The sequence below is a fragment of the Oricola nitratireducens genome, from assembly GCF_014904745.1.
GTDB classification, from domain to species: domain Bacteria; phylum Pseudomonadota; class Alphaproteobacteria; order Rhizobiales; family Rhizobiaceae; genus Oricola; species Oricola nitratireducens.
Genome location: NZ_JACZCS010000014.1, coordinates 57672 through 115342, shown reverse-complemented (window position 1 = coordinate 115342; position 57671 = coordinate 57672). Strand labels below are relative to the sequence as shown.

The window sequence follows — 57671 nt, the reverse complement described above, 5'->3', positions numbered from 1 at the left end:
CATGCACCGCGTATCTGCAGGATGTTGTCCGAGGTGCCGAGGAGGATGCGTGCGGCGGCGTTGCCGAGCAGGACCAGGAAGCGGGGCCGCGCCAGTTCGATCTGGCGGTCGATGAACGGTTTGCAGATGGAGGCCTGAAGCGGAGAGGGGACGCTGTTTCCGGGGACGCGCCACGGGACGGCAAAGCCCAGATAGCAGTCGTCGCGCGAATGGCCGATTGCCGCTAGCATGCGGTCGAACAATTGGCCTTCCGGCCCGGTCAGCGCTTCGCCGGAAGCGTCGTCGTCGCGTCCCGGCGCGTCGGCGACCGCCATCAGCGCCGCGCCGCGCGCGCCGCCTTCGAACACCGTGTTCCGCGCGGTCAGCTTCAAATTGCAGCCGTCGAAAGCTTCGACCGCCTTGCGCAGATCATCGAGTGTTTCCGTCTGCGCCGCGACCTTCTGCGCAAGAGCGATCGCATCGGCGTCCGGCATGGCAGGCGCGCGCGCGGGCGGTGCAGCTGCCGCAGGCACCGATTGCGGATTTGCGGCTTTCGGCGCTGGCGCGGTCACGGCCTCGAAACGGTCTTCAGCCTCATCGGCCAACGGAAAATCGAGCCCGCTTTCCGCATAGAAGCGCAGCAGGCTTTCGAGTTCGCCCCGTGTCATATCCGTTGCCTTGGCCATCCATCACCTTTCGCAGACGCGGCATCCGCCATCAAGCGCTCATGATGCGGGAATGCGCGGATCGAGCTTTATGTAGAATGTCGGCAGCGGCGTGATATCCGTGATGACGAAACGGAATTCGGCATGGGCATGCGGATTGAGCGCGCCCGCCTCGAACAGCAGCCGGTCGTAGGGCTCGAAATCGTAATGGGCGTTCGCGAAGGCGTCCGAGGTCGCGGTTACCCGTTCGATCTGGCGCTGGTCGAAGGACAAACCGTCGCCATAGATGCTCGGTTCGTGGATGTGTTCCTGCAGTTCAAGTTCCAATCCGACCCAGGGAATGCCTGTTTCGTTGGTCACGTCGAGGACGATGTGGATCGTGCCCGTCGCAAAGTCGCCGGACGGTCCGAACGGATTGATCGGCCGCGTCGCACGGACCACCAGCGTCACGGGAGAGGCGGTGCGGAAGGATTGCGCGACATGCACCGGATCGTCGCGCGTGCCCGCGCCGCTGATCGCAAGGATCGAAAAACCGCCCAACTCGTCGGAAAAGGCATAGGGAACAAGGCTCGCGGCAGCCCCGCCGGATCCGGCTGTCGCATCGGCAGCCTTTGCCCCGGCCGTCAGCACGGCGAGGATCATCAGCGCGGCTGCGCTCCTGCGGACATTTCCCGTGGCCATGGCACAGAATAGTGCGATTCACCGGCATCCGGTAGCTGGTGCTTGATTTACGTTTACGTTCAGGTCAAGAAAATGACGGGAAAAGAGGCGCAATCGGTTCTTGCGAACCGGGATTTGCGGGATACATTCGGCGCCGACTGGAAAGAGGCGCCGGCAACAGGGCAGATCCTTTGCCGCGCCGGTACGGAGAAAAAGCATGAGCGATGAAAACGGGGCCGACAACCCGATGAACGAACCGCGCGAAAGCATGGAATTCGACGTGGTGATCGTCGGTGCCGGGCCGGCCGGCCTTGCCGCCGCGATCCGGCTGAAACAGGCCGATCCCAAGTTGACCGTCGTCGTTCTGGAAAAGGGTGCCGAAGTTGGCGCGCATATCCTGTCGGGCGCCGTCGTCGATCCGGTCGGCATCGACAAGCTCATCCCCGACTGGCGCGACGATCCGGACCATCCGTTCAAGACCGAGGTCAAGGAAGACCAGTTCCTGTTCCTCGGGCCGGCCGGATCGATCCGCCTGCCGAATTTCGCGATGCCGCCGCTGATGAACAATCACGGCAATTACATCGTGTCTCTCGGCAATGTCTGCCGCTGGCTGGCGGGCAGGGCGGAGGCGCTCGGTGTCGAGATCTATCCGGGCTTCGCCGCCGCCGAAGTGCTCTACAACGAGGACGGTTCGGTCAAGGGCGTCGCCACCGGCGACATGGGCATCCAGAAGGATGGCACGCCCGGCCCGATGTTTGCGCGCGGCATGGAATTGCACGGCAAATACACGCTGATCGGCGAGGGCGTGCGCGGATCGCTCGCCAAGCAGCTGATCGCGAATTTCAAGCTCGATGCGAATAGCGACTTTCCGAAATTCGGCATCGGCATCAAGGAGCTCTGGGAGGTCAAGCCGGAGAAGCACCGCCAGGGGCTGGTGCAGCATTCCTTCGGCTGGCCGCTCGATCTGAAGACCGGCGGCGGTTCCTTCCTCTATCACCTGGAGGACAATCTCGTCGCGGTCGGCTTCGTTCTGCACCTGAACTACCAGAATCCCTATCTCTATCCCTTCGAGGAATTCCAGCGCTTCAAGACGCATCCCGCCATCAGCGGCACCTTCGAGGGCGGCAAGCGCATCGCCTATGGCGCGCGCGCGATCACCGAGGGCGGCTGGCAGTCGGTGCCGAAGGTCTCGTTCCCGGGCGGCGCGTTGATCGGCTGCTCGGCCGGCTTCGTCAACGTTCCGCGCATCAAGGGCTCTCACAACGCGGTACTCTCGGGCATCCTCGCCGCCGACACGATCGCCGGGGCGCTGGCCGCCGGCAAGGCCAATGACGACGCGCTCGACGCCTACGAGGCGGCATGGCGCGGCAGCGAGATCGGCAAGGACCTGAAGCGCGTGCGCAACGTCAAGCCGCTCTGGTCGCGTTTCGGCACGGCGCTCGGCGTCGGCATCGGCGGCATCGACATGTGGATCAACCAGATCACCGGAGGCTGGTCGCCGTTTGGCACGCTGAAACACGGCAAGCCCGACTACGCGGCCACGCAAAAGGCCTCGCATTTCAAGCCGATCGCCTATCCAAAGCCCGACGGCGTACTCACCTTCGACCGCCTGTCCTCAGTGTTCCTGTCGAACACCAATCACGAGGAAGACCAGCCGGTTCACCTGAAGGTCAAGGATATGGACCTTCAGAAATCCTCGGAATACGCTGAATTTGCAGGGCTTTCGGCCCGTTACTGTCCGGCCGGCGTGTATGAATGGATCGACGCCGACGGCAACTCCGTACCGGCCGACGCGATCCGCAAGCCGGGCGACAGCGTACGCTTCCAGATCAACGCCCAGAACTGCGTCCATTGCAAGACCTGCGACATCAAGGACCCGAACCAGAACATCAACTGGACGGTGCCGCAGGGCGGGGAAGGGCCGGTCTATCCGAACATGTGAGGCGGGGCGGGAAAGCCCGCTCAGCCTTTCACATATTCCCGCCAGTCGTGCTGTTCCTTGAAACCGAGCACGTCGCGGATCTTCCTGTTCGAAAACAGCGCTTCGTTCTCGCCCATCTCGCGCGTGAACGGGACGCCCGGAAAGAAGCGTTCTGCCAGTTCCGCGGTCGGGATGTTCATCCCGTTTGTGTTGTTGCCGGCATTGAAGACCTCGAAGCCGAGCCCGTCCTTGGCGAGGCACAGATCGACGATCTGGCCGAGATCGCGCGCGTCGATGTAGCAGAACGCGTTGCGCCGCCGCATCTCCGGATTGGCGAAATAGGTCGGGAAGTTCTGCGCATATTCATGCGGCTCCACGACATTGCCGATCCTGAGCGCATAGATGTCGAAGCCCGAGCGCAGCGCGAAGGCGCGGGCGGTCTTCTCGTTGACGACCTTGGAAAGCCCGTAGGAATCCATCGGATCGATGTCGTAATCCTCGTCGAGCGGCAGCGTCGCCGGATCGCGCCGGCCGTCGGCGAAGCAGATGCCGTAGGTCGTCTCCGACGAGGCGATGACGATCTTCCTGATCCCGAGTTTCACCGCCGCCTCGATCACGTTGTAGGTGCCGATCGTGTTGACGCGGAACGTCTCGTTGTCCGGATGGATCAGGATGCGCGGGATCGCCGCGAAATGGACGACGGCGTCGAAGGGGGGGACTCCGGTGCCCGGCTCCAGTTCGTCGAAATTCGCATAGGAACTCATGACGTTGAACATCTGGCCGCTATCCGTGATGTCGGCGGTCAGATTGTCGACACCCGGATGGTCGAGCGGCGCCAGGTCGACATTGACGACGCGGTGGCCCTGGTCGAGCAAATAGGGCACGACATGCTTTCCCGCCTTGCCCGATCCGCCCGTGAAGAGAATGCGCTTTTTCGTTGTCATGACATGCTCCTTTTGCTGTCGGTTACCTAACACCGAATGCGGTCGCAGCAACCCGGCGGGCGATCATGCGCGCGGGAAATTCGCTGTAATGATGATTCAGCCTTGAACCTCTAGCCGCTGGAGACATTATCTCGGGTACGGGCACAGTCCCGAAGGAGGCATTTTGGCTCACGGTCATTCTCATCACCATCATCACGTCGATCCGGGGGCGGGCGACCGGCGCGTCGCCCTGGCGGTCGGCGTCAACCTTCTGCTGACCGTCGTCCAGGTGATCGGCGGCGTTCTCGCCGGCAGTCTGGCGCTGATCGCCGACGCGCTGCATAATTTCTCCGACGCGATCTCGCTGATCATCGCTTTCGCGGCCCGCAAGATCGCGAGGCGCCCGTCGGATGCGTCGATGACCTTCGGATACGCCCGCGTGGAGGTTGTCGCTGCGCTGATCAACTACACGACGCTGATCGTCGTCGGTCTTTATCTCGCCTATGAGGCGGTGCTGCGCTTCATTGAGCCGCAGGGTGTCGAAGGCTGGCCGGTCGTCATCATCGCTGGCGTCGCGCTCGCCGTCGATGTCGCGACCGCGCTCCTGACCTTCACGCTGTCGAAGGAAAGTGTGAACATCCGCGCCGCCTTCCTGCACAACGTCGCCGATGCGCTGGGGTCGGTCGCCGTGATCGTCGCCGGGTCGCTGATCCTGCTCTTCGACTGGCGGCTGGTCGATCCGCTGGTGACGCTGCTGATCTCCGGCTACATCCTGTGGCAGGCCTTTGGCGAGATCGGTGGTGTGATCCGCATCCTGATGCTGGGCAGTCCGCCAGATATCGAGACCAGCGCGGTGATCAAGCGCATGGAGGCGGTCGAGGGCGTCGCCAATGTCCATCACGCGCATTTCTGGCAGATGAGCGAGCACGACAGCGCGCTCGACGCTCACCTCGCCATCGACAAGGGCGCCTGGGGCCACGCCGACGACATCAAGGCGCGCGTCAAGGCGATACTGAGCGAGGAGTTCGGCATCCGCCATTCCACGCTGGAAATGGAATGCAGCATCCATGCCTGCAAAAGCCCACAACGGATCGGCGACGACGGCCACGATTGACGTCGGGCCGCTTGCCCGGTCCGATCCTCAGTCGGTCCGGCCGGCAAGGCTCTCGATCAGCGACGGGGTCATGTCGATATGCTCTTTCGCGGCATTGAGAACGGTATCGTCAAGCACCGGCGGAGCGAGGTCGACATCGCGGCTCAGGCAATCGGTGACGGCTTTGATCGCCGTTATGCGCGCGTGTTTCTTGTCGTTGGCGGGAATCAGGTGCCACGGCGCATAATCCGTCGACGTCTTCTCGAACATCTCGTCGATCGCGGTGGCGTAGTCGTCCCAGTGGCTGCGATTGCGGAAATCCTCGTAGGAGAGTTTCCATCGCTTCAGCGGATTGCGCAGCCGCTCCTCGAAGCGGGCGAGTTGTTCGTCCGGCGACACGTGGAAGAACAGCTTGACGAGACGCGTGCCGTCGTCGGTGATCATGCGTTCGAAATCGTTGATCTCCTGATAGGCGGCTCGCCACCTTTTCTCAGGCGTCAGTTCCTCGACCCGTTCGACCAGCACGCGTCCGTACCAGGATCTGTCGAATATGGTGATCGCGCCGTTTGGCGGCATCCGCTCCATGAAGCGCAGCAGAAAGTGCCGCTCGAGATAGTAGCGCCGCGGCGCGCCGATCGGCCACACCTTGAAACTGCGCGGATCGAGCGCCGCCGAAATCCGGCGGATCGTGCCGCCCTTGCCGGCCGCGTCCCATCCTTCGAATATGATCACAGCTGACTGGCCGGTGAAGAGATAAGCCTGCTGGATCTGCGTGAGCAAACGCTGCAACTTCGCAAGCTTGCGCTCATAGTCGGAACGGCCGAGATGCAGGCTCAGATCGGCGTCACTCAACCTGGGCGCCTTGTCGCGGATCTTCTTGCCCATGCGTATGTCTCCTTTTTCGCGCGCCAAGTTTTGAGACTAGGCCGGCGAAGGGCATTGCAACAAGGCTGCTGGAGCCAAACAAGCGATTGCACTTGCGGTAACGGGTTGGCGAACCGACATAACGGATTGCTCGATAATCCCCGGAGACCGAAAATGCTGAAGACCTTGCGATACACTGTCGCCGTCCTGGCTGTTGCCATTGCCGCGGCGCCCTCTGCCGCTTTCGCCAAGGAGGTCGGCAAGGTCGGCGTCGACTGGCTCGGTAACGACATCATCATCGAGGCGATCGCCGATCCGGACGTCGAGGGCGTGACCTGCCACGTCGCCTATTTCGACCGCGGCCTGATCGACCGGCTCCAGAAGGGCAACTGGTTCGAGGATCCGTCCAATTCCTCCATCGCCTGCCGCCAGACCGGGCCGATCAAGATCGGCAAGATCGACCTCGGCGAGGACGGCGAGGAGATTTTCAAGAGCTCGCGCTCGCTGATCTGGAAGAAGCTCGTCGTCAAGCGCATCTATGACCGCGACAACAACACGCTGATCTACCTGTCGCATTCCCGCCAGGTGCAGGATGGCTCGGCCAAGATGGCGATATCGACCGTCCCGCTCTACGGGCAGGCGGAGCCGCCGGCGGAAAAATAGGATAGACCGATCCTTCGGGACAAAAGTAAGCGGGCAGCCGATCATCGGCTGGCCGCTTTTCGTTCGATTGAGGGGAAGGCTGTCAGCCGCCGAAGGCGTGCGCCACCGAGCGGACCATATTGCGGGCCGGCGATTCCGCAGGGATGGAGGCTGCGGAAGCTTCTTCCACCGCAGGCGCATTCTGCGCGCCGGCCAGCCTGAATTGCGAAATCAGGTCGGAAAGGGTGTCGGACTCGCCGGAGAGGCGGTGCGTCACCGCGGTCGACTCCTCGACCATGGCGGCGTTCTGCTGCGTCATCTGGTCCATCTGCCCGACAGCGATATTGATCTCCTGCAGGCCCGTCGACTGTTCCTGCGACGCCGTCGCGATGGAGGCGATGTGCTCGTTGATCGCCGTGACCTTTTCGGCAATCTCGTCGAGCGCTTCGCCGGTTGCGCGCACCAGCGACACGCCGTTGGCGACTTCCGTGCCCGAATTCTGGATCAGGCCCTTGATTTCCTGCGCGGCGTTGGCCGAGCGCTGGGCGAGTTCGCGCACTTCCTGCGCCACGACCGCGAAGCCCATGCCGGCTTCCCCGGCACGCGCCGCTTCAACGCCGGCATTGAGGGCAAGGAGGTTGGTCTGGAACGCGATTTCGTCGATCACGTTGATGATGGTCGTGATCTCGCCCGAGGCGGTTTCGATCCGTCCCATCGCATCGACGGCTTCGGCGACGACCTTGCCGGAGCGGTTGGTCGCTTCCTGCGTGCTGCCGGCCATCTGCGAGGCTTCGGCGGCGCGATCGGTGGCGCTGCGCACGGTGGCCGTGATCTGCTCGAGCGCCGCTGACGTCTCCTCCAGCGAAGCCGCCTGCTGCTCGGTGCGCCGCGACAGTTCATCGGAGGCAGACCGCATCTCGCTTGCATCGCCGTTGATGGCGGAGATGTTGTCCTTGATCTCGGCGAGGGTATTGTTGAGTTTCCCGACAGACATGTTGAAGTCGACACGCAGCCTGTCGTACTCGCCCGCGAAAGGGGACTCGATCGTGCAGGTCAGATCGCCGCCGGCAAGTTGTTCCAGGCCGAGCGCCAGCGTATCGATAACGTGCTTGGTGCGGATCTCTTCCTGAGCGCGTTCGTTTTCGCGCGCTTCGAGTTCCTCATTGCGCTTTTCTTGGCGCTCCTGTTCCGCTTCGAAATCGGCTGCCTTCTTGGCTCTCAGTCTCTCGCGGAAGTTCGTGTAGGCCCTGGCGAGATCGCCGATCTCGTCCTTGCGCCCGGTGGCGGGCAGTTCAATGTCGAAGTTTTCACGTGCCAGTTCGTTCATCGCGTTCGTTGTGCGAACCAGCGGTCTCAGAAGGCGAAGAGCGATAAACGCGACCAGGCCGATGCCCGCGACCAGCATCACGACGCCGAGGGCCGACATGGTCATGAGATTATGGTCGGCATTCGACTGGACATCGGCGAAGCGGCTTTCGGTCTGCTGATTTCCACTTTCGACGATCTGAGCGACCAGATCGCCGGCGGATTCGATCTCGCCTTGCATCTTGTCCGCGACGGCGTCGAACGAATCCATCAGCTTGTTGCCGCCGGCCGGACCATCGGCGATATAGGCGTTCGCCATCTCGATGCCGGCCTTGTAGAACATGCCGTACTGGGCTTCGAGCGACTTGAGCCGATCCACGAGTTCCGGCTCCTTGAGCGCCGTTGCCAGTTCACTTGCCGCGGCGACTTTCTCGCGCAGCGATTTGGAGGATCCCTCGGCAAGCGCGAAGCCGTCATCCAGGCCATCGAGTCCCCGCGTCGCCGAAATGTCGGTCAGGGATTCCTGAGTGCTGACGATGTCGAGTTCGATCTCTTTTTGCAGAACGCTCAGTTCATTGACCTTGGTGGCCGTCTCGCTGTTTTCCCGAAGGATCACCTGCGCCGACGAAAGCGAACCCTGCGCGATGAAGTTGGATATTGCGAGGGCGCCGAGGCTCATCGCGACGACGGCGATAATTGCGACGGGAACGATGTGGCCCAGACGAAGCGAGGAAGCGGTCATTGATAGACCTCCTTTTCGGGACGAGAGCATCTGACGGGAGGCCAGCCGCACCGGAGCCGCATCATGCGTTCGAGCTATCTCGACGGGGCGTTTCAATGCGTGCCATCATATAGGTCTTGGTTAATTATTGCTTACCAATCCCTGAGGCGCGGCTTTGTTCTCAAGTCCTCCGAAGAGGAATGTGTTTATAGTCAACCAGTTGGTTCGGTATGTTCACGAGCGCTAAAATAAAACGCCGCCCGTTCTTGGCGGGCGGCGTTTCTTTGTTTCAGTCAGTTCCCTCAGGTTCTCATCACCCGGTATATCGCCGGGATCACCAGCACCGTCAGCAGCGTCGACGACAGCAGGCCGAACAAGAGCGAGATCGCCAGCCCCTGGAAGATCGGGTCGGCCAAAATCACGACCGCGCCGATCATGGCGGCGATGGCCGTCAGGAGGATCGGTTTGAACCGGATCGCGCCGGCTTCGATCAGGATGTCGAGCTTGGTCTTGCCCTCGGTATCCGCGTTGCGGATGAAGTCGACCAGCAGGATCGAGTTGCGAACGATGATGCCCGCAAGCGCGATGAAGCCGATCATCGACGTCGCCGAGAACGGCGCGCCGAGCAGCCAGTGGCCGCCCATGATGCCGAGGAAGGTCAGCGGGATCGGCGTCAGGATCACCAGCGGCAGCTTGAACGAACCGAACTGCGCCACCACCAGGATGTAGATGCCGAGCAGGGCGACCATGAAGGCTGCGCCCATGTCGCGGAAGGTCACCCAGGTGACTTCCCACTCGCCGTCCCACAACAGGGTGACATGGCTCTCGTCATCCGGCTGGCCGTGCAGGCTGATGACCGGCTTGGTGCCTTCCGGCCAGTCCATCTTGTCCAGCTGGTCGGCGACTGCGAGCATGCCGTAGAGAGGCGCCTCGTAGGCGCCGGCGAGTTCGCCGGTCACCATTTCCGCATCCCGTCCGTTGTGGCGGAAGATCGGATAGGAGGCGCGTTCCTCCTTGACGTTGATCACGTCGCCGAGTTCGACGACCCCGCGCGCGCCCGGCAGGACGTTGGCGGGAATGGGCGTCGTGAGGAACCGCGTGTCCATCACCTTGTCGCCCTTGTCGCGTTCCACTCGGATCGGGATCGGATTTCGGCCGTCACCGCGATGCGAGTAGCCGACGGTCGAGCCGCCATTGAGAATGGCGAGCGTGTCGAACACGTCGTTCTCCGCCACCTGGAAGAACTCGAGGTCGTCGGTGTTGATCGTGGCGCGCAGGCGACGCGCCCGCGTCCCGAAGCTGTCGTCCACGTCGACGACGAAGGGGACGGCCTCGAAGGCTTCGCGGATCTTGGCGGCCGCGATACGGCGCGACTCGGCATCCGGACCGTAAACCTCGGCGAGCAGCGTCGAGATCACCGGCGGACCGGGCGGCGGTTCGACCGTCTTCATGCTGGTGCCTTCCGGAACGTCGAGCTTGTTGATCCGCTCGCGGATCTCGAGCGCGATGTCGTGGCTTTCGCGGTCGCGTTCGGACTTCGGCAGCAGGTTGATCTGAACGTCGCCCATATTGGGCTGCGCGCGCAGATAGTAGTGCCGCACGAGGCCGTTGAAGTTGAACGGCGACGCCGTGCCGGCATGCGTTTGCACCGAGATGACTTCGGGCAGCTCCGTCACCGTCCGCGCCACGGCCTGTGCCACGGCGTCGGTCGCCTCGACGGATGCGCCTTCGGGCAGGTCGATGACCACCGACAGTTCCGACTTGTTGTCGAACGGCAGCAGCTTCACCGTCACGTCCTTGGTGTAGAGCAGGACGAGCGAACCGAAGGACAATCCGGCCGCGATCAGCAGGAAGGCCAGGCTGCGGCCCTTGGTCGCCAGGATCGGGCGCGCGACGCGCGTATAGAGCGCGCCGAGCCTTCCGCCATGCTGGTGGCCGGCGTCGTCATGCGCATGCACCGGCGCGTTGCCCGCGATGCGCACCATCAGCCATGGCGTGACGATCACCGCGACGAAGAACGAAAAGATCATCGCAGCCGACGCGTTCGCCGGGATCGGGCTCATATAGGGGCCCATCAGGCCGGACACGAACAGCATCGGCAGCAGCGCCGCGACCACGGTGAGCGTGGCGACGATGGTCGGGTTGCCGACCTCGGCCACGGCCTCCACGGCCCGCGCGATACGGTGTTCGCCGCGGCTCAGGCCCCAGTGGCGCGCGATGTTCTCAATCACCACGATGGCATCGTCGACAAGGATACCGATCGAGAAGATCAGCGCGAACAGCGAGACGCGGTTGAGCGTGTAGCCCATGATCCATGCCGCAAACAGCGTCAGCAGGATCGTCACCGGAATGACGATCGCCACGACGATGCTTTCGCGCCAGCCGATGGCGAACAGCACGAGCGCGATGATCGAGATCGTGGCGAGGCCGAGGTGGAACAGCAGTTCGTTGGCCTTTTCGTTTGCCGTCTCGCCATAATCGCGCGTGACCTGGACCTCGACGCCTTGCGGGATCAGGTGGCCCTTCAGCTCCTCGACCTTGTGCAGGACATCCTCCGCGACCACCACGGCATTGGCGCCAGCGCGTTTGGCCACGGCGAGCGTGACGGCCGGCGTGCGTTGCACCTTGCCGTCGTCGGTGCGCGTGACATTGGCGACGATCTGGTCGGACGTGTCTGAGACGTATTCGACATGCGCCACGTCGCGCACATAGACCGGCCGGCCGTCGCGTGCGGTCAGCAGCAGGTTGGCGATCTCGGCCGGCGCCGTCAGCGTTTCGCCGGCGACGAGGTCGATCTGTTCGCCCTTGTCGCGCAGCTTGCCGGTGGAGAAGGTGCGGTTGGCTTCCTGCACCTTGCCGGCGAGCTGCTGCAGCGTGATGCCGTAGAGGGCCAGCCGCTCGGGATCGGGCGCGATGCGGATCGCCTCGGGCGCCTCGCCGACCAGATAGGTCAGGCCGACATTCTCGACCTTGGCGACTTCGGTGCGCAATTCGCGCGCAATCCGCGTCAGGTCGTTGGCGGAAATGCCCGTGCCGGGGTCTGCCGACAGCGTTAGCGACACGATCGCCACGTCGTCGATCCCGCGGCCGACGACCAGCGGTTCGGCGATGCCGACCGGGATGCGGTCCATGTTGGCGCGCAATTTGTCATGCACGCGCAGGATCGCGGCGTCGGCCGATGTGCCGACGAGGAAACGCGCCGTGACCATCGCATAGTCGTCCTGGGTCTGGCTGTAGACGTGCTCCACGCCATTGATGCCCTTGACGATGGTTTCCATCGGCTCCGTGACGAGTTTCACCGCGTCCTCGGCCTTGAGGCCGGGCGCCTGGATGTGGATGTCCACCAGCGGCACGGAGATTTGCGGTTCTTCCTCGCGCGGCAGGGAAATGAGCGCGACAAGGCCGACCGCCAGCGCCGCGATGATGAAAAGCGGCGTCAGCGGGGAAACGATGAACGCGCGCGTGAGCCGCCCGGCAATGCCGAGGCTGCCATCGAACTGTCCCTCACTCATGGTCGGTCACCACCTCTTCGCCAGCGGTGAGGCCGGTCACGACCTCGATCATGTCTTTTCCGTCGATCGTGTGGTGTTCACCGAGCACGACCGTCCGCCTGACGGTCTCGCCGTTTTCGGAGACCGCGACGAAGTCGAGGCCGGAAACGGTCTCGACCGCGTCCGCCGGCACCAAAAGGGCGGTGCGCTCGCCGATCGGCAGGCGCACGAGCACGCGGGCATCGACGAAAGCGTCGTCCAGGCCGGGTACCTCGACATCCGCGATGACGCGGCCATTGTCGATCTGCGGGTAGACGCGCGCCAGCTGACCTTCGGCCATGCCGGTGGTTTCGATCTGGATGGTGTCACCCTTGTGCAGGCTGCCGGCATAGCGCTCCGGCACCGCGAGGCGCAGGAAGAAGCCGCCGCCGCCGATCGTGGCGATGTTTTCGCCGGGCGTGACGACCGCCCCGGCGGCGACCGGCACGTCCAGCGCACGGCCCGACAGCGGCGCCAGGACGGTGCCCTCGGCGACCTGCTCTTCAAGTACCCGGCGCTCGGCGCGTGTCGCGTCGATCTGGTTCGTATAGACGTCGACCTGGGTCCGCAGGCTGTCGAGGCGCTGTGCCGTGGTGACGCCGCTCTGCAGCAGTTCCTCGCCGCGCGTCAGTTCCGACTTGGCGTTGGCAAGCTGCGATTCGATCCCCTGAAGTTTCGCGTCGAGCGCGTTCATCTGGAAATCCAGTTTCTGGTCGACGATGCGGGCGAGGGCCTGTCCGGCCTCGACCATGTCACCCTCGGTGACGGAAAGCGAAACCAGCGTCCCGCCCAAGCGGGCGCGGGCCGGAATGCGGTCGCGCGCTTCGATGCGCGCATAGACGGCCTTCCAGTCGGTCACGGAAGACGGTTCGAGCGTCATTGTTTCGGCAAGTGCATGAGGCGGAAGCATCAAGGCCAGCGTCATTGCGGACGTGATGGCGGCGAGCGTGGCGCGCATTGTCGTATCCTGTCGGTTCGGTCTTCAGGGGCTGCGCCCATGGAGACATTTGCGATTTCTTATATTCGCGATCTTGAATATACATCCCCGTTCGCGATTTCAAGAGGCATGCAAGATGCGATTTATCGCGGTCCCGTTCCATGATGCTGATCAAATTCACGTGGAGTCGTCAAAGGGCGAACAGGCCGGCGGGAAGCGGTCCGGTCGATCCGCGGCCTGGCCGACCGGGGGCGACGGTATCGCGACCGCGGCGGCGGACGCGGTCGCGAACGATGAAATTCAGATAAGGTGAAAATTCCGGAGAATCCTCCAATTCCTTGATCATACGGCCAATTTGGCCTATGGATAACGTGGACTGGGGTTGTCTGACACGTTCCGATTTCGCGATGTGAGTGCAGCAGCGGAGGCGTGGCGTCAGGGGTCAGGCATCGGAGGGTTTGGATTTCCGTGTCCGATTTTACGAATTACATCCGAGTCGCAATCCAGGGGCTGCCCGAAAACTCGCCGATGGCGCGGGCGATGGCCTACGAGAAAGCCCGCAAGGCGATCAGGCGCCAATTGGAGGCGCGTTCGGCGAAGGCCGGCGAAATCGATGCCACGCTGGACCGCCTCGAAAACGCGATCCTCGACGTTGAAGCCGAGCAATCCATGATCGCATCGCAGAAGGGAACCGCCGGACTGCGGCCCGCTCCGGTCAGTGCCGGCGCGAATGTCACCCCGTTCAACCGCAAATCCGCGAAGGCGGACGCGACGCAGCCGGCCGTTCATGGCGGATCCTCCGGCGGTGCGGCGAATCAGGCGCTCAGGGTCGAGGCGGCGGGCCATGATGCGCTGAACGATTTCGAGATGGCGTTGTCGGCCGTCCTGTCCGAGTCGTCGCCGGCCAATGACTGGGCCGGACGGGCCGCGGCCGAAATGCTCGAACGCGAGGACGAACCGGCGCCGGAAGAAAAACCTGCGTCCGCCGCACCGCAGATCGATATCGCGGCCTTGCTTCGCAGGGCGATCGGCGAGGAAGACATGAGCGACCCGGCCAACCGGGAAGCCGTCTACCGCCGCGCCCGCACGGCGCTAGACCGGTATCTGAAAGGGCTGACGACGGCGCCCGATTACGCGACCGTCCATTCCTGTATCGAAAGGCTCAATGATGCCATTCGCGACACGGAAAACGATCTCGTGGCACATGCGGTCATCGCGGAAACGGTCGATTTGAACTTCGACGCCGAAGACCTTCTCACCGAACTGGAGATAGGCGAGGCCTCCGCCGCCCGGAGAACCGGTGCGAATGACTATTCGCGGTTCGGCGATGCGGCTTCGGCATACCGCGCCAGGAGCGATGCGATCACCGCCGAAGTGGAAGAAGCGCTCCGCGACATGATCGGGCCGGACGCTGCCGAACCGGCCGCGACAGCGCGCCCGCAACCAGCCGCCAGATCGGTCGAGCCGGTGCAGAGGGAAGCGAGCGAGTATCCGGCTTCCGAAGCGCCGGCATTCAACGGCCTGGTGCAGGACGAAACCGGTGCAACGGCGTCGCATGTCGCCGGTCGCGGGCGCAAACGGCGCACCGGTCGGTTGATATTCGCGACCGTGGCGATCCTTTGCATAGGCGGCCTTGTCGCCGGAGCCGTTGTCTACCCGGACAAGGCGACCCGGCTTGCGGCCGGCGTTGTTTCCTACGGATCGCAATTCCTGCCGCCGTCCAGGGATGCGCAGACGGCTTCCGGCATTGAAACGGAAACGACACCGCCGACCAAAGCTTCGGCAGGGGAAGAACCGCAAACGTCCGCGGCCTCGGTCGCCGAAACCGCCGGACCCGAAAAGCCGGGAGAATCGGGGGCTGTTTTGGCGGCAACCGCCGAAACCGCCCCGGTAGGGGCAGAAAGCCAGCCTGCGGCGCAGCCGGTATTTCCGCCAATTAACGGCGAAAAGGCTTTCCTGTTCGAGACGGCGGCGGGATCGAAGAAGCCGGCCGCGTCCGGAAACGTGGCGTGGTCGGTCGTCGAAACCTCGCCCGCACCGGACCAGCCGCCGGAGGCGTCGATCCACGCCGAAATCGCGATTCCCACGGACGGGCTGCGGGCGACGATCTCGTTGACGCGGAATCTCGACAAGACGCTGCCCGCCACCCACCTCATCGAGATCATCTTCGATCTCTCCGAGGGCTATCAGGGCGGCGGAATAGCCTCGGTGGAAGGCATAAATTTCCTGAACGGCGCGCAGGGCGCGAGTGATCCGATGGTCGGCTCGATCGTGAAGATCGCGCCGAATGTCTTCCTGTTCGCGCTCTCCGACCTGCCTGCGGCCGTCAAGAAGCACCGACAGATGATGTCCGATCCGGATATGATCGAAATACCGTTCGTCTATTACAGCGGCCGCCGGGCGGCGCTGCGCCTCGTTGCCGGATCGACCGGTACCGAGGTGTTCGGCGAGGCGCTGCAGGAATGGGCGCAAACGGCTGACGCGGTATCCGCGCCGCAGCCGATACTGCCTGAACCGGCTCCGCCCGCGCCCTCGGACGAGACGCCCGTTGCCGAACTGGCCAAGCCCTGGAAACTTAAGCTGCCCGCCACGATACCGGTCCCCATACCGCGCCCTCTCTGAGAAGACGGATTAGTCGCTGGTCGGGGGAGGGGTAAGCTTGTGCGTTTGCGGCTTTGATGCAGCCGGGCGGGAGGTCCGTCGCCCGGCTGCACTCGCGCTTTATCCCTATGCCCTGACTTCCTGGCGCTGGAAGAAGACATAGGCGCCGGTGAACAGGAGCACCATCGCCGCGAACAGGCCGGAGATCTGTGGCCAGACGATGAGGATGCTCTGCAACGTCGGCAGCGGCGCGCCGACGAGCGCCCCCTGCATCTGCGACATGAACACCGGCCCGACGGAGCGCGAAGCTGGATCGAGCAGCATTTGCGCCACCTCGCCGTAAAGCGTCGCCGGCGAGATGCGGGCAAGCGCCTGCTGGGTCTCGAAGGCGTTGACGACGCTGATCGGATTGAACGGATCGACAGGCGAGATGACGTTTGCGACGAACGGCGTGATCATCGACCAGAAGATCGAGAAGATCAGCCAGACCGACAGGGCGGCAAGCGCCGAGGTGGCCGGCGCCTTGATCAGCGTCGAGAAGGCGAGCGCCAATGCCAGCCAGACGCCGGTATAGATCAGCGTCGCGGCCAGATAGGCAAGGCTGCGCGCCATGTCGCCCGCCGACGGCGGCAGGCCGAGCAGCAGGATACCGAGGCCGATCATCAAGAGCCACAGCGTCAAAAGCGCGATGCCGATGACCAGCATGCCGCCCAGGAATTTGCCGAAGAGGACGGCATCCCGGTAGATCGGCTGGGCAAGAATGCGGCTCATCGTGCGCCGTCCGAATTCGCCATTGACGCCGTCGAAGCCGAGCGCGATCGCCACCAGCGGCAGGAGAAAGCCCATGAAGGAGGCAAAGGACGGCAGCGGCTGCCGGGCCACGGTGAACAGTTTCAGGAACAGGAACGGATCTTCCGACGTCGTCGCCCGAATCTGGTCGATCGCCGCGTAGACCGCGCCTGCCGCCGTCAGCAGCACGAGCAGCATGATCAGATGCATGCGCGCGCTCGTCATGTGATCGGCGGCTTCCTTGAGGGCGATGGTCATCACCCCCTTGAGCGGTGAACCTTCACGCTTCATTTCCAGCCTCCCTGAAGAACAGATTGTAGGCTTCGCCGAGCGTTACCCGGTGCGCATCGAGGTTTTTCAGGGCGCCGCCCTTTTCGACGATGCCCTTTGCGAGATCCGGACGGATGTCGCGCGAGGCGGTGATCTTCCAGAAACCGTCGCCGTCGGCGGTGACGCCGCTGACGCCGTCGATCTCTTCCGCAAGCATGCCGACATCGAACCCGTCGGCGCCGACCTCGATGTGAAACGCGCCGTCGGCGACGTTCTGCGCCAGTTCGGCCACCGTGCCGACGAAACCGATGCGGCCCTTGTTGAAAAGGGCCACCCGGTTGCAGATCGACTGCACGACATCGAGTAGGTGCGAGGAGACCAGCACCGTCATGCCGTCCTTGGCGAAGCCGCGGATCAGTTCCAGCAATTCGGTCGTCGATTGCGGATCGAGGCCGGAGGTCGGTTCGTCGAGGATGGCGATGCGGCTGTCGCGCATCAGCAGTTCGGCGAGGCCGAGCCGCTGACGCATGCCGCGCGAATAGGTGGCCACCCTGTGATCGCCCACATGCGAAAGATGGACGCGCTGCAGCGCGTCATCGATGCGGCGGTCGGCTTCCTCGGCGGACATGCCGCCGAGACGCGCCGTGTAGCGCAGGTTCTCGCGCCCCGACAGATTGTCGTAGAATCCGACGGCGTCGGGCAGGTAGCCGACGTCGCGCTTGACCGCGAGCGGCTCGCGGACCGGATCCTTGCCGAGAATCCTGATCGATCCCTCGCTGGCCTCGGTGAGACCGAGCAGCATCAGGATGGTCGTGGTCTTGCCGGCCCCGTTGGGGCCGAGCATTCCGAGGACTTCGCCTTCCTCAACCGTCAGGTCGATCCCGTCGACGGCGCGGGAACTGCCGTAACGCTTGGTCAGGCCGGTTGCTTCAATGACGTGCGTGCTCATCTGCGGCCATACCTCATGACTGCCATGGCCAGCACGATCACGGCGAGGCCGATGACGCCGAGGCCGACGATGCCCCACATCGTGGACGTTTCCACCGTCGTGCGGAAACGCGCGGATGTCGACGTGCCTTCGGCCCGTGCATTCATCGTCACCATGTAGTCGCCGGCGATCGCCTTTTCGGTCGGCTTGATCGTCACGTTGACGTCCTGCTCGTCGCCGGGCTTCAGTCCGGGCAGTTCGGCCGGATCGAAGCTGACTTTCCAGCCGCTCGGAGCGGTGGCGGCAAGCTTGACTGCCTTCGCCGGTGCGCTGCCCGAGTTGTCGAGCTTGAAGGTGAAGCTCGTCTCCTTGCCGGCGACCGCGGTGCCGCTGAGGCGCTGTTGCGGTCCGGTGAGATCGAGCTTGGGCGATCCCGTTACCTGAAGCGCGAGGTCGGCGGCGGCATGCTGGTCGCCGGCCACCGTCATGACGTGGATCGGATATTGCCCGGCAGGCACCGAATTATCGAGCTTGACCTGCAGTGTCACATCAGCGGTTTGCCCCGCCTTGACCGGAATTCCGGTGATTTCCTCCGAGCCGTAGCCCTTCTTGAATGTCGTCTGGAAGCCGGGCGGCACGTCGGCGGCGAGGTTGAACAGCGCGTCATCGGCGCCATCGTTCGTCAGCTTCATCTTGTATTCGAAGCTTGTCTTGACGCCACCGCGTAGCGCCGGCAGTTCGGGCACCAGTGTGGCGGAGGCCTCCGGCGCGTCCGAAATCGTGACGGCGAGCGGCAGTTCCGCCGTGCCGCCGGAATATTTCGCCTTGATGTCGAGCGGGTAGGCCTTTGCCTTCGCGCCCGATGGCGGCGTCAGTTCGAGCGTCAGGCTGCCCGTGTCGCCGGGCGCGACCATGGCGGCCGCGACCTCGTGGCCGCTGCCCTTGAGAGCATAGGTCCAGCCGTCCGGCACGCCGTTCAGCGTGATCTCGGCGCGCCGCGGTTCCTCGGTGTCGTTGATGACGCTCAGCGGAATGCTGATCTTCTTGCCGGCATTGGCGGTGAATTCGGGGGTGGGGGTGGTCAGCCAGAAACCATATGGCTGGACCGAGGACGTCTTCATGGCGTCGGTCTGCGCGTAAGCGGGCGCGTTGGACAGAAGGGTGCATGCCACAAGGGCGCCCCAGAACATGCTGGTTCGGGTATTCATGTTTTCCTCGCTTCATAGATGCATTGAGCGCAGCACGGCTGCGCCCCGTCGGTCACGAAAGCGGGAAAAGCGGCGGCGCGCGCACGAGATAGGCGTGGGAGGAAATGCCGGAGGCGCGAACGACGTCGCGCTGCGGCGGTGTGAAGTAACTGCCGGCGACGGGCAACAGGATGGGGGACAGGCGGGGGATCTGGTCGAGTGGGCGGGATTTGCCGGCGCTTACACTGTCGGGATCGCGTTCGCCGGCAACGAGGCTCGCCGTCTGCAGGGCGGTGCCGGCGGGGCCGGCCGCAAAGCCGTCGAGATCGGGTGCCGCGGGGAAGGCATCCGCCTGTACGAAGGCGAACAGCAACTGCAGCAGCGCCGAAAGCACGTATCGGCGGATACTGCTCGCAGAGGCCGTTGCTTTCTTCCTGCTGGGGCTCACGTTTCCCACCGCATCGCCTTGACCGGAAAGGCGAAAATGCTCCCGGTTCTTTTACGCGCGCGGACAATGCCGCCCAAACTGCGGCAATTATGAGGCTGAATGTGGCGGCAAACCCGGCCGTCGTTCGCGGCGCGCAGTACCGTGGACCGATTTCCGCGCAGCCGGGAACAATTCGTTGCGGCCCTGCTTGTTTCCGGCGAGAAAATCGCCTATGTATCGCCTATCGATCTTGCTTTTCGAATATTGTTTCCGCGCCTTTGGGCGTAACTGACGATCTTCCCTTCAAAATCGATCTAAACAGCTTGCACCGCAATTCGCGTGGCAGGCCGACTACCATGACCTATCGAAAGGAAATCGTCATGACCACTGGAACCGTAAAATTCTTCAACGCCACCAAGGGCTTCGGCTTCATCCAGCCGGACGACGGCGCTGCCGACGTCTTCGTCCACGTCTCGGCCGTTGAGCGCGCCGGCATGCGCACCATCGTTGAAGGCCAGAAGCTGTCCTTCGACGTTGTCAAGGACAGCCGTTCGGGCAAGAGCGCCGCAGACAACCTGCAGGCTGCCTAATTATCGTCTCCGCCCCGTGACCACGGATGTACTGGCACGGGGCGCCGGGATGACTGAAGGTCGGGTTTTGCCCGGCCTTTTTTATTGCCTGTAAGGCAGCGCGGTCAGATACCGAGCAGCGCCTTTGCCTTGGCGAGAGTCTCGATCGAGGCCGCGTGATCGCCGGCCTTATGCTGTTTTTCGCCAAGTGCGCGCAGCTCCTTGACCTGCGCCATCTGTTCATCCGAAAGGCTCGCCGACGGCAGCGCCGCGTCAATCTCGGCCATGTCGGCCGGACAGTGGAACGCGAAAGCCGGCGTGGCGAACAGGAACATCGCCGCAACGCAAATTATCTTCTTCATCGGGGTTCTCCTCCCTGGTTGAATGCCCGCCAGCTGTTCCTGCAAGCGGGCACCCGGAAATGGGCAGGAGAATGACACGGCGGGAGCGTGGCCTTGCCAGCGCGGTATATGCCCCGCTTTCACGACGGAAGGGACGTTCCCGGTGCTAGGCGTCTCCGTTCCAGGGCCGATCGCCATTTTCGTCCTTCACCCGCGTCGGCAGGCCGATGCGGTCGAGGATCGTGAAGAAGGGCTTCGGGTCGAGTTCCTCGACATTGACCATCGTGCCCGTATCCCAGGTGCCGTCGGCGATCAGCATGGCGGCGGCGACGGGCGGCACGCCAGCCGTGTAGGAAATGCCCTGGCTGCCGACCTCGTTGTAAGCGTCCTTGTGGTCGGCGACATTGTAGACGAAGACTTCCGCCTCCTTGCCGTCCTTCACGCCCTTGACCAGATCGCCGATGCAGGTCTTTCCGGTGTAGTCGGGCGCCAGCGACGCCGGATCGGGCAGCACGGCCTTGACCACCTTCAGCGGAATGACCTCCAGCCCTTCGGCCGTCTTGACCGGCTGTTCGGAGAGCAGTCCGAGATTCTTCAGCACGGTGAAGACATTGATGTAGTGGTCGCCGAAGCCCATCCAGAAGCGCACATCGGCGTCCGGGTAGTTGACGGCGAGCGACTGCACCTCGTCATGGCCCGACATGTAGGCCTTCTGCTTGCCGACGACCGGCAGGTCCCATTCGCGGCCGATCTCGAACATGGAATTTTCGGTCCACGCGCCGTCCTGCCAGGAAATGACTGTGCCGGTAAATTCGCGGAAATTGATCTCCGGATCGAAATTGGTGGCGAAATATTTGCCGTGGCTGCCGGCATTGATGTCGACGATGTCGATCGACTTCACCTCGTCCATGAATTCGTCGATGGCGAAACGTGCGAAGGCGTTGACGACGCCGGGATCGAAGCCGGCGCCGAGGATCGCTGTGACGCCCTTTTCCGCGCAGCGGTCGCGCCGTTTCCATTCGTAATTGGCGTACCACGGCGGCGTCTCGCAGATCTTGTCCGGCTCTTCGTGGATGGCGGTGTCGATATAGGCCGCGCCGGCCTCCAGGCAGGCCTCCAGCACATACATGTTGACGAAGGCGCTGCCGACATTGATCACGATCTGCACGCCGGTCTTGCGGATCAGGTCGGCGACGGCGGCCGTATCCATCGCGTCGACCTGGTGGGCTTCCAGCACGCCATCGGTCTTCATCGCGCCTTTCTCGCGCACGCTTTCGATGATCGCCTCGCATTTGGCGAGCGTGCGGCTGGCGATGTGGATGTCTCCCAGCACATCGTTGTTCCGCGCGCATTTGTGCGCGACGACCTGGGCGACGCCGCCGGCGCCGATGATCAATACATTGCGTTTCATGAGCCTTGGAGGTCTCCCTTGTGTCTCCGTCTTGTGGTGGATTGGTTTACTAGAGGGATTTCACGACAGGGCGGCGACGAAGTCCTCGTAGCCGAAATCCCTGACGAGCCGCACGGAGCCGTCGAGCTCCTTCACGGCGATGGCCGGCATCTTGACGCCGTTGAACCAGTTCTTCTTGACCATGGTGTAACCCGCCGCGTCCCGGAAGCTCAACCGGTCGCCGGGCTTCAGCGGTTCCGTGAAGCGGAATTCGCCGAAAATGTCTCCGGCAAGGCATGACTTGCCGCAGACCATCCATTCATGCGGCCCCTCGTTTGGCGCGAGCTTGGCTGTCTCGCGATAGACCAGCAGGTCGAGCATATGCGCCTCGATGGAGGAATCGACGATGGCGAGGTCCTTGCCGTTGAACAGCGTGTCGAGCACGGTCACCTCCAGCGTTGCGGCATCGGTGATCGCCGCTTCGCCCGGCTCCAGATAGACCTGCACGCCGTATTCGCCGGCAAAGCGCTTCAGTCGTTCGGCGAAGCGGTCGAGCGGATAGTCCTCGCCGGTGAAATGGATGCCGCCGCCGAGGCTGATCCAGTCCATCAGGCGGACGAGATAACCGAAACGCTGCTCGATATGGCCGAGCATGGCGTCGAACCGGTCGAAATCCTCGTTCTCGCAATTGCAGTGGAACATGAAACCCGACACGAGGTCGGCGACCTTTTCGATGGCCTTCGGGTCGTGCTCGCCCAGCCGCGAGAAGGGGCGGGCCGGGTCGGCGAGGTCGAATTCGGAGGTCGACACGCCGGGATTGACGCGCAGGCCGCGCGTCTTGCCGCGGCTCGGCTCCTCGAACCGTTCGAGTTGGTGAAGCGTGTTGAAGATGATCTTGTCGCAGTTTTCGAGCACCTCGGCGATCTCGTGATCGGCGTAGGCCACCGAATAGGCATGGGTCTCGCCGCCGAACTTCTCGTAGCCGAGCTTCACCTCGTAAAGCGAGGAGGAGGTGGTGCCGTCCATATACTCGGCCATGAAATCGAAAACCGACCAAGTGGCGAAGCATTTCAGCGCCAGCAGGGACTTGGCGCCGGAGGCCTCGCGCAGCCGGGCGATCTTCTCCAGGTTGGGTTTCAGCCGCGCCTTGTCGATGAGATAATAAGGTGTCTGCAGCATCGCCGCCTGTCCGGTTCGCTTCCTGGAAATGCCTCGCGGCCGTTCGGCGGTCGTGTCGCCATCGCCTTGAAGGTGAGGGGACCTGATGTCAGGCGGGGGCTGTGCCGTCAACCGTAAAGCGGCCGCACCCTATTTCTGGAACACATAAGTTCCCGGCGCCGGGCAGAGCGGCGGCAGTCCGGCATTCGGAGCGCCGGTTTGCGGCGGGCTGACCAGCTGTGTGCTGCTCTGCGCGCCAAGCCACGCCGCCCATTCCGTCCACCACGAACCGTCCCGCGGCGCATGGCTTTCGCGCCAGCTTTTCGGATCGCGGTACTTGCCGCCCCGCTCGCGAAAGCCGATGCGGTAGTGCCGGCCGCGATGGCCGGGTTCGGAAACGACGCCGCCATTGTGGCCGCCGCTGGTCAGGACGAAGGTCAGGTCGGAATCGGTGAACAGTGTCGTCTTGTAGACCGAACGCCACGGCGCGATGTGGTCCTTCTCGGTCGCGACGACGAAGAACGGCGCGTCGATGTCCTTCAGCGCGATCACGCGCCCCTCGACGGCGAAGCGCCCGGCCGTCAGACGGTTTTCGAGGAACAGTCCGCGCAAATAGTCCGAATGCATCCGGTAGGGCATGCGCGTGGAATCGGCGTTCCAGGCGGAGATGTCGAACTGCTCTTCTTCTTCGCCGAGGAAATAGCGCCTGACGGCGCGCGACCAGATCAGGTCGCGGGCGCGCAACGCCCGGAACGCGCCATCCATCTGCTTCTGGTCGAGATAGCCCTGGTCCCACATCATGTCCTCGAGATAGGCGATCTCGCTTTCATCGAGGAACAGCATCAGTTCGCCGGCCTCGGTGAAATCCGTCTGCGCGGCGAGCAACGTGACCGAGGCGAGGCGCTTGTCGCCGTCGCGCGCCATCGTCGCCGCCGCGATCGACAAGATGGTGCCGCCGAGGCAGTAGCCGCAGGCGTGGATCTTTTCGTCCGGTACGACGCGTTCTATGGCATCCAGCGCCGCCATCACGCCGAGGCGGCGATAGTCGTCGAGCGACAGATCGCGCTGCTCCGGCCCCGGATTGCGCCAGGAAATCGCGAACACCGTGAAGCCCTGGCTGACGATGTGGTTGATCAGCGAGTTGTGCGGCGAAAGATCGAGAATGTAGTATTTCATGATCCATGCCGGGACGATCAGCACCGGCTCGGCGCGCACCTTGTCCGTCTGCGGCGCATACTGGATCAGTTCCATCACCTCGTTGCGGTAGACGACCTCGCCCGGCGTGCAGGCAATGTCCTCGCCGACGCGGAAATCCGGCGATTGCGGCGCCGGCGCGTTGGCGAGTTCGCGTGCGACGTCGGCGGTGAAATTCTGCGCGCCCTCGAGAAGGTTCACGCCGCCGCTCTTGAGGCTTTTCTCGATGATCGCCGGATTGAGGAAGGGCGAGTTGGACGGCGCGGCCATGTCGAGCATCTGGCGCGCCATGAAGGCGACGCGGTCGGCGTTGGCGTGGTGCATGCCGCGTACTTCCTGCGTCGCTTCGCTCCACCAATCCTCGACGGCGAGGAAGGATTGCTTCCAGGCCCGAAACGGCAGGTGGTCCCATGCCGGATGGTCGAAGCGGTGGTCGTCGCCATCCTCGTGGAAACCGCCGTCCGGTCCGAGCGGGCTCGACGGGCCCATCGCATCGAAGGCGAGCTTCCAGAAGTTCGTGACGGCTTTTTCATACAGTTCCGACTGCCGCCCCGGCGCGCGCGAAAGATGCGTCAGCCAATCGGCCCAGGCGGTGCCGGCGGAATGGATCGACACGCCGCTGGTCAGCCGCGCCATCGATGCCCTGAGCGCCCGGTCGAGCGTATCGTAGCGGCCATGGCTGGCGCCGTTCGTCTCGGTCATCATCCGGGCGAGGGCAGGTGCGAGCGCCGGCGCGGGAATGGTCGCGAGCGCGGTGCCGGTGGTTTCCGGTGCGGGGTCGGTCGGGGTGGTGGTCACGGTCGCCTCGTTTCGTCAGGCAGGGGGAGCCCAAGTAGATTCATTTTCTCAGTCTATGCCCGTAAATCACTGCGAATTTGTGACTTTCAAAGGGCGAATTTGTCGCGGGGAGCAGCGGGGTGCCGAGTGGATTTTCTACCGATTGTTAAGCATCAGAGACGGTGTTTTCGCCGGATAACCGCCGCTTAACCCCGCGTAACTATGGTCCGGCCATCATTTCGGAGCAACCGGATCGACTGCAAAATGCTCGGCGAAGACCAAACTGAAACCGATACCGATCGCCGCCAGTACCGGCGCGTGAAAGTCTTGCTCGACGGACGGCTGATGTTGTCCGACCGGTCCGAATTTCCGTGCAGGGTTGCCGACATGTCGCCGGGAAGCGTTGCCTTTTCCACCGGCGGGGCCGGGCGGCTCGGTGAGCGCGTGATCGCCTATGTCGATCATGTCGGCCGGCTCGACGGCAGGATCACGCGCGTCAAGCCGGACGGCTTCGCGCTGAGATTCGACGCGCCGCCGAACAAGCATACGAAGCTCGTCCGGCAATTGACGTGGCTTGAGAACAAACTCGCGCTGAACCTGCCCGAAGACCGCCGCAACGAACGCATCGAGCCGCGCAACCAGGCAGGTGTTCTCATATTCGAAGATGGCAAGCGGCACGGCTGCCGGATCATCGATCTGTCGCTCTCCGGCGCCGCCGTCGAAACCGATGTGGTCCCGCCGATCGGGGCTCCGGTGTCACTCGGCAGCATGCAGGGCCGGGTCGCCCGCCATTTCGAGGGCGGGATCTCGATCGAATTCACCGTTCTGCAGCGCAGCCAGGCCCTGAAGCCGTTTCTGGACTGACGGCGAGGGCCCGGAAGCCATCCCGTTTCCGCCATCTCCGGGTCAAGTCCGAGGACGAGGCCCCGAATGAAGGGGCCCCGGCCAGTCCTTGACATCAAGCCAAGCGTCATCGTTACCACGCCTGACTCGTCATCAGTCTGACTATTACGAAGAACCGGATGGCGGACCGCCGGGCGTTCGCTCCAGATCCAGCGCCAGCGCGTGGCATTCCCTCAGCACGTCGTCGACCGCGTGAAAGGCCCGCTTGCGGTAGCCGGGCGGGCGACCGGGGCGCATGGGATTGAAGCGGGGCGAGCGGTTGAGGCCGAGATCGCGCTTCGCTTTCCAGCGCGCAAGGCGTTTCGCCTGACCGTCGAGATCGTCCAGCGCGCGCTTCAGCATGTGCAGCCGGCGGCAAAGCGGCGCGGCGTCGAGCAGGTCGTCGGGCGAGGGAAACCAGTCGTCGGGGATCGGCGTCGGCTCGGTCAGGCCGATGAAGTTGATGCGCGGGAAGGACCGGGCGCGGCGCCTCCGGGGCCGGAAGTCGAAACGCTTCAGCGGATCGATGAGGGGAAGCGCCGGGATGGCGTCGGCGGGTTTGCCTGTTGTGGTTGTTGTTGTGGTTGGTGTGGCGGCTTTTTTGCGGCGCGCCGGCGCCACCACAACAACAAGATCGCGCGCGGCGATGATGACGAGACGCCGGACGGCGGCTTCGGCGGAGCGCAGGATGCGCAGGAGATGGTTGTGCAGACTGCGCGGCAGCGTCGCCGTCATTTCGCCGTCGGCCAGACCGGCCATGGCGAACAGTGCCGCGACGATGCGCAAAAGCGCGTCGCGGTTGCGGGCAATCACCCGAGCCCAGTTCATGGGTACATGGTCCGATTTGGCGTGGACAGACATGGGCGCGAGTATGGGAGCGGTTTCGCGGGGTTTAATGAAAAACGGATGAAGGGCCGGGAAAGGCGAGCAGAATCATAAGGCTGGACGGCGGACGACCCGAAACTTGTCGACCGTCCGGCAATCGTTGTCCCGGCTGTCCGGCGGTCAGCACCGTCATGGCGGAGCGAAGGAGACACCTGTCAGCGATCTGTAATCTTGGCTTGGCTAGCTCGGGCGGCGTCTCTTGCAGACGAAGATTTTCTCTCATTCGAAAAAGGCACTTCCATGATCCCGCTGCAGCATATCCATCCGATTCTGGTCCATTTCCCGATAGTTTTCATGCTGACGCTGGCGGTCTTCGATGTGGTCGCGATCGCGCGCGGAGCAAGCGTGACGCAGCGAACCGCAGCCGGAAACGTGTCGACCGGACTCGCGGTCCTTGCCGCCCTGTTCGCCGTCGTGACGTTCGTCTTTGGCGGCATGGCTCTCGATATCGCCGAAAGCGGCGGTTTCCGCAGCAATGTCGCCGAGATCCACGAGGGACTGGGGACATTCACCGCCGTTGCTTTCGGGGCGTGGGGCGCGCTGCGCGCCTTTGTCTGGTGGCGCAACATGTCCATCGGCGGTGCCTTCCGCGCCCTGGTCCCGGTCGCAGAAGTCGTCGGGGCGGTTCTGGTCACCGCGACCGCCTTTTATGGCGGTCAGCTTGTCTACGATCTCGGCGTCAACGTCGCGCAGGCGGCGATGTAATGCCCCGCAAGCGCCGCGCCGGCATGGGGCATACCCTCCGCTCCATGCCGGCGCTCCGAATGCGCGCGGACAACCTCGACGAGAGCATGTGAGAAGGACAGCGCTGTGAACATTTCCATCCGCCATCTGGATATTGTCCTGACGCAAGCCCTGAACGGCATGGCGATGTCGAGCGCCTCGGTCGACGACCTGATGATCTGGAGTTCGGCATTCGGCGTGCCGGTTCTCGTCGCGGCAGTTGCCGGCCAATGGTGGCGGCGTGCCGATCGGCTTCACCATCGCCATGTTCTGGTCTCGTCCGGCCTCGCTTTTTGCGCCGGTCTCGCCTTCAATCAGCTGATCCTCCTGTTCGTTCATCGGCTGCGGCCCTACGACGCGAACGTCACGCATCTGATCATCGAGCGAAGCGCGGATTTCTCGTTTCCCTCGGATCATGCGACGGCGACATTCGCCATTGCGGCGGTGTTTCTTCTGCACGGCGTCCGAAAAGCCGGAACAGCATTCCTGCTCGCGGCGATCCTGATCGCCGCGTCCCGCGTCTATGTCGGGATCCACTACGTCAGCGATGTTCTCGGCGGAGCGCTGACCGGGGTGATGGCCGCAGTCGCGGTCAAGCTGGTCTATCGGGAGAATTCCCGTCTGGACCGGTTCGTGACGGGCATATTCTAGGCGCTCGCCGGTCGGCATCCATCCGCGTGGCCGCCCGTTTCCGCAGCCAGCTTTTCTGCGATCCCGGCGGCGATCGGGAACAGCTTACGGTTCTTGATAACGGACTTTGACGCTCCGGTCGGCGAGGCGGTGCAGAAGGACCTCAATCGTAAAAGCAAGGACGAAAAAGGCGCCGATCAGGACAAGCAACATCGGCGATGTCCCTGCAAGGTGATACGCACCGAGCGCAATCGTGGCCGCATTCGCAACAATGGCGAGAACAACCATCGCCGGCACCGCTCGCGTCTCGTTGAGCAGCCGGAGGTGGCCGATATGGACCGTCATGTGGATGAGGAGCATCGACAACGCCCCGATTGCGGCGATCTGCGAGAGGTCGAAGAAAATGGCGAGCATGATGATGAGGAAGGAACTCACCACGAGCCCTTCCTTGCTATGGGCGATCGGCTTGCCGAAGGCACGCGGAAGTTCCCCGAGCGTCGCAAGCTTGTAGGTGACGTTGGTGACCGAATAGAGGCTGGCGTTGATTGCCGAGGCCGTCGCGAACAGGGCGGCGACGGCGACGATCTTGTAGCCCAGCTGGCCGAGAATGGGTCTCGCCGCTTCCGCGAGAGCGAAATCTTTGGCGACGACAACCTTCTCGGGCGGCAGGTTTCCGAAAACACTGAGGGCTATGGCGATATAGACCGCCATGACCAGAAAGATCGCCGTCATGATCGCCCTGGGCAGGGTCCGGCCCGGGTCCGGCATGTCTTCGGCGGCATTGGTGACGATGCGAAATCCCTCATAAGCGAAGAACGTGACGGCGACGCTGTAGAAGATCATCGAAATCGGCGGGTATGTCCGCGGATCGAGATATTCGGGAGAAACAAACATCATTCCGATTACGGCGAAAGCGATGAGAACCGACATCTTGATCAGGACGACAAGGCTTTCGATCCGCGCCATTGCGCGCACGCCGTCCAGATTTACCAACATGAAGGTAAGAACGATCGCCGTGGCAAATGCCTCGATCAGCCACCCCGGTGATCCTTTCGGAAGAAGGGCGTAGGCATAGGAACCGAATGTGCGCGCCACCAAAGACACCGCGACAAGCGACGCGATATACATCATGACGCTCATGCTGCCGGAAAACCGGCCCACGCCATACGCTTGCACCAGATACTCGACAACGCCGCCCGCCGACGGATAGCGGGCGCCCAGCCGGCCGATCGAATATCCGCTGAGCAGCGCGACCAGCCCGCCGATCAGGAAGGAGATCCAGACCGCGCTTCCGGCGATTGCTCCCGCCTGGCCGAGCAGCGCGAATATTCCCGCGCCGACCATGGCGCCGATCCCCATGGCGACAGCCGACCAGAACGGAACCTCGTTGCCGGGTTTATGCATCCCTCTCCACCTCTATCCCGTCATCTGTTCGGACAGTCAGGTTACTGCGATCCGTTGGATATCGGATTGGCGACTGCAGTGGCAATCAGAACTTCGGCAGTCGAAAAGTCGATAAAGCCTGTCGCCGGATGGAAACGGACAGCTGTTCGGCGGGGGTACCGTCCGCACTGCGGACTTTTAGTCATCTGCAATTGCGGATCGTTCTCACCCCCAGTCGAGCACCACCTTGCCGCAATTGCCTTCGCCCATCCGCGCGAAGCCTTGCGCGTAGTCCGCGATGGGCAACCGGTCGGCGATGATGGCGCGCAGATTCAGGCCGGACTGGATCATCGCGATCTCCTTGTACCAGGTCTCGAACATCTCGCGTCCGTAGATGCCGGTGATGGTGAGCGTCTTGAAGACGATGGCCTGCCGGTCGGCGACCGTAGGCGTTTGTCGGGATGCCAGATTTACGGGCTTCAGCGCCCATATTGCGTGTCGCTGACCTGTTCCATCCAGTCCACCGCCTTGCCGTCGCGTTTTTCCTGAATGGCGATGTGGGTCATTCCCGTGGTCGCGGTGGCGCCGTGCCAGTGTTTTTCGCCGGGTTCGAACCAGATCACGTCGCCCGGCCGAATTTCCTCCATCGGTCCGCCCTCGCGCTGCGCCCAGCCCAGACCCGAGGTCACGATCAGCGTCTGGCCGAGCGGATGGGTGTGCCACGCCGTGCGCGCGCCGGGCTCGAAGGTGACGCTGACGCAGGCGACGCGGGCAGGGTCCGGCGCGCTGATGACCGGATCGAGGCGGACCGATCCGGTGAAATACTCCGCCGACCCCTTCTCCGAAGGCCGCGAGCCGCTTCGCTTGATGTCCATTTCCGGTCTCCTTTGCTGTGGTGTGCTGTCGTCGGGCATTTGCCGCCGTCATCGTATCAGCAAGCAGAAGGCCGTGTTGTGACCAAGCTTGTCGGACAGGTTTTTCAGGTGGTGAGGGCGAAAGGTGCCGGTCCCGGTGCGGTTTTTGCACCGCCGGGGCGTCTCGATCGGCAAGGATGTGGCAACCGGCGCGCGCTCGGGCTATTCTTCGGCGGCGAGATCAGGGAGGAGCTCGTGCAGGACATCGAACACGTGAAGGAGATCGCTTCCGTTCTCCAGGGCAATTCGACGGGCCGTGACGGGCTGGTCGCGGAGTCGTGGCGAAGATGCGTCGAGTCTTACGGGATGGACCCGGCGCGCGCCGAACCCGCGCATATCGTGACAGACTCCGAACTGCGGGAGCATCGTGAACAGGCCGAGCGGCTGATCGCGATCGCGCGGTCGGGCCTGCAGGAGCTTTTCCGCCAGGTCGCCGGCCAGAACTACGTTCTCCTGCTCGCGGATTCCAAGGGCGTCACGGTGGACTTTTTCGGCGACCGGCGGTTCGAGGACGATCTCCGTTCGGCGGGGCTTTATCTCGGGTCCGACTGGTCCGAGAATCTCGCCGGCACCTGTGGAGTCGGTTCATGCATCGTCACCGGCGAGGCCGTCACGATCCACCAGACGGATCACTTCGGCCTTGCGCACACGCCGCTCTCCTGCACGGCCGCGCCGATTTACGACACCTGCGGCATGCTCTCGGCGGTGCTCGACATCTCGCTGCTGCGATCGGCGGTGCCGAAGTCCGGTCAGAACCTGGCCATGAACCTCGTGCGGACCTCCGCGCGGCGCGTTGAAATGGCGAACCTGATGGCGATGACCCGGCGAAAGTGGGTCCTGCGCTTTTCCGCCAGCCCCGAGTTCATCGAGGTCGATCCCGAGGCCGCGGTGGCGCTCGACGACTCGGGCAGGATCGTCGGTCTGACACATGGCGCCATCGACCTGCTGCGGCCGGCGGCATCCAGTGCCGAAATCATCGGACAGCGGCTCGACGCTCTCATGGAGCTCTCGGTCGACGACCTGCCGGATCTCACGCGCGGACGGCCGGCCGAGGAGCGCGTGATCCGTCTGAAGGATGGCCGCGGCCTGTTCGGCCACGCCATCGCGCCCCAGGCCGTGCCGCTGCCAAGGGCCCGGACCGGCGGCACGCTTCCGGACGGCCTCGCGAGCTTTGCCGGCCCCGATCCCGCGATCCAGCGGATGCTGTCCGAAGCCGCGCGGCTTGCGAGGACGCAGGTGCCGCTTCTGATCGCCGGCGAGACGGGCACCGGAAAGGAGCGGCTGGCGCGCGCGATCCATGCCGGCGCGCCGACGGAACGCGCCTTCGTCAAGCTGCCCTGTTCGGGGATCGACCCGGACCGGTTTGCGGACCTTGAGGCAAGCGACGGCAATATCGGCGGCACGCTGTTTCTCGGTGGCGTCGAGGATCTCGACGAACGGGCGCAGGCGCGATTGTTGGCGCTGGTCTCCCGGCGCGGCGATCTCCGTCTCATCGCCTCGACCCGCACCGACCTGGCGGCGCGAAGCAATGCCGGCCTGTTCCGCAGCGATCTCTTCTTCCGTCTTGCCGGCGCCACGCTGGCCGTCCCGCCCTTGCGCCTCAGGCAGGATTTCGACTGGCTGCTCGACAGGCTGGTGCGCCAGCGCTCGGCCGCAGTGCCGCGCATTTCGCCCGCGGCCAGGGCGGAACTCAAGGCGAGGGCATGGCCCGGCAACATCCGCGAACTCGAAAGCACGCTCGACGTGGCGCTTGCCTTGGCCGAAGGCTCCGCGATCGACGCGACCGACCTGCCGCCGCCGCCGCTGGCCCCGGCCGAGGCGACCGCGCCGGAAGACGATCTCCAGGCGCTGCTCGACGCCTGCGACGGCAACATGGCCCGCGCCGCGCGGCGGTTGGGCGTCAATCGCTCCACGATCCTGCGGCGCGCGCAGAAGCTCGGTCTTTCGCGGTCCGGCTGACGAATCGTTGCGCGAGATCGTTGCGCGGTGTTGCGCGCGCAACGGGCAGCGCATGAAACCGCGCCGATTTCGTCGTTTCGCGCCGAAAATTCTGGCGCAGGACGCGCTTCATGCGCCAGCCTCCTTTCGAGGAAATCGAAAAAGGGAGGAAACCATGCTCGATAAAACCCTGTCCGTTCAGGTTCAGGCGTTCCTGGACAAGTTCGGCGCGGCACTGGAGGCCGGCGATATCGCCGCGGCGCGAGAAATGTTTCTCGATGACTGCTACTGGCGCGATCTCGTCTCCTTCGCCTGGAACATCAAGACGGTCGAAGGCAAGGACGAGGTCGAGGACATGCTGAAGCATCAGCTGTCGTCCGCCAAACCCACCGGCTGGAAAGTCGCCGAAGGCGAGGTTCCGACACAGGAGGACGGCGTCACAACCGCCTGGATCCAGTTCGAGACGGCGGTCGGCCGCGGCTACGGGCTCGTCCGCCTGAGGGACGGCAAGATCTGGACCTTGCTGACCACGCTGGTGGAGCTCAAGGGCTTCGAGGAGCACAAGGGGTTCGACCGGCCGCTCGGCGCCAAGCACGGCCACGGCAAGAACCGCCCGTCGTGGAAAGAGGAGCGCGAGGCCGAAAAGCGGGAGCTTGGCTACACGAAGCAGCCCTATGTCCTGATCGTCGGCGGCGGGCAGGGCGGCATCGCGCTGGGCGCGCGGCTGCGCCAGCTCGGCGTGCCCACCATCATCGTCGAGAAGAACGACAAGCCCGGCGACAGCTGGCGCCGCCGCTACAAGTCGCTCTGCCTGCATGATCCGGTCTGGTACGACCACCTGCCATATATCAAGTTCCCCGAGAACTGGCCGGTCTTCTCGCCGAAGGACAAGATCGGCGACTGGCTCGAGTTCTACACCAATGTGATGGAACTCAATTACTGGACCAGGACCACCTGCAAGTCGGCCAAATACGACGAGAAAACGAAGCAATGGACCGTCGTCGTCGACCGTGATGGCGAGGAGGTGGTGCTCAAGCCGAAGCAGCTCGTGCTCGCCACCGGCATGTCCGGCAAGCCGAACATTCCGAAATTCCCCGGCATGGAGAAATTCAAGGGCGAGCAGCAGCATTCCTCGCAGCATACGGGGCCTGACGCCTATCGCGGCAAGAAGGCGGTGGTGATCGGCTCCAACAACTCCGCCCACGACATCTGCGCCGCGCTCTGGGAGAACGACGTCGACGTCACCATGGTGCAGCGCTCCTCGACCCATATCGTTCGCTCCGACACGCTGATGGATATCGGCCTCGGCGCGCTCTATTCGGAGGAGGCGGTGCGCAACGGCGTGACCACCGAGAAGGCGGATCTCATCTTCGCCTCGCTGCCCTACCGCATCCTGCACGAGTTCCAGATTCCGCTCTACGAGCAGATGAAGGAGCGCGACAAGGACTTCTACGACGCGCTGGAAAAGGCCGGCTTCTGGCTCGACTGGGGCGAGGACGGGTCGGGCCTGTTCATGAAATATCTGCGCCGCGGCTCGGGCTACTATATCGACATCGGCGCGAGCCAGCTCATCATCGACGGCAAGATCAAGCTCAAGCGCGGCCAGGTGACCGAGATCGTCGAGGACGGCGTGATCCTCGACGACGGCACCAAGCTCGAGGCCGACCTCATCGTCTATGCCACCGGCTACGGCTCGATGAACGGCTGGGTGGCGGACCTGATCAGCCAGGACGTGGCCGACAAGGTGGGCAAGTGCTGGGGGCTCGGCTCCGACACCACCAAGGACCCGGGCCCCTGGGTGGGCGAGCAGCGCAACATGTGGAAGCCGACGCAGCAGGAAGGCCTGTGGTTCCACGGCGGCAACCTGCACCAGTCGCGCCACTATTCGCAGTTCCTGTCGCTGCAGCTCAAGGCGCGCATGGAAGGCATCGACACGCCCGTCTATGGCGTGCCGGAGGTTCATCACCTCGGCTGAGCCGATGCGCCGGCCCGTCGGAAACGGCGGGCCGGACTGCAATGATTACCCCCAGTCCAGCACCACCTTGCCGCAATTACCTTCGCCCATCCGCGCGAAGCCTTGCGCGTAGTCGGCGATCGGCAGCCGGTCGGTGATGATGGCGCGCAGATTCAGGCCGGACTGGATCATCGCGATCTCCTTGTACCAGGTCTCGAACATCTCGCGCCCATAGATGCCGGTGATCGTCAGCGCCTTGAAGACGATCGCCTGCCAGTCGGTCGCGATCGGCTTCGTCGGGATGCCGAGTACGGCGATCTTGCCGCCCATGATCATCTGCTCGATCATCTGGGAGAAGGCGGGCGGCGCGCCGCTCATCTCCATGCCGATGTCGAAACCCTCGCGCATGCCGAGCTGCGCGCGCACATCCATCAGATCGGTGGTCGCCGTGTTGACCGGCGTGATGTCGGCGATCCGGCCGGCCAGATCGAGCCGGTCCTGGGCGATGTCGGTCAGGACGACATGGCGCGCGCCGGCGTGCCGCGCCACCATCGCCGCCATGATGCCGATCGGGCCCGCGCCGGTGATCAGCACGTCCTCGCCGACGAGGGGATAGGTCAGCGCGGTGTGGACGGCGTTGCCGAAGGGGTCGAGGATTGCGCCGAGCTCGTCGTCGATGTCGTCGGGAAGCGGCACGGCGTTGAAGGCGGGCAGGCGCAGATATTGCGCGAAGGCGCCGGGAATGTTCACGCCGATGCCCTTGGTTTCGGGATCGAGATGGAACTTGCCAGCCCGCGCCGCTCTGCTGCGGTGTCCGACGACATGGCCCTCGCCGGAGACGCGCTGGCCGATCTTCAGGTCGCTGACCTGCGAGCCGATCTCGACGATCTCGCCGGCATATTCATGGCCGACGACCATCGGCACGGGAATAGTCTTTTGCGCCCATTCGTCCCAGTTCCAGATATGCATGTCGGTGCCGCAGATGCCGGTCTTGCGGATCCTGATCAGGATGTCGTTCGGGCCGATCTCCGGCACGTCGACATCGGTCAGCGTCAGCCCCGGCGCGGCCTCCGCCTTCACAAGCGCCTTCATGGTTGCGTTGGAACCCATTCAAATGACTCCCAGTTCCTTGCCCGCGGAGGTGAACGCGTCGAGGCCGAAATCGAGGTCGGCGCGGGTCAGCGCCGCATTCATCTGCGTGCGGATGCGCGCTTTTCCTTTCGGCACGACCGGGAAGAAGAAGCCCGAGACGTAGACGCCGCGCCGGTCGAGCGCGGCGGCGAATTCCTGCGCCAGCTTCGCCTCGCCGAGCATGACGGGGATGATCGGGTGCTCGCCCGGCAGCAGCTCGAAGCCGGCCTCCGCGAGCCCCCCGCGCCAGTATTTCGCGTTGTCGAACAGGCGGGCGCGTAACTCATCGCCGGCCTCGACGATCTTCAGCACCTCCAGCCCGGCGGCGACGACCATCGGCGGCAGGGCGTTGGAGAAAAGATAGGGCCGGGCGCGCTGGCGCAGCATGTCGATCACCGGCTGGGGACCCGCGACATAGCCGCCGATGGCGCCGCCCAGCGCCTTGCCGAGCGTACCGGTCAGGATCTGCGCCTTGTCGGCGACGCCGTGATGGTGCGGCGTGCCGCGGCCTTGCGGCCCCATGAAGCCGGTGGCGTGGCAGTCGTCGACCATGACCATGGCGTCGTATTGCTCCGCCAGCGCAGCGATTTCCGGCAGTTTCGCCAGATAGCCGTCCATCGAGAAAACGCCGTCGGTGGCGATCATGACGAAGCGGGCGCCGTCGGCGCGCGCTGCCTTCAATTGCGCCTCGAGGTCGGCCATGTCGGAATTGGCGTAGCGGTAGCGCTTCGCCTTGCAGAGCCGGATGCCGTCGATGATCGAGGCGTGGTTGAGCGCGTCGGAGACGATCGCGTCCTCCGGCCCGAGCAACGCCTCGAACAGGCCGCCATTGGCGTCGAAACAGGCGGCGAAGAGAATTGAATCATCCTTTTCGAGAAATGCCGCAAGCGCCTGTTCCAGCTCGTGATGCGAGGCCCGCGTGCCGCAGATGAAGCGCACCGACGCCATGCCGAAGCCGTCGGTGTCGAGCGCGTGCTTCGCGGCCTCGATCAGCCGCGGATCGTCGGCGAGGCCGAGATAGTTGTTGGCGCACAGGTTGAGCACCTCGCGGCTGTCGCCGTTGGCGCGAATGCGGATATGACCCGCCTGAGGCGAGACGATCGCCCGCTCGTGCTTGGTGAGACCGTCGGCCTCGATATCCGCCAGCGTGGCGGTGAGATGGGAAAGAAATGTCCGTGCCATCGAAACGTCTCCCTTGGCCGGGCGGATTGTCGTCCGGAAATTGCGCCGGTTCTGCGACAATCCCGCCGCGCCGTGACGATTTGCTAGCCGTTCTCGTCTTCCGGCAGTTCCTCGACGCGCTCCTGCTCGATTTCCTGTTCCTCGGCGCGCGGATCGAGCGACGCGGTCTCCGTCGTCGACATGCGCGCCGGATGGGCGGGCACGAAGTCGGCTTTCTGCGGCGGCGCGACGCGCTGGCGGATGCGCCACAGCGCGTAGGCGATCAGGGTCAGATGCGCGCCGGCGATGGCGATGAACAGGCCGGACGGGCCGGTCGCCGACATGGTCACGCCGGCGATCAGCGGTCCGGCGATCGATCCGACGCCGTAGAGCAGCAGCAATCCGCCGGAGGTGCGCAGGAAGTAGTTGTCAGGCGCGTGGTCGTTCGCATGCGCGACGACAACCGGATACATCGAGTAGATGCAGGCGCCGAACAGGGCGGCGGCCGCGAGCACGACCGTGGGCGAGGTGGGCTGGACGGCGGCGAGGAAGATGTCGACGGCAAGCGCCACCGCGGCGATCGCGACGAGGACGACGCGGCGGTCCATGCGGTCGGAATAATAGCCGATCGGCACCTGGGCGCCCGCGCCGGCGAGGATTGACAGGCTCATGAACAGGGCGATCGCGCTGACGCTGAGATCGATCTGTTCGCCATAGACCGCGCCGAGTGTGCCGAAGGAGGAGTTGGAGATGCCGATCAGCACCACCGAGGCGACGGCGACCGGCGAATTGCGCCACAGCGTCTTCAGGTCGAGCGAGGCGCCGACCAGCGGATTGGGCGCGTGGCTGGCGTAAAGCCCGCTCGGCAAGAGCGCCAGCGCATAGAAGATCGCGGCGACGACGAAGAACAGGTGCGTCGAGGTCTCGCCGGTCGTCAGCGCCATCTGGCCGAGCGTCGTCGCCGCCAGGTTGACCATGGTGTAGAGGCCGAAGACGCGGCCGCGCGAGGCGGCCTCGGCGCGCTCGTTGAGCCAGCTCTCGACGATCATCGCCGCGCCCGCGAAGGCAAAGCCCGCGACGCCGCGCAGCGGGATCCACGCCCAGGCCTCGATGACCAGCAGCGAGGCCAGTACCGAGATGACGGCAAGCGCGGTCATCGCGCCGAAGGCGCGGATATGGCCGACGCGCGCCACCGTGCGCGGCATCATCAGGCAGCCGAGGATGTAGCCGATCGCCCAGCCAGTGCCGAGCAGGCCGAGCGAGAATGAGGAAAAGCCTTCCTGTGATCCGCGCACGGGCAGGATCAGCCCGTTGACGCCGCCCGCGAACATCAGCAGGGCGGAGCCGATCATCAGCGGATAGACGGCGCGGGGCAGGAAGGGCATGGACGGGTCCGGTTCGGAATCGAGGTCGGTGGGAAGCCTATTGCGAAAATGCTTCGCTATCCAGACCGGAAGGGCCGGGTGCATAAACCCCGGCTTCAATCGGTTGCCGGCATGTCCTGGCGATTTTCTGACGCGGGGAGGCTGCCTCCCCGGCGGCGTCAATATCCGGTTAACCGTGACTGGGTGCAACCTTTGATTGCAAGGTGATGTTTACTGTTGTGAGGGACGGTGATTCCGCTTTTCAAGGAGGCGGAAAATGTTTGGAAAAAGACAGGCGGCTTTCGGCCGCAGGCAGGGCACGGGATCAGGGCAGGGCGCAGCCGTTCCGCCGCATCCCGGTCCGGATCCGGACGGCGTCAGGCGCGTCATCCCGAAAGAAGTCTGGGACGGGCCGCAGGGCGAGTTTCTGCGCGAGATCGGCGTGACGCCGGACGACCCGTCCAATGTCATTCCGGGCAGTAATCAGTTGCAGGCGCGTCACGACCGTCTTTACGAGGATGAAAAGCGTTTCATCGCCAAGGTGAATTCGCAACTTCCGCACGAGGTCTCGCCCTGGGCAATGATTCCGTGGCCAGTTTGGCAAGGCCAGCACGGCGATTTCCTTCTCAAGACGCTGGAAACATTCCCGATCGGCCCGTGGAACACGATGTTGCTTCCCGTAACGGAGAAGGGCGCGCTGGTCTACGACCTGCCGAAGCATCCGATGTCCGTCGATCCGAGCCAGGCAGCCGCCGCCGAAAGGCTGATCGGCGAGATTCGCGCAGAGGTGGTCAGGGCACATGAGGAAACAGGCCGCCGGCTGGAGGCGGGCGACACCGGTTCCCTCGGCGAATTCCACGACAAGGTGGAAAAGGCCAAGGCCGACGTGCGCGGTCTGGCCTTCTTCATCGGCTCGAAAGTGTTCGGAGACAAGGTCTGGCAGCGCCACATGGACCTGTTCGGCGCGACGCTCGGCTGGATAAAACCCTCGTGATCGGTGGACGGCGTTACTGGAACGCCGTCTCGTTGAATGAGCGCAGTTTGCGTGAATGCAACCGTTCCGGCGGCATCTGCGCCAGTTTCTCCATCGCCTTGATGCCGATGATCAGGTGCTGCGAGACCTGCCGCTTGTAGAAGTCGGTCGCCATGCCGGGCAGCTTCAATTCGCCGTGCAGCGGCTTGTCGGAGACGCACAGAAGCGTGCCGTAGGGCACCCGGAAGCGGAAGCCGTTGGCGGCGATGGTCGCCGATTCCATGTCGAGCGCGATGGCCCTTGACTGGGAGAGCCGGCGCACCGGCCCGCGCTGTTCGCGCAGTTCCCAGTTGCGATTGTCGATCGTGGCGACCGTGCCGGTGCGCATGATCTTCTTCAGTTCGTAGCCGGTATAGCCGGTCACTTCCGCGACCGCCTGTTCCAGCGCCACCTGCACCTCGGCCAGCGGCGGCACCGGCACGGAGAGCGGCAGGTCGTCGTTGAGGACATTGTCCTCGCGCACATAGGCGTGGGCGAGAACGTAATCGCCGAGGTTCTGCGAGTTGCGCAGGCCGGCGCAGTGGCCGAGCATCAGCCAGGCATGCGGGCGCAGCACGGCGATGTGGTCGGTGATCGTCTTGGCGTTGGACGGGCCGACGCCGATATTGACCATGGTGATGCCGGTGCGGTCGTCCTTCATCAGGTGGTAGGCGGGCATCTGCGGCAGCCGCGCCGGGACGACGCCGGAGGCGGGGGATTTCTCGCCCGAAGGCGTGGCGAGATTGCCCGGCTCCACGAAGGCGGTGTAGCCGCCTTCGCCTTTCGCGACGATGTCGCGCGCATACTGGCAGAATTCGTCGATATAGAACTGGTAGTTGGTGAACAGCACGAAATTCTGGAAATGTGACGGGCTGGTCGCCGTGTAGTGGGCGAGGCGGTGCAGCGAGTAATCGACGCGCTGCGCGGTGAACGGCGCCAGCGGCAGCGGATGGCCCGGCTCAGGCTCGAAATTGCCGTTGACGATGTCGTCATTGGTGGTGTTGAGATCCGGCACGTCGAAGGTATCGCGCAGCGGCCGCATCAACGCGTCCGCATTGGCCTGCTCGATATAGGTGCCTTCCAGGAACGCGAAATGCAGCGGGATCGGCGTGTCCGACTCGCCGACCTTCACCGGCACGCCGTGATTGCGCATGATCAGCGCGATCTGCGTTTCAAGATAATCCGCGAACAGGTCCGGCCGCGAGATCGTGCCGGTATAGCGCCCCGGCGCGACGACATGGCCGTAGGCGAGCCGCGAATCGACGTGGCTGTAGCTTTCGGTCTCGAATTCGAGCTGCGGGTAGAAGGCGCGCACCCGGTTGCCCGGCGTATCGCCGCGGCTGATGGCCTCGAAATGCTCGCGCAGCCAGCCGGTATTGCGCTCGTAGAGCGCTTTCAGGGCCGCGACGGCTTGCCTGGCGTCGGTGAAGGATTGCGTCTCGAAGGCCGGCGGCAGGTCGCAGCCGGCGCTGGAGACGGGGTTTTGCGGCAGTGTTTCCAGTGTCTGTATAGTCATGGCGTTATATAGACGCGAAATGACTACAGGAAAATGGCGTTTGTTCTATTTCCCCTGCGGCAGCCGGCTTATGCCGGCCCGAACTCGTTCTCGCCTTCGTTGCCGCGGCTCGCCCACCAGACGATCAGCACGATGATGCCGATGAGCGGGATGAGGACGAGCAACTGCCACCAGCCAGACCGGCCGGTATCGTGCAGACGGCGCGCGCCGACGGCAAGCGACGGCACCAGCACGGCGAGCCCGTAGAGATTGCTGAGCGGCGAGACGTCGCCCAGCCCGAACACCATGCTGTCAACAAGGCCCAGAACCAGCTGGGCGATGAAATTGAACAGCGCGAAATACCAGAACTCCGGACGCCGCGCACGACCGCGAAACGAGGCGTATTTGTTGAAGCAGGTCCTGACCGCATCCATCATTTGCGTCGGGTGCTCCGGCGAGGCCTGATTTCCGGCCTGCGCCGTGTTGGCGGGGGCGGTCATGTCGCGCGCGGGCGATGGTGGCGGGGGCGGCGGCGTGGCGGGCCTCGACCAGGCCGAGGGCATGAGTTCGTCGGGCAGGGCGGCGGCGGCGGGCTGCCAGTCGGTCATGCCGTCGCGCCAGATCAGCGTATCGGGGCCGATGGTGTCGGTTCCGATCAGCATGTCGAGTTCTGCCGCGTCGATCGGGCCCTTTTGTTCGCCCTGGCTGGCATAGAACCAGATCTTCTCGTCCATTCGTCGGTCCCCCGTTTCGGATTTCGTCTCGTTTCCGAGGCTAGGCAGATATCCGGTCGCCGTAAAGCGGCTGTGACGATCACGCGTTGCGCAGGATTGAAACATAGAGGACGAAACCGGCGCCCGAAAGCTTGCGCGCCGTGTTGTCCTGGGCGGCGGCGAAACCGGCCAGCGGGCCGATCATGAAGATGGCAAGCGCCGCTGCACGGACGAGGATGCGGAGAGACTGGTAGGTGTGGCGGCCGGTTTTCATGATCGTTTCCCTTCAGGTGTTGAAGGGACAATGACAGCCACGCGCTGAACCAACCCTGAGACCGCCGTTCAGACGGCGTTCATGTTGCCGGCGCGCTCAGCGGACAAGGCGCAGGCAATCCGGATTGACGCCGAAGGGACAGGCGCGCGCGGCCTCGGCCTTCCAGGGGTAAGGCGCCTGGCTGGTTTCCTGGATCAGCATGGCAAGACCGCCGCCGGCGAGCGCGGCGGCAAGACAGACGACGGTGAAGCGGCGGGTAAGCATGGCGGGGACCTCATCGGTTTTTCGCCATGATCGCGCCGTCCGGCTGAACCGCCGCTGAGAAAGCCGTTCAGCCACCGTTCAAGTTTATTAATTCCTGAATGGAATGAAACATATGAATATTGGCTCACTACCATATTCTGTTGGCATCAATCATATCACGGTCATCGAAACGACGCGGCGGCCGGCTCCTCCCTGACCTCCCTCCCGGACACCGGCCGCCGCGGTCTTCGATAGCCAGCCGGAAGGCTGGATCGTTTACGAAGATTTGAAAGGAACAAAATTATGAAAACGATTCTCGCTACTGCCATCGTCGTGCTGTCCGCCACCGCGGGTGCCTATGCCGACTCGAGCCGTCTCGATGTTTACCCGCAGCCCGAAGTGAACCGCACGGTCGACTACTCGGCGACGGCCGCCATCAGCAAGGGTGACTCGGACGCGCGCGCCGACCGCGCCGCGGACCGCGCCTCCGCCAACCACCGCATGTCGTTCTTCCACAGCCCCCGCATCACCGATAACTATGCGGAATAAGAACCGGCATTCCGGATAACAACCGATCGCCGGGGATGTACACATCTCCGGCGATCTTGTTATTCTGGGAAAGGCCTTCAACCGGGAAAGACAATGTCCCTGAACAAGCGACTGCAATTCCTCCGCGATTCAATGGCGCGCAACGCCGGACCGAAGATCTCGGCCGTTTGCGCGCAGGCGGCGGAAAACCAGACGCGCCTCGCCACCGAGGAGGGGACGGTTTTGCACTGTCCGAAGACGGTTCCCGACGTCACGCTGATCACCGCCGACGGCAGGACGCAGCCGGTGCGCGACCTGATCGCCGGAAAGCCCGCGGTTCTCCTGTTTTTCCGCGGCGACTGGTGTCCCTACAGCACGACATCGATGCGGGCCGTCGAGGAGATCCGCGCCGATCTCGCCGGACACGGCGTGATCATTGTCGGCATCACGCCGCGCCACCATTCGGCGCTGGCCGCGGCGGCATCGAAAAACATGCTGGGCTATCAGCTCCTGACCGATCCCGAGCAGAAGCTGATCGAGGCGATGGGCATCCGCTCCCATACCATCGACGAGATGGTCGCCCTCTATCAAAGCGCGGGTATCGATCTTTCCAAGCTGAATGAATCGGGCGACTGGTCGCTGCCGCTGGAAGCCACCTTCCTCGTTTGTCCGGACGGCTCTATCTGCTGCGCGAATGCCTTTCCGCATCCGAGCCGGCGCATGGAGCCGGCCGAAATTCGCGACCGGATGCTTGAAATGCTGCAGCAACGCGCAACCGTCTGAACGCGCCCCGTATTCACACGAGGCCGAGACCGCCGGTCATCGTCGGATCGAGGCTGATCTCGTGCTGCAGGAACTCGATCATCGCGCGGACCTTTGCCGGCGTGTAGCGCCTCGACGGATAGACCGCATGCATCGAAAATGACGGTTTCTCATAATCGTCGAAAAGCGTCTCCAGCGTCTCGTTCTCCCACAGGTCCGGAAACAGCCAGCTCGGCATCATTGCGATGCCGAGGCCGGACAGGACCGCCTGACGCAGCGCGTCGGAATTGTTCATGCGCAGACGCCAGTTGACGCCGATCTGCCGCGTCTGGCCATCCTCGGTGAACGGCCACTGGTCGCCTTCCGGAATTCCGCCGAAGACGAGGCAATTATGGTCCTTCAGATCCTCCGGCTTCTGCGGGCGCCCCCACCGGTCGAGATAGGCTTTCGACGCGATGACGATCATGCGCATCGTGCCGAGACGCCGGGCAATCAGGTTCGGCTCCTGCGGTTCACCGAAGCGGATCGCCAGGTCGAGCCCCTGTCCGACCATGTCGACGATGGAATCCTGCAGGATAAGGTCGATGCGCAGGTCCGGATAGCGGGCGCCGAGAAGGCGGAGCCGCGGCACGAGATGCATGCGGGCAAAGCTCGCGCTTGCCGTCATCCGCAATACGCCCGTCACGTGGCCCTCGCGACCGCGCGATTGTTCCACCGCTTCGTCGACCGCCTCGATGGCGGCGCGCGCGTAGCCGAGGAATTCCACGCCCTCGTCGGTCAGCGTGAGCGAGCGGGTCGACCGCTGCAACAGACGCTCGCCCAGATAGTCCTCCAGTGCGGCGATCTGCTTCGAGACCGCCGGCTGGCCGACATGGAACTCGCGCGCCGCCGCCGAAAAGCTCTCTGTCTCCGCGACCCGCACGAATGTCCTGAATGCGGCGATGATATCCATGCAATCATTCCATTGAAGAATAATTCATATGCGTCAAGACGGTATTATCTTTCATTTGGAATTCAATAGTCTTGATGATGCCGAAACGGCGCGGTGGCAGGAAATGCCCGCCCTCTCCCCCTCCGGGCCACCGTCCGTTTCGGCGATGGAAGCGGAAATCTCCCGGTCCGGGACAGCCGGCGCTCCGCAAAGGTTTTATTCGGGCGCGCAACCGTTGCCCTTGCCGATCGACGAAACGGGCCGGCTGTCAGGCCGCACAAACTCCAGAACCGAATTCATGACCGAACAGACGAAGCCCATCGCGCTCTATTACTGGCCGACGCCGAACGGATGGAAAATCAGCATCATGCTGGAGGAACTCGGCGTTCCCTACGAGATCAAATACGTCAATATCGGCAAGGGCGAGCAGTTCGAGCCGTCCTTTCTGGCGATTTCGCCGAACAATCGCATGCCCGCGATCGTCGATCCGGAAGGGCCCGGCGGCGAACCGATCTCGGTCTTCGAAAGCGGCGCCATTCTGCAATATCTCGGCCGCAAGTTCGGCAAGTTCTATCCCGCCGACGAACGCAAGCGCGTCGAGGTCGATGAGTGGCTGTTCTGGCAGGTGGGCGGGCTCGGCCCGATGGCCGGCCAGGCGCATCATTTCCGCCAGTATGCGCCGGAGAAGATCGATTATGCCTATGACCGCTACACCAACGAGGTAAACCGGCTCTACGGCGTCATGAACAAGCGCCTCGCCGACCGGGAATTTCTCGCTGGCGACTATTCGATCGCCGACATGGCCTGCATCGGCTGGGTCAAGCCCTACAAAAACCAGGGCCAGGACCTCGACGACTTCCCGAACCTGAAGCGCTGGTTCGAGACCATGCTGGCGCGCCCGGCGGTCGATGCGGGGCTGCAGGTCGGTGAGGAGCACCGCCGCAACATCGCCAATGACCAGCAAGCCAAGAAAGTCCTGTTCGGCCAGCGCACAGGCTGACGCTCTGGGTCAGCAGCCGTATTTGAAACGCACGGTCTTCTTGTCGGAGAAAGTGTGGAAACAAGTTCCGCCTTTCCGGTAAACAAGGCCGCGCGCACCACACCGCATGGTGCCCGACGGGACGCCTTGCTCGCAGAAAAGGCCGTCGCGGATCTCCCAGCGAACGGCGAAGTTCTGGGTGGGGCCTCCCCCGTAGGGTTTCCAGGTGAGGAGTTTCCGCCCGTCGGCCTTGTACCGGGTCTTGTAGGTACCCAGCCTGGAGCCGTTGTCCTTGTAGGCGGTGCCGGAAACGGTCTTTCCGGCAAGCAGCTCGACGTATTGGCTGTCATTGACAGGGTGCGCGCCGGCGGGAAGCTTTTCCGCCAATGCCGGGGATGCCGACCCGGCAGCAACACCGAATGCGAACGGCAGCAGCCGATGAAGATTGAGCTTTTTGTGAACCCTCATCGTTGACCTCTTTTCGGGATGCCGGCCGTTCCGCCGAACAGGATCTACTGGCGTTGCCAGTCCTCGCCCTTGCAGATCAGTCCGCCGAGGACGCAGCCCTGCAGGCTCATCGTGCCGCCATTTACCTTGGCCTTGCCCTTGTAGGTCTTGTTTTCGGCCAGATCGGTGATCTTGCCGGTATAGCTGCCGCCGCTGCCCGTCATCGTGCCGATTGACTTGCCCTTGTATTCGCCGGATTGCACGATGCCGCAGAATCCGCCGCCGCACGGCTGGAACCTGACCAGCGCTCCGGTGCTGGGACGCAGCCAAACGCCTTCGATCGGCTCGGCAAGCGCCGGGACGGCGAGCAGGCCGGTGATCGCGCCGGCGAGAACGAGTTTTCGGATCATCTGTTCCTCCCGATTGGACGGCCGGTCCCCGCGACCGCGCCATCGATTTTGACCCACACGTAAAAGTAATCGCAAACCGGGCGGCTTGAAAAGCGTGTTTCCGCCGCCGCCGCTCTCTAAAGCGCGGAAAACGCTACGCGGCAATCGTGCACACGGTTAGCAAATGCTTTCCGTAGCGCCTGGAAATTGTCGATAATAATCCGTTGAAATTAAGCAAAAACAATGGCTTGGAGAGTTAATGCAAAGTCAAGTTTACGAAGAATTTGAACTTTGTTTGCTCGAAATTAAGCACGCTTTTTAGCAAGCGATTCAATCCGCTGCTGCATGCTCCAGACCATCGGACCGAACCGCACGAACACGAAAGAATGGCGGCCTCGGTAGACGAAACAGGGATTAACGGGATCAATACGATGGCACGCATCGAGATGGAAAATGCAGACATGGCGGCTCTCGGAGCAGCGAACAATGCCGACATCCTTTTTGAGATGGGCATGATGTACGCGACGGGCCGCGAATGCGACGTGGACATGATCGCCGCGCACAAATGGTTCAATATCGCCGCGATCAAGGGATGCTCGCGCGCCGCGATGCTGCGTGCCGAAGTCGCCGAGACGATGACGAAGCCCGACCTTGCCCGCGCGCTGCGTGAAGCGCGCGAATGGATGACCTGCCACTAAAAACGGTCATCCCTGCACGTCCTTCCGGGGGAAGGGGCCCCGGGACGGGGCAGATCGCGATGTCATGGGGATGGATCGCGGTCGGTTCCGTCCCGGACTCTCGGGTCCGGCACCATGCTTGCGCGCGCTCCGGCCCCGTCCGGCCTATCGGGCGGCCTTCAGCGCCTCCGGCAGCGCATTTCCGAAATAGTCGAGTTCGTGCGGCAGGCCGCAGCTGACCCGGATGCAACGGTCGATACCGGGCGCCATCGGCTTGCGGATGAAGACGTCGCGGGCGTTCAGCTCCTGCAGGATGCGCATCGCGTATTCGCCGTCGCGGCCGCAATCGAATGTCACGAAATTGGTGGCCGATACGATCGGCTTGAGCCCGTTGGCGACGCCGATGGCGGCGATGTGCTTGCGCGCGGCCTCGAATTGCGTCGTCACCTGCGCCAGCCAGGTCTGGTCGGAAAGCGCGGCGAGCGCGCCGTGCTGCGCCATGACATTGACGCCGAAATGGTCGCGGACCTTGTGATAGTTGAGGCACAGATCCGCCGGGCCGATCAGGTAGCCGACGCGCAGCCCGGCCAGTCCGTAGGCCTTGGAAAAGGTGCGCATGCGCACGACATTGGCCCGGCTCGTGTCGAGCCGCGGGATCGCGGTGTCGGGCGCGAGTTCGCCATAGGCTTCGTCGAGGATCAGCAGCGTTTCCTCCGGCAGCGCGTCGATGAAGGCCTCGATGGCGCCGGCGCTCCACCAGGTTCCCATCGGATTGTCCGGATTGGAGAGATAGACGATCTTCGCTTTCTCACGCCGTGCCGCACCGGCGAGCGCGTCGAGATCCTCCTTGTCATCGCGATAGGGCACCGTGACGAGGCGGCGGCCGTAGCCGGCAACGTGGTAATTGAACGTCGGATAGGCGCCGAGCGAGGTGACGATCGCGTCGCCGGTGTCGGAAAAGATGCGCACCGTCACGCCGAGCAGGTTGTCGATGCCCGATCCGACGACAATCTCGTCCATATCGACACGGAGATGGGCGGCAAGCGCCTCGCGCAGGTCCCAGACCTCGGGATCGCAATATTTCCAGACCTCCTCGCGCGCCACCCGGTCCATGGCCGCGATCGCCTGCGGCGATGCGCCGTAATTGCATTCATTGGCGCCGAGGCGCGCCTTGAAAGGGCGGCCGTTCTGACGTTCGAGCCGTTCCGGCCCGACAAAGGGGGTGGCGGAGGGCAGGGAAGCGACGAGCGGATTGGCTTTCGGCATGGGCATCTCCGTCTGCGATCAGTCCAGCAAGCCGTACTCGGCGCCGCTGTCAAGCGTAGCCACCTGTAACAAACCGGCATAAGCGCAAATAAACTTTGGAAAAAACGGCACGATCTTATGCGTAGGAAGGCTTCGCCCGGCCCCGCAATCCCCGGGGCGACGGCGTTTTGCGCGGCGATGCGCGTGCCCGTTGACTCGGCCCGGCCTCTGCGGCATGCGTATACCCATATGGTATGAGGAATAGAACGAAGTCCTTATGCACAATGCCGGTCCGCAAACCGGCGCGGGAGGAAATATCGTGCTTCGTGACGCGGTGAACAGCCGGACGTTTTCGCGCCGCAGCCTGCATGGCCAGGTTGCCCACGAAATCGCCATGCGCATCGTGTCCGGCGCACTTTCTCCGGGATCGTGCCTGCCGACGGAGGAAGCCGCCAGCGCCGAAATGAAGGTCAGCCGCACCGCCTACCGGGAGGCGCTGAAGGTGCTCTCGGCCAAGGGACTGGTCGAATCGCGGCCAAAGACCGGCACCCGCGTCCGCAGCCGCGACGAATGGAACATGCTCGATCCCGATCTGTTGTCCTGGAGCTTCGCTGCGGGCCCGTCGGCCAGTTTCGTGCGGTCCCTGTTCGAGATCCGCCAGATGATCGAGCCCACCGCGGCGGCCTTCGCAGCCGAACGCGCCACCGTGGACGACCTGGCGGCGATCGAAATGGCCCTGACCGGGATGAAGCGGAACGGCCCGGGCGCGCGGGAGAGCATTGAGGCCGATCTTGTCTTCCATCTCGGAATCCTCGCTGCCTCCGGCAACGAGATGCTGGTCTCGCTCGGCTATCTGATCGAATCCGCGCTGGCCCAGAGTTTCGAACTGTCGGCGCGCAATCCGGGTGCGCGGCAGAATTCCATTCCGCTGCACGAGGCGGTCTTTCATGCGATCCGGCAAGGCGACCGCGAAGGCGCGCGCCAGGCAATGAACACGCTGCTTTCCGGCGCCCGCGAGGACGTCGCAAGCCTGCTCGACACCGGCGGCGGCGGAAAACGGTAACGGGAGGAGATGCCATGGCCCTGGTCGGCGACAGTTACGAATATTACGACAAGCGCTTCTACGACCTGACGGTTCCGATCGCCGAGGTCGAGGAACTGTTCGACGGCTGTCGCTGGGCGGAGGGGCCGGTCTGGTTCAACGAGCACGCGACGCTGGTGTGGAGCGACATTCCGAACCGGCGGTTGCTGCGCTGGATCGAGGGGCAGGGCGTCTCGGTGTTCCGGCACGAATCCAACTACGCCAACGGCAACACCCGCGACCGGCAGGGCCGGCTGGTCTCCTGCGAGCATGGCGGACGGCGCGTCACCCGCACCGAGCCCGACGGGACGCTCACCGTCATCGCCGACAGCTACAAGGGCAAGCGGCTGAATTCGCCGAACGACGTCGTCGTCAAGTCCGACGGCACGATCTGGTTCACCGATCCCAATTACGGCATCATGTCCGACTACGAGGGTTACAAGGCGGATATGGAGCAGGCGGGCTGCTTCGTCTTCCGCGCCGATCCGGCGACCGGCGCGCTCGACATCGTTGCTGACGATTTCGTCAAGCCGAACGGTCTCGCCTTCTCGCCGGACGAGACGATCCTCTATGTCGCCGACAGCGCCCGCAGTCACGATCCGGACGGCCCGCACCATATCCGCGCCCTCGATGTCGGCGCCGACGGCAGGCTTTCCGGTTCGCGGGTGTTCTGCGAGGTCGATCCGGGCGTGCCGGACGGCTTCCGCCTCGATACTGACGGCAATCTCTGGACGAGCTGCGGCAATGGCGTGATCTGCTTTGCGCCCGACGGCACGCCGCTCGGCCGGATCAGGATCCCGCAGACGGTCGCCAACGTCACCTTCGGCGGGCCGAAGCGCAATCGCATGTTCATCACCGCGACGAAATCGCTCTACGCGGTCTATCTCGCAACGACAGGCGCCCAGACGCCTTGAAGCCGGAAATTCTGAAACCATGACGAAAACAGCCACGATCCCGACATTCATCCGCCTGCACGGCGCCGACAACGTCATCGTGACCACGTCCAGCCTGCCCGCCGGGGCGGCGCTGGAAGAGGTTGCGCTCAATGCCGCCGTGCCGAGCGGCCACAAGGTGGCGACCGGAGCGATCGCCGCGGGTGAGGCGGTGCGCAAATACGATCAGGTGATCGGCTTTGCGTCGCGCGACATCGCTCCCGGCGACCACGTTCACACCCACAATTGCGAGTTTCGCGCCGATTTCGCGCGCGATCCGGCGCCGGGCATCGACGCGAAGCCGACAGATTTCCTCGCGCCCGAAAAGCGCGCGACGTTCAAGGGCATCGTCCGGTCCAACGGCAAGGTCGGCACGCGCAACTATATCGGCGTGCTGACGACCGTGAACTGTTCCGCCACGGTCGCCAAGATGGTCGCGAGCCATTTCGACGGGGACGCGCTTGCCGCCTATCCCAATGTCGACGGTGTCGCCGCCTTCGTGCACGGCACCGGCTGCGGCATGGCGATGGACGGCGAGGGCTACGACGCGCTTCAGCGCACGCTGAACGGCTATGCGCTGCATCCGAATTTCGCCGGTGTGCTGATGATCGGTCTCGGCTGCGAGGCGGCGCAGATCCGCCTGCTGATGGAGGCCTACGGGTTGAAGGACAGCCCGACCTTCCAGCACATGACCATCCAGGGCACCGGCGGCACGAGGAAGACCGTCGAGGAGGGCATTCGCCGCATCGAGGCGATGCTGCCGGAGGCCGACAAGGCGGTGCGCGAGACCGTTTCGGCCGAGCACCTGTCGCTTGCCCTGCAATGCGGCGGCTCCGACGGCTATTCCGGCATCACCGCCAATCCGGCGCTGGGTGCGGCCGCCGACATGCTGGTGCGCCATGGCGGCACGGCCATCCTCGCCGAAACGCCGGAAATCTACGGCGCCGAACATCTGTTGACCCGCCGGGCCGAAAGCCCGGAAATCGCGGCAAAACTGCTCGAGCAGATCCGCTGGTGGGAAGCCTATACGGCGCGCAACAACGGCTCGATGGACAACAACCCGTCGCCCGGCAACAAGGCCGGCGGCCTGACGACGATCCTCGAAAAGTCGCTCGGCGCCGCGGCCAAGGGCGGCACGACCAACCTGACCGGCGTCTATGACTACGCCGCGCCGGTGACGAAGAAGGGCTTCGTCTTCATGGACTCGCCCGGCTACGACCCGGTTTCGGTCACGGGCCAGGTCGCCTCGGGCGCCAATATCATCTGCTTCACCACGGGGCGCGGCTCGGTGTTCGGCTACAAGCCGTCGCCCTCGATCAAGCTGGCGACGAATACCGCCATGTATCAGCGCATGACAGACGACATGGACGTCAATTGCGGCGCGATCATCACCGAAGGCGTCGGCGTCGCCGAGATGGGCGAGCGGATTTTCCGGCTCATCCTCGACGTCGCGTCGGGCAGCAAGTCGAAAAGCGAGGCGCTGGGCTTCGGCGATGCCGAGTTCACGCCCTGGGTGATCGGGGCGGTGATGTGATCGGGGAACCGCGATGAATTTCTTTCCGCATGAAAGCGAGCGCGCCGGCGTCTTCGTCGGGCGCATCTGGTCGCCGGAGGCTGAAGGCCCCTGCGTCGTCACATTGCGCGACGGTGTCGTCGTCGACATCACGTCGAGGGCAGCGCCGACGGTCCGCGATATCTGCGAGATGGACGATCCGGCCGGTTACGTCCGCGCCGCGGATGGGACGCCTGTCGGCGCACTGGAGGAGATCGCCGCAAACCCGCCCGGTGACTTGGCAAAACCGCATTTCCTCGCCCCCTGCGATCTGCAGGCGGTCAAGGCCTGCGGCGTCACCTTCGCCAGTTCCATGGTCGAACGCGTGATCGAGGAAAAGGCCGCCGGCGATCCGAAGAAGGCGCTCGATATCCGTGTCCGTGTCGGCGAGGCGATCGGCGGATCGCTGCGCAATATCAGGGCGGGATCGCACGAGGCGGCAAAGGTCAAGGCGGCGCTGATCGCGGAAGGGCTGTGGAGCCCCTATCTGGAGGTCGGCATCGGGCCGGACGCCGAGGTGTTCTCCAAGGCGCAGGTGCTGTCCTCGGTCGGCCCCGGCGCCGATGTCGGCCTGCACCCGATCTCGAAGTGGAACAATCCGGAGCCGGAGATCGTTCTCGCCGTGTCGTCGAAGGGCGCGATCGTCGGCGCGACGCTCGGCAACGACGTCAATCTGCGCGACGTCGAGGGCCGCTCGGCGCTGCTGCTGGGCAAGGCCAAGGACAACAATGCGAGCTCCGCCATCGGCCCGATGATCCGGCTGTTCGACGAGACCTTCACGCTCGATGACGTGCGCGCCGCCGAACTCGACCTGACGGTGACCGGCGAGGACGGCTTCGTGCTGAAGGGCCATTCGTCGATGAAGGAAATCAGCCGCGATCCGGCCGACCTCGTCGCCCAGACGCTCGGCCGCCATCACCAGTATCCGGACGGGCTTGTGCTGTTCCTCGGCACGCTGTTCGCGCCGACTTTAGATCGCGACGTGCCCCGAGAGGGCTTTACCCACAAACTAGGCGACGTCGTCACGATCTCGTCGTCCGGGCTTGGCAGTCTTCGAAACACCGTGCGCCTGTCGACCGAATGTCCTGAATGGACCTTCGGAATCGGCGCATTGATGCGCAATCTCGCCGCGCGAAATCTTATCTGACAGGAGAATGAAATGCTGACTGGACACCACCTGATCGCCGGAGAATGGGTCGCTGGCGACGCGACATTTGCGAGCGAACCGGCGCATGGCGAGGCGCACGACTTTTCGGTCGGCACGCCCGCCCATGTCGATGCCGCGGTGAAGGCCGCCGAAGACGCCTTCTGGTCCTATGGCTATTCGACCCGCGCCGAGCGCGCCGCCTTCCTCAATGCCATCGCCGACGAGATCGAGGTGCGCGGTGACGAAATCACCGCGATCGGCACCTCGGAGACCGGCCTGCCGGAAGCGCGCCTGCAGGGCGAGCGCGGCAGGACGACCGGCCAGTTGCGCCTGTTCGCCAGCCATATCGAGAAGGGCGACTATCTCGACCGCCGTCACGACGAGGCGCTGCCCGACCGCGCGCCGCTGCCGCGCCCGGACCTGCGCATGATCCAGCGCCCGATCGGCCCGGTCGCCGTCTTCGGCGCGTCGAACTTCCCGCTCGCCTTTTCCACGGCCGGCGGCGACACCGCCGCCGCGCTGGCGGCCGGCTGCCCGGTCGTCGTCAAGGGCCATTCCGCCCATCCCGGCACCGGCGAGATCGTCGCCCAGGCGATCGACGCGGCGATCAAAAAATGCGGCGTCCATCCCGGCGTCTTCTCGCTCGTCCAGGGCGGCACCCGCGAGACCGGCCAGGCGCTGGTCACGCATCCGCTGATCAAGGCGGTCGGCTTTACCGGTTCGCTTGCCGGCGGCCGGGCGCTGTTCGACCTATGCGCATCGCGCCCCGAGCCGATCCCGTTCTTCGGCGAACTGGGGTCGGTCAACCCGATGTTCCTGCTGCCGGAGGCGGTCAGGGCGCGCGGCGTGGAGATCGCGAAGGGCTGGGCCGGATCGCTGACCATGGGGGCGGGGCAGTTCTGCACCAACCCGGGCATCTCGGTCGTCATCGACGGGCCGGAGGCGGACGCCTTCATCGAGGCGGCGACGGCGGCGCTGGAACCGGTCGGCGCGCAGACCATGCTGACCGACGGCATCGCGAGGGCGTATCGCGCCGGCCGCGACCGGATCGCCGGCACCAAGGGCGTGCAGGAGGTTCTGACGTCCACCTGCGACCTCAGAAACGCGACGCCCTATCTGTTCGCGACGACCGGCGCCGAATGGCTCGCCAACGAGGTGCTGGGCGAGGAGGTGTTCGGCCCGCTCGGCCTGATCGTGCGCGTCGCCGGTCTCGACGAGATGCTCGCGGTGGCGAAAAGCCTCTCCGGCCAGCTCACCTGCACGCTGCACATGGACGCGGCCGACACGGAGGCGGGCCGCGCCCTGATGCCGGTGCTGGAACGCAAGGCCGGCCGCGTTCTCGCCAACGGCTATCCGACCGGCGTCGAGGTTTGCGACGCGATGGTGCATGGCGGGCCGTACCCGGCCTCGACCAATTTCGGCGCGACCTCGGTCGGCACCCTGTCGATCCGCCGCTTCCTGCGTCCCGTCTGCTACCAGAACATGCCGGCGGCCCTGCTGCCGGACGATCTGCGCTGAGGTCTGCGAGGAAAACGAGATGCGCGCGGCCGGTTTCCGGCCGTGCGGGCATGCGATCCCAAAAAACCTTGGACAGCCAATTGAATCATGGTACGGGCGGGGTCCGCGGAGAGGTGGCCGAGTGGTCGAAGGCGCTCCCCTGCTAAGGGAGTAGGCGGTGATCCCGTCTCGAGGGTTCGAATCCCTTCCTCTCCGCCACTTTCTGTTTCCATGTGTTTGGCCTTTAGCAGTAATTTTTGTTCTGCTTATCAGTGTGCACTCTGGTGTGCAGTTAGGGCGCGTGGTGACCGCTTTAAGAGGAGGCTAGATCCGCAGCGTGTCGTAAGCCCAAACGCACAGCATATCGCGTTCGATCGACAGGTGAGTCCGGCGAGCGGACTCTCGCGCCGGATCACAATTTCGTGCGATTTCGGCCGAAAGGAGCGGAATGCGGGCCCTCGTTTCGAATTGGATGGATAGCTGTTTTGGGGCCGAAGAAAGACATCACGAAACGGGCGGCAAAGAGTCCGCTTTGTGCCATAAACGGCCGGCAAATCGATGAAAGATTAACGACCGATATGGGGCCGAGGCTGACAGTCTGCTTTCATATGGCATTTTGCAGAAGCAGCTCTTTTTCATACGACGCCAGAGTGGTCATAAATCTAGTAGCTGCCGAAGTCAGCGCAGTGTTCAGAAGCCATGCTCTCTGTACGCCATCGATCTGTCGCAGGAAGCGAGCGTTCGCTGACGCTGTATTCGATTACCGGCCGGCGAAATCCTGCAGCACGCGGATGTAGTTCGCCCGTTCGTAGGCTTCGGGATTGGCGATGTTGCGGTGGTTCATTCTGCCACGAATGTCGGCGGGCGAGGAAAACTCGCGTGATGCGAGCCAGGCGCCGAGCCCATCGACCAACGTTCGCATGTGATCGACGCCGTGGCGCAGCAGCGCCGATGTCGTCATTACCACGTCGGCTCCGGCAAGCAGGTATTTCACCACGTCATCGGCGCTCTCCACCCCGGTCGTCGCCGCCAGCGACGCCTTGGTCTGTCCGGAAAGCACGCCGATCCACAACAGCGGCAGCCGCATCTCGTAGCTGTTCGACAGTTCGATGCTGGGGGTGATCGTCAGCGTCGCCGGGTCGATGTCCGGCTCGTAGAACCGGTTGAACAGCACCAGCCCCTTCGCGCCGGCCTTGACCAGTTCGCCGGCCATGTGGCCGGGCGACGAGAAATACGGCCCGATCTTGACCGCCACCGGGAGCTCAACCGCCGAACTGACCGAATGGACAACGTCCACATAGCGCGCCTCGACATCGCGGCCGTTCAGCGTCAGGTCGGACGGCACGAAGAAGACGTTGAGCTCGATCGCCTTCGCGCCGGCCGCCTCGATGTCGCGGGCATAGTCGACCCAGCCGCTGTCGGTGACGCCGTTGAGGCTGGCGATCACCGGCATGCTCAGGGCCTGCGCCGCTTTCTCGATCAGGGTGAGGTGATGCGATGTGTCGAAGGCGTAGGCGGTCTGGGCGGGAAAATAGCTCAGCGCCTCGCCGAAGCTCTCCGCTCCCCGGTCGATCAACATGTCGAGGATTTCCTCCTCGCGCTCGATCTGCTCCTCGAACACCGAGGGCAGGACGACGGCGCCCGCGCCGCACTCCTCCAGCCGCTTCAGATTGTCGATGTCGCGGTTGAGCGGGCTGGCACTCGCCACGATGGGGCTCGTCAGTTCGAGGCCGAGATAGCTGGTGGTCAGATCCATGTCCGGCTCCTCACAACTTGCGCGCCGCGCCCATGACTTCGGAAGGGGTAGGGCCTGTTTCCATCTGCGCGAATTCCTCGTAGGAGCGGTACTTGTCGCGGATCGCCTCCTGCGCTTGCGTCAGCAGCATCGCGGCGTCTTCCGGCCGGCTCGCGGCCAAGGCGCTGTAGCGCAATTCGTTGTAGGCGTAGTCCTTGAACGGCAGCGTCGGCCGAGGCGAATCGAGCCGGAACGGCGCCTCGCCGATATCGCGCATCGCCGGGTCGTAACGCAGCAGCGGCCAGTAGCCGCTCGCCACCGCCTTGTCCTGTTGCGACAGACCTTTGCGCAGGTCGTAGCCATGCGCGATGCAATGGCTGTAGGCGAGGATCAGCGACGGTCCCTCCCAGGCTTCCGCCTCGCGGAACGCCTGCAGCGTCTGCTGCGGATTGGCGCCCATCGCCACCTGCGCGACATAGACATTGCCGTAGGCGATCGCCTGCAGCGCGAGGTCCTTGCGCGCCGTGCGCTTGCCCGCGGCGGCGAATTTGGCGATGGCGCCGAGCGGCGTCGCCTTGGACGCCTGGCCGCCGGTGTTGGAATAGACTTCGGTGTCCATCACCAGAATGTTGACGTTGCGCCCGGTTGCGAGCACGTGGTCGAGCCCGCCATAGCCGATATCGTAGGCCCAGCCGTCGCCGCCGACGATCCAGATCGAGCGCCGGACCAGATGATCGACGACCGACAGCAGGTGCTCGGCCGCCATGTTGCTCTTCAGCGCCAGCAGCTTCGTCTTCAGCGCCGCCACGCGCTCGCGCTGCACGCGGATTTCCGATTCCCTGATCTGCGGCGCGTCGAGAATGGCGGCCGCCAGATCCTCGCCGATCTCCGTCGCCAACTGGCGCAGCAGGTCGCGCGCGAGCCCCAGATGCTTGTCGGCCGCGAGACGGAAGCCGAGCCCGAATTCGGCATTGTCCTCGAACAGCGAATTCGACCAGGCCGGCCCGCGCCCCTCGGCGTTTTTCGTCCATGGCGTCACCGGCAGGTTACCGCCATAGATCGACGAGCAGCCGGTGGCGTTGGCGACCATCAGCCGGTCACCGAACAGTTGCGAGAGCAGCTTGACGTAAGGCGTCTCGCCGCAGCCGGCGCAGGCGCCGGAGAACTCGAACAGCGGCTCCAGGAACTGTACGCCGCGCACATTGGCGAAATCGACGCGGGAGCGGTCGTTGATCGGCAGCCCCTCGAAGAAGGCGATGTTCTCGCGCTCCCTGTCTACCAGCCCGGCCTTGTCTTCCATGTTGATCGCCTTGATCCCCGGCTCGGCAGGGCTTTGCGCCGGGCAGGTCTCGACGCACAACCCGCAGCCGGTGCAATCCTCGACATAGAATTGCAGCGAGAAATGCGCGCCGGGATAGCCGCGCGCATTGACCGGCGCCGACTTGAACGCTTCCGGTGCGCCGTCCAGTTGCGCCTCGTCATAATACTTCGCCCGGATCACGCTGTGCGGGCAGACAAAGCCGCACTGGCCGCACTGGATGCAAAGATCTTGACGCCAGACCGGTACCTCTTCGGCGACGTTGCGCTTCTCCCACGCAGCCGTGCCGGACGGGAACGTGCCGTCGACCGGCATCGCCGACACCGCGATCTCGTCGCCCAGCCCCTCCATCATCCGCGCCGTTACCCGGCGCACGAAATCCGGCGCGGACAGGGGAACGATCGGCGGGCGCTCGAAATCGCTGGTCGCGCTCGCCGGCACGATGACTTCGTGCAGGCGCGCCAGCGCCCCGTCGACGGCGGCCCAGTTCTGCTCGACGACTCGCTTGCCCTTGCGGCCATAGCTTTTGGCGATGGCCTGCTTGATGGCGTCGATCGCCTCGTCGCGCGGCAGCACGCCGGAAAGCGCGAAGAAACAGGTTTGCAGAATTGTGTTGGTGCGGTTCTTCAGCCCCACCTCGCGCGCCGCCGTCGTCGCGTCGATGACATGGAATTTCAGCTTCCGCGAAATGATCTCCTGCTGCACGCTACGCGGCAGATGGTCCCAGACCTCGTCCGGCCCGTAGGGAGAATTCAACAGGAAAGTCGCACCCGGCGCGGCCAGCCGCAGCACGTCGGTCTTTTCCAGAAAGTGGAACTGGTGGCAGGCGACGAAATTCGCCGAGCGGATCAGGTAGGGCGAACGGATCGGGTTCGGCC

52 protein-coding genes and 1 tRNA gene (2 of these 53 cut by a window edge) are annotated in these 57671 nt (G+C 64.0%); 21 read left to right on the top strand and 32 right to left on the bottom strand.

The features are described from left to right. Positions 1-647, bottom strand: the 5' portion of a protein-coding gene (locus IG169_RS09035; protein ID WP_193175866.1) for a uracil-DNA glycosylase. The gene continues 151 nt to the left of window position 1, outside the view; 647 of the gene's 798 nt are visible here — the first part of the coding sequence; its start codon is at positions 645-647; its stop codon lies beyond the left edge, outside the window. 57 nt (positions 648-704) lie between these two features. After that, positions 705-1325, bottom strand: coding sequence for a hypothetical protein (locus IG169_RS09030; RefSeq protein WP_193175865.1), 621 nt, complete (start codon positions 1323-1325; stop codon positions 705-707). 196 nt (positions 1326-1521) lie between these two features. Here IG169_RS09030 and IG169_RS09025 point away from each other — a divergent pair, with 196 nt between their 5' ends. Beyond that, positions 1522-3246: an electron transfer flavoprotein-ubiquinone oxidoreductase gene (locus IG169_RS09025; RefSeq protein WP_428982243.1), complete on the top strand. Its 1725-nt coding sequence runs from the start codon at positions 1522-1524 to the stop codon at positions 3244-3246. Positions 3247-3266: 20 nt separating this feature from the next. Here IG169_RS09025 and IG169_RS09020 read toward each other — a convergent pair whose 3' ends face one another. Continuing rightward, positions 3267-4169 carry an NAD-dependent epimerase/dehydratase family protein gene (locus IG169_RS09020; protein ID WP_193175864.1) on the bottom strand — a complete coding sequence of 301 codons (903 nt, stop codon included), beginning with the start codon at positions 4167-4169 and terminating at the stop codon, positions 3267-3269. A 163-nt stretch (positions 4170-4332) separates the two neighbouring features. Here IG169_RS09020 and IG169_RS09015 point away from each other — a divergent pair, with 163 nt between their 5' ends. After that, a complete protein-coding gene (locus tag IG169_RS09015) occupies positions 4333-5262 on the top strand; it encodes a cation diffusion facilitator family transporter (RefSeq protein WP_193175863.1) in 930 nt (309 codons plus the stop codon). A gap of 27 nt (positions 5263-5289) precedes the next feature. Here the strand turns inward: IG169_RS09015 and IG169_RS09010 are convergent, their stop codons facing one another. After that, complete coding sequence (locus IG169_RS09010; RefSeq protein ID WP_193175862.1) at positions 5290-6126, bottom strand: polyphosphate kinase 2 family protein; 837 nt, start codon at positions 6124-6126, stop codon at positions 5290-5292. Positions 6127-6279: 153 nt separating this feature from the next. On the opposite strand from IG169_RS09010, the gene IG169_RS09005 reads away from it, so the two are divergent. Next, the gene (locus tag IG169_RS09005; protein ID WP_193175861.1) at positions 6280-6768 is read left to right on the top strand and encodes a CreA family protein; all 489 of its coding nucleotides are present in this window, start codon (positions 6280-6282) and stop codon (positions 6766-6768) included. Positions 6769-6850: 82 nt separating this feature from the next. On the opposite strand, the gene IG169_RS09000 is transcribed toward IG169_RS09005, so the two are convergent. From IG169_RS09000 to IG169_RS08990, 3 genes are all read right to left on the bottom strand, one after another. After that, positions 6851-8794 (bottom strand): methyl-accepting chemotaxis protein, encoded by a 1944-nt coding sequence (locus IG169_RS09000; protein WP_193175860.1) that lies wholly within the window; start codon positions 8792-8794, stop codon positions 6851-6853. A 281-nt stretch (positions 8795-9075) separates the two neighbouring features. Then, complete coding sequence (locus IG169_RS08995; protein WP_193175859.1) at positions 9076-12285, bottom strand: efflux RND transporter permease subunit; 3210 nt, start codon at positions 12283-12285, stop codon at positions 9076-9078. Continuing rightward, complete coding sequence (locus tag IG169_RS08990; RefSeq protein ID WP_246717260.1) at positions 12278-13261, bottom strand: efflux RND transporter periplasmic adaptor subunit; 984 nt, start codon at positions 13259-13261, stop codon at positions 12278-12280. The genes IG169_RS08995 and IG169_RS08990 overlap by 8 nt, the downstream gene beginning before the upstream one ends. A gap of 447 nt (positions 13262-13708) precedes the next feature. On the opposite strand from IG169_RS08990, the gene IG169_RS08985 reads away from it, so the two are divergent. Next, complete coding sequence (locus tag IG169_RS08985; RefSeq protein WP_193175858.1) at positions 13709-15862, top strand: hypothetical protein; 2154 nt, start codon at positions 13709-13711, stop codon at positions 15860-15862. 105 nt (positions 15863-15967) lie between these two features. On the opposite strand, the gene IG169_RS08980 is transcribed toward IG169_RS08985, so the two are convergent. The 4 genes from IG169_RS08980 to IG169_RS08965 are packed head-to-tail and all read right to left on the bottom strand — an operon-like array spanning position 15968 to position 19463. Continuing rightward, positions 15968-16921, bottom strand: coding sequence for an ABC transporter permease (locus IG169_RS08980; RefSeq protein ID WP_193175857.1), 954 nt, complete (start codon positions 16919-16921; stop codon positions 15968-15970). Beyond that, on the bottom strand, positions 16911-17849 hold the full coding sequence (locus IG169_RS08975; RefSeq protein WP_193175856.1) for an ABC transporter ATP-binding protein: 939 nt from the start codon (positions 17847-17849) through the stop codon (positions 16911-16913). Before IG169_RS08975 ends, IG169_RS08980 begins: the two co-directional genes overlap by 11 nt. Further along, positions 17846-19036 carry an NEW3 domain-containing protein gene (locus tag IG169_RS08970; protein ID WP_193175855.1) on the bottom strand — a complete coding sequence of 397 codons (1191 nt, stop codon included), beginning with the start codon at positions 19034-19036 and terminating at the stop codon, positions 17846-17848. Before IG169_RS08970 ends, IG169_RS08975 begins: the two co-directional genes overlap by 4 nt. A gap of 52 nt (positions 19037-19088) precedes the next feature. Beyond that, positions 19089-19463, bottom strand: coding sequence for a hypothetical protein (locus tag IG169_RS08965; RefSeq protein WP_193175854.1), 375 nt, complete (start codon positions 19461-19463; stop codon positions 19089-19091). A gap of 335 nt (positions 19464-19798) precedes the next feature. On the opposite strand from IG169_RS08965, the gene IG169_RS08960 reads away from it, so the two are divergent. Continuing rightward, positions 19799-20032 (top strand): cold-shock protein, encoded by a 234-nt coding sequence (locus IG169_RS08960; RefSeq protein WP_343225629.1) that lies wholly within the window; start codon positions 19799-19801, stop codon positions 20030-20032. 104 nt (positions 20033-20136) lie between these two features. Here the strand turns inward: IG169_RS08960 and IG169_RS08955 are convergent, their stop codons facing one another. The 4 genes from IG169_RS08955 to IG169_RS08940 all read right to left on the bottom strand — a co-directional run bounded on the left by IG169_RS08955 (position 20137) and on the right by IG169_RS08940 (position 24892). After that, on the bottom strand, positions 20137-20373 hold the full coding sequence (locus tag IG169_RS08955) for a hypothetical protein (protein WP_193175852.1): 237 nt from the start codon (positions 20371-20373) through the stop codon (positions 20137-20139). A 145-nt stretch (positions 20374-20518) separates the two neighbouring features. Then, positions 20519-21763 (bottom strand): saccharopine dehydrogenase family protein, encoded by a 1245-nt coding sequence (locus tag IG169_RS08950; protein WP_193175851.1) that lies wholly within the window; start codon positions 21761-21763, stop codon positions 20519-20521. A gap of 60 nt (positions 21764-21823) precedes the next feature. Next, on the bottom strand, positions 21824-22921 hold the full coding sequence (locus IG169_RS08945) for a carboxynorspermidine decarboxylase (protein WP_193175850.1): 1098 nt from the start codon (positions 22919-22921) through the stop codon (positions 21824-21826). Positions 22922-23050: 129 nt separating this feature from the next. Continuing rightward, entirely contained in the window at positions 23051-24892 is a 1842-nt protein-coding gene (locus IG169_RS08940) for a PHA/PHB synthase family protein (protein WP_343225628.1), read from the bottom strand. Positions 24893-25135: 243 nt separating this feature from the next. Here IG169_RS08940 and IG169_RS08935 point away from each other — a divergent pair, with 243 nt between their 5' ends. Beyond that, entirely contained in the window at positions 25136-25735 is a 600-nt protein-coding gene (locus tag IG169_RS08935; protein WP_193175849.1) for a PilZ domain-containing protein, read from the top strand. Positions 25736-25879: 144 nt separating this feature from the next. Here IG169_RS08935 and IG169_RS08930 read toward each other — a convergent pair whose 3' ends face one another. Then, complete coding sequence (locus tag IG169_RS08930) at positions 25880-26581, bottom strand: hypothetical protein (RefSeq protein ID WP_193175848.1); 702 nt, start codon at positions 26579-26581, stop codon at positions 25880-25882. Positions 26582-26878: 297 nt separating this feature from the next. On the opposite strand from IG169_RS08930, the gene IG169_RS08925 reads away from it, so the two are divergent. Both IG169_RS08925 and IG169_RS08920 read left to right on the top strand, forming a co-directional pair. Then, positions 26879-27343, top strand: coding sequence for a DUF2231 domain-containing protein (locus IG169_RS08925; protein WP_193175847.1), 465 nt, complete (start codon positions 26879-26881; stop codon positions 27341-27343). 117 nt (positions 27344-27460) lie between these two features. Beyond that, entirely contained in the window at positions 27461-28012 is a 552-nt protein-coding gene (locus tag IG169_RS08920; protein ID WP_343225635.1) for a phosphatase PAP2 family protein, read from the top strand. Positions 28013-28096: 84 nt separating this feature from the next. Here the strand turns inward: IG169_RS08920 and IG169_RS08915 are convergent, their stop codons facing one another. From IG169_RS08915 to IG169_RS08905, 3 genes are all read right to left on the bottom strand, one after another. Next, on the bottom strand, positions 28097-29395 hold the full coding sequence (locus IG169_RS08915; RefSeq protein WP_193175846.1) for an APC family permease: 1299 nt from the start codon (positions 29393-29395) through the stop codon (positions 28097-28099). 204 nt (positions 29396-29599) lie between these two features. Next, the gene (locus IG169_RS08910; RefSeq protein WP_193175845.1) at positions 29600-29755 is read right to left on the bottom strand and encodes a hypothetical protein; all 156 of its coding nucleotides are present in this window, start codon (positions 29753-29755) and stop codon (positions 29600-29602) included. A gap of 98 nt (positions 29756-29853) precedes the next feature. Next, positions 29854-30249 (bottom strand): (R)-mandelonitrile lyase, encoded by a 396-nt coding sequence (locus tag IG169_RS08905; RefSeq protein ID WP_193175844.1) that lies wholly within the window; start codon positions 30247-30249, stop codon positions 29854-29856. 234 nt (positions 30250-30483) lie between these two features. Here IG169_RS08905 and IG169_RS08900 point away from each other — a divergent pair, with 234 nt between their 5' ends. Both IG169_RS08900 and IG169_RS08895 read left to right on the top strand, forming a co-directional pair. Then, the gene (locus IG169_RS08900) at positions 30484-32247 is read left to right on the top strand and encodes a sigma 54-interacting transcriptional regulator (RefSeq protein ID WP_193175843.1); all 1764 of its coding nucleotides are present in this window, start codon (positions 30484-30486) and stop codon (positions 32245-32247) included. A gap of 154 nt (positions 32248-32401) precedes the next feature. Continuing rightward, complete coding sequence (locus IG169_RS08895) at positions 32402-34201, top strand: NAD(P)/FAD-dependent oxidoreductase (RefSeq protein WP_193175842.1); 1800 nt, start codon at positions 32402-32404, stop codon at positions 34199-34201. Positions 34202-34246: 45 nt separating this feature from the next. On the opposite strand, the gene tdh is transcribed toward IG169_RS08895, so the two are convergent. From tdh to IG169_RS08880, 3 genes are all read right to left on the bottom strand, one after another. Continuing rightward, positions 34247-35272 (bottom strand): L-threonine 3-dehydrogenase, encoded by a 1026-nt coding sequence (tdh, locus tag IG169_RS08890; protein WP_193176095.1) that lies wholly within the window; start codon positions 35270-35272, stop codon positions 34247-34249. 18 nt (positions 35273-35290) lie between these two features. Further along, on the bottom strand, positions 35291-36493 hold the full coding sequence (locus tag IG169_RS08885) for a glycine C-acetyltransferase (RefSeq protein WP_193175841.1): 1203 nt from the start codon (positions 36491-36493) through the stop codon (positions 35291-35293). A gap of 83 nt (positions 36494-36576) precedes the next feature. Beyond that, positions 36577-37857 (bottom strand): MFS transporter, encoded by a 1281-nt coding sequence (locus IG169_RS08880; protein ID WP_193175840.1) that lies wholly within the window; start codon positions 37855-37857, stop codon positions 36577-36579. A 256-nt stretch (positions 37858-38113) separates the two neighbouring features. Here IG169_RS08880 and IG169_RS08875 point away from each other — a divergent pair, with 256 nt between their 5' ends. Further along, positions 38114-38830: a hypothetical protein gene (locus IG169_RS08875; RefSeq protein ID WP_193175839.1), complete on the top strand. Its 717-nt coding sequence runs from the start codon at positions 38114-38116 to the stop codon at positions 38828-38830. A gap of 13 nt (positions 38831-38843) precedes the next feature. On the opposite strand, the gene IG169_RS08870 is transcribed toward IG169_RS08875, so the two are convergent. The 4 genes from IG169_RS08870 to IG169_RS08855 all read right to left on the bottom strand — a co-directional run bounded on the left by IG169_RS08870 (position 38844) and on the right by IG169_RS08855 (position 41594). Further along, a complete protein-coding gene (locus tag IG169_RS08870) occupies positions 38844-40364 on the bottom strand; it encodes an AMP nucleosidase (protein ID WP_193175838.1) in 1521 nt (506 codons plus the stop codon). 68 nt (positions 40365-40432) lie between these two features. Then, a complete protein-coding gene (locus IG169_RS08865) occupies positions 40433-41077 on the bottom strand; it encodes a DUF805 domain-containing protein (protein ID WP_193175837.1) in 645 nt (214 codons plus the stop codon). 79 nt (positions 41078-41156) lie between these two features. After that, positions 41157-41330 (bottom strand): hypothetical protein, encoded by a 174-nt coding sequence (locus IG169_RS08860; protein ID WP_193175836.1) that lies wholly within the window; start codon positions 41328-41330, stop codon positions 41157-41159. A gap of 96 nt (positions 41331-41426) precedes the next feature. After that, a complete protein-coding gene (locus IG169_RS08855; RefSeq protein ID WP_193175835.1) occupies positions 41427-41594 on the bottom strand; it encodes a hypothetical protein in 168 nt (55 codons plus the stop codon). Between the two features lie 282 nt (positions 41595-41876). Here IG169_RS08855 and IG169_RS08850 point away from each other — a divergent pair, with 282 nt between their 5' ends. Then, entirely contained in the window at positions 41877-42122 is a 246-nt protein-coding gene (locus IG169_RS08850; protein ID WP_193175834.1) for a hypothetical protein, read from the top strand. Between the two features lie 93 nt (positions 42123-42215). Then, positions 42216-42884 carry a peroxiredoxin-like family protein gene (locus IG169_RS08845; protein WP_193175833.1) on the top strand — a complete coding sequence of 223 codons (669 nt, stop codon included), beginning with the start codon at positions 42216-42218 and terminating at the stop codon, positions 42882-42884. A gap of 13 nt (positions 42885-42897) precedes the next feature. On the opposite strand, the gene IG169_RS08840 is transcribed toward IG169_RS08845, so the two are convergent. Continuing rightward, positions 42898-43815, bottom strand: coding sequence for a LysR family transcriptional regulator (locus tag IG169_RS08840; protein WP_193175832.1), 918 nt, complete (start codon positions 43813-43815; stop codon positions 42898-42900). Positions 43816-44092: 277 nt separating this feature from the next. Between IG169_RS08840 and IG169_RS08835 the strand changes: the two genes are divergently transcribed. After that, positions 44093-44794, top strand: coding sequence for a glutathione S-transferase family protein (locus IG169_RS08835; RefSeq protein ID WP_193175831.1), 702 nt, complete (start codon positions 44093-44095; stop codon positions 44792-44794). A 9-nt stretch (positions 44795-44803) separates the two neighbouring features. Here IG169_RS08835 and IG169_RS08830 read toward each other — a convergent pair whose 3' ends face one another. Next, positions 44804-45160 (bottom strand): hypothetical protein, encoded by a 357-nt coding sequence (locus IG169_RS08830; protein WP_193175830.1) that lies wholly within the window; start codon positions 45158-45160, stop codon positions 44804-44806. Positions 45161-45285: 125 nt separating this feature from the next. Then, entirely contained in the window at positions 45286-45630 is a 345-nt protein-coding gene (locus IG169_RS08825; RefSeq protein ID WP_193175829.1) for a DUF2147 domain-containing protein, read from the bottom strand. Positions 45631-46040: 410 nt separating this feature from the next. Between IG169_RS08825 and IG169_RS08820 the strand changes: the two genes are divergently transcribed. Continuing rightward, complete coding sequence (locus IG169_RS08820; protein WP_193176094.1) at positions 46041-46307, top strand: sel1 repeat family protein; 267 nt, start codon at positions 46041-46043, stop codon at positions 46305-46307. Positions 46308-46451: 144 nt separating this feature from the next. On the opposite strand, the gene IG169_RS08815 is transcribed toward IG169_RS08820, so the two are convergent. Beyond that, a complete protein-coding gene (locus IG169_RS08815) occupies positions 46452-47558 on the bottom strand; it encodes a pyridoxal phosphate-dependent aminotransferase (RefSeq protein ID WP_193175828.1) in 1107 nt (368 codons plus the stop codon). A gap of 292 nt (positions 47559-47850) precedes the next feature. Here IG169_RS08815 and IG169_RS08810 point away from each other — a divergent pair, with 292 nt between their 5' ends. The 6 genes from IG169_RS08810 to IG169_RS08785 all read left to right on the top strand — a co-directional run bounded on the left by IG169_RS08810 (position 47851) and on the right by IG169_RS08785 (position 53959). Next, positions 47851-48594 (top strand): FCD domain-containing protein, encoded by a 744-nt coding sequence (locus tag IG169_RS08810; protein WP_193175827.1) that lies wholly within the window; start codon positions 47851-47853, stop codon positions 48592-48594. A gap of 14 nt (positions 48595-48608) precedes the next feature. Continuing rightward, entirely contained in the window at positions 48609-49526 is a 918-nt protein-coding gene (locus IG169_RS08805) for an SMP-30/gluconolactonase/LRE family protein (RefSeq protein WP_193175826.1), read from the top strand. A 19-nt stretch (positions 49527-49545) separates the two neighbouring features. After that, positions 49546-51078, top strand: a complete 1533-nt coding sequence (locus IG169_RS08800) for a UxaA family hydrolase (RefSeq protein WP_193175825.1) — start codon at positions 49546-49548, stop codon at positions 51076-51078. Positions 51079-51091: 13 nt separating this feature from the next. Then, positions 51092-52243 (top strand): fumarylacetoacetate hydrolase family protein, encoded by a 1152-nt coding sequence (locus IG169_RS08795; RefSeq protein ID WP_193175824.1) that lies wholly within the window; start codon positions 51092-51094, stop codon positions 52241-52243. 12 nt (positions 52244-52255) lie between these two features. After that, positions 52256-53761, top strand: a complete 1506-nt coding sequence (locus IG169_RS08790) for an aldehyde dehydrogenase (NADP(+)) (RefSeq protein WP_193175823.1) — start codon at positions 52256-52258, stop codon at positions 53759-53761. A gap of 107 nt (positions 53762-53868) precedes the next feature. Further along, positions 53869-53959: transfer RNA gene (locus IG169_RS08785), tRNA-Ser, on the top strand. Between the two features lie 541 nt (positions 53960-54500). Here IG169_RS08785 and IG169_RS08780 read toward each other — a convergent pair. Both IG169_RS08780 and nifJ read right to left on the bottom strand, forming a co-directional pair. Continuing rightward, positions 54501-55496, bottom strand: a complete 996-nt coding sequence (locus IG169_RS08780) for a dihydroorotate dehydrogenase-like protein (protein ID WP_193175822.1) — start codon at positions 55494-55496, stop codon at positions 54501-54503. A gap of 10 nt (positions 55497-55506) precedes the next feature. Next, on the bottom strand, positions 55507-57671 hold the 3' portion of the coding sequence (nifJ, locus tag IG169_RS08775; RefSeq protein WP_193175821.1) for a pyruvate:ferredoxin (flavodoxin) oxidoreductase. The gene runs 1435 nt beyond the window's last position; only the last 2165 of its 3600 coding nucleotides appear in the window; its start codon lies off the right edge, out of view — the gene reads right to left on this strand; the stop codon is at positions 55507-55509.

Coding starts and splice junctions, on each gene's coding strand:
- IG169_RS09020 (WP_193175864.1), bottom strand. CDS start 4,169: ATGACAACGAAAAAGCGCATTCTCTTCACGGGCGGATCGGGCAAGGCG.
- IG169_RS08880 (WP_193175840.1), bottom strand. CDS start 37,857: ATGCCCTTCCTGCCCCGCGCCGTCTATCCGCTGATGATCGGCTCCGCC.
- IG169_RS08820 (WP_193176094.1), top strand. CDS start 46,041: ATGGCACGCATCGAGATGGAAAATGCAGACATGGCGGCTCTCGGAGCA.
- IG169_RS08960 (WP_343225629.1), top strand. CDS start 19,799: ATGACCTATCGAAAGGAAATCGTCATGACCACTGGAACCGTAAAATTC.
- IG169_RS08950 (WP_193175851.1), bottom strand. CDS start 21,763: ATGAAACGCAATGTATTGATCATCGGCGCCGGCGGCGTCGCCCAGGTC.
- IG169_RS08910 (WP_193175845.1), bottom strand. CDS start 29,755: ATGTTCGAGACCTGGTACAAGGAGATCGCGATGATCCAGTCCGGCCTG.
- IG169_RS08815 (WP_193175828.1), bottom strand. CDS start 47,558: ATGCCCATGCCGAAAGCCAATCCGCTCGTCGCTTCCCTGCCCTCCGCC.
- IG169_RS08860 (WP_193175836.1), bottom strand. CDS start 41,330: ATGAAAACCGGCCGCCACACCTACCAGTCTCTCCGCATCCTCGTCCGT.
- IG169_RS08795 (WP_193175824.1), top strand. CDS start 51,092: ATGAATTTCTTTCCGCATGAAAGCGAGCGCGCCGGCGTCTTCGTCGGG.
- IG169_RS08855 (WP_193175835.1), bottom strand. CDS start 41,594: ATGCTTACCCGCCGCTTCACCGTCGTCTGTCTTGCCGCCGCGCTCGCC.
- IG169_RS08865 (WP_193175837.1), bottom strand. CDS start 41,077: ATGGACGAGAAGATCTGGTTCTATGCCAGCCAGGGCGAACAAAAGGGC.
- IG169_RS08845 (WP_193175833.1), top strand. CDS start 42,216: ATGTCCCTGAACAAGCGACTGCAATTCCTCCGCGATTCAATGGCGCGC.
- IG169_RS08975 (WP_193175856.1), bottom strand. CDS start 17,849: ATGAGCACGCACGTCATTGAAGCAACCGGCCTGACCAAGCGTTACGGC.
- IG169_RS09025 (WP_428982243.1), top strand. CDS start 1,522: ATGAGCGATGAAAACGGGGCCGACAACCCGATGAACGAACCGCGCGAA.
- IG169_RS08840 (WP_193175832.1), bottom strand. CDS start 43,815: ATGGATATCATCGCCGCATTCAGGACATTCGTGCGGGTCGCGGAGACA.
- IG169_RS08915 (WP_193175846.1), bottom strand. CDS start 29,395: ATGCATAAACCCGGCAACGAGGTTCCGTTCTGGTCGGCTGTCGCCATG.
- tdh (WP_193176095.1), bottom strand. CDS start 35,272: ATGAAGGCGCTTGTGAAGGCGGAGGCCGCGCCGGGGCTGACGCTGACC.
- IG169_RS08980 (WP_193175857.1), bottom strand. CDS start 16,921: ATGAAGCGTGAAGGTTCACCGCTCAAGGGGGTGATGACCATCGCCCTC.
- IG169_RS08835 (WP_193175831.1), top strand. CDS start 44,093: ATGACCGAACAGACGAAGCCCATCGCGCTCTATTACTGGCCGACGCCG.
- IG169_RS09010 (WP_193175862.1), bottom strand. CDS start 6,126: ATGGGCAAGAAGATCCGCGACAAGGCGCCCAGGTTGAGTGACGCCGAT.
- IG169_RS08875 (WP_193175839.1), top strand. CDS start 38,114: ATGTTTGGAAAAAGACAGGCGGCTTTCGGCCGCAGGCAGGGCACGGGA.
- IG169_RS08850 (WP_193175834.1), top strand. CDS start 41,877: ATGAAAACGATTCTCGCTACTGCCATCGTCGTGCTGTCCGCCACCGCG.
- IG169_RS08825 (WP_193175829.1), bottom strand. CDS start 45,630: ATGATCCGAAAACTCGTTCTCGCCGGCGCGATCACCGGCCTGCTCGCC.
- IG169_RS09000 (WP_193175860.1), bottom strand. CDS start 8,794: ATGACCGCTTCCTCGCTTCGTCTGGGCCACATCGTTCCCGTCGCAATT.
- IG169_RS08905 (WP_193175844.1), bottom strand. CDS start 30,249: ATGGACATCAAGCGAAGCGGCTCGCGGCCTTCGGAGAAGGGGTCGGCG.
- IG169_RS08780 (WP_193175822.1), bottom strand. CDS start 55,496: ATGGATCTGACCACCAGCTATCTCGGCCTCGAACTGACGAGCCCCATC.
- IG169_RS08945 (WP_193175850.1), bottom strand. CDS start 22,921: ATGCTGCAGACACCTTATTATCTCATCGACAAGGCGCGGCTGAAACCC.
- IG169_RS08790 (WP_193175823.1), top strand. CDS start 52,256: ATGCTGACTGGACACCACCTGATCGCCGGAGAATGGGTCGCTGGCGAC.
- IG169_RS08870 (WP_193175838.1), bottom strand. CDS start 40,364: ATGACTATACAGACACTGGAAACACTGCCGCAAAACCCCGTCTCCAGC.
- IG169_RS08970 (WP_193175855.1), bottom strand. CDS start 19,036: ATGAATACCCGAACCAGCATGTTCTGGGGCGCCCTTGTGGCATGCACC.
- IG169_RS08935 (WP_193175849.1), top strand. CDS start 25,136: ATGCTCGGCGAAGACCAAACTGAAACCGATACCGATCGCCGCCAGTAC.
- IG169_RS08805 (WP_193175826.1), top strand. CDS start 48,609: ATGGCCCTGGTCGGCGACAGTTACGAATATTACGACAAGCGCTTCTAC.
- IG169_RS08925 (WP_193175847.1), top strand. CDS start 26,879: ATGATCCCGCTGCAGCATATCCATCCGATTCTGGTCCATTTCCCGATA.
- IG169_RS08990 (WP_246717260.1), bottom strand. CDS start 13,261: ATGCGCGCCACGCTCGCCGCCATCACGTCCGCAATGACGCTGGCCTTG.
- IG169_RS08955 (WP_193175852.1), bottom strand. CDS start 20,373: ATGAAGAAGATAATTTGCGTTGCGGCGATGTTCCTGTTCGCCACGCCG.
- IG169_RS08800 (WP_193175825.1), top strand. CDS start 49,546: ATGACGAAAACAGCCACGATCCCGACATTCATCCGCCTGCACGGCGCC.
- IG169_RS09005 (WP_193175861.1), top strand. CDS start 6,280: ATGCTGAAGACCTTGCGATACACTGTCGCCGTCCTGGCTGTTGCCATT.
- IG169_RS08885 (WP_193175841.1), bottom strand. CDS start 36,493: ATGGCACGGACATTTCTTTCCCATCTCACCGCCACGCTGGCGGATATC.
- IG169_RS08930 (WP_193175848.1), bottom strand. CDS start 26,581: ATGAACTGGGCTCGGGTGATTGCCCGCAACCGCGACGCGCTTTTGCGC.
- IG169_RS08995 (WP_193175859.1), bottom strand. CDS start 12,285: ATGAGTGAGGGACAGTTCGATGGCAGCCTCGGCATTGCCGGGCGGCTC.
- IG169_RS09030 (WP_193175865.1), bottom strand. CDS start 1,325: ATGGCCACGGGAAATGTCCGCAGGAGCGCAGCCGCGCTGATGATCCTC.
- IG169_RS08895 (WP_193175842.1), top strand. CDS start 32,402: ATGCTCGATAAAACCCTGTCCGTTCAGGTTCAGGCGTTCCTGGACAAG.